This is a genomic window from Rhodococcus sp. PSBB066, from assembly GCF_017068255.1.
Taxonomy (GTDB): Bacteria; Actinomycetota; Actinomycetes; order Mycobacteriales; family Mycobacteriaceae; genus Rhodococcus; species Rhodococcus aetherivorans.
In genome coordinates this window covers 452,600-509,905 of sequence record NZ_CP070859.1, presented here as the reverse complement: position 1 = coordinate 509,905, position 57,306 = coordinate 452,600, and the positions used below count along the sequence as shown (strand labels likewise).

Here is a 57,306-nt window from a genome sequence, read left to right as displayed (position 1 = left end):
TTCGCCTCGTCCGCCTCGGCGGGGAGGGTGAGCAACACGGATTGGGAGAATCGGTCGAAGCCACCGCCGCGTTCGAACAGCCATCGGTGGATCGGGAGCGGGGTGATGTCGCCGATTCCTCCTCCGGGCAGTTCCGGAAGCGCCTCGTGGCCCTGTGCGAGGGAGGTGGCCACGGCGGCCAACGCCGAAACGGTCTTGTGTTCGAACACGTCTCGTGGCGAGATGAGCACACCCGCCGCCTTCGCCCGTGCGACGAGCTGGATCGACATGATCGAGTCCCCGCCGAGCGCGAAGAAGGAATCGTGCGCTCCGACCCGCCCGAGTCCCAGCACTTCGGCGAAGACGGCGGCCAGTGTCTCCTCGGTGGGTGTCGACGGCGCCTGGACGTCAGCGCCCGGGATCGCGAACTCCGGTGCCGGCAGGGCCCGATGGTCGAGCTTTCCGTGCGCGGTCAAGGGGAGAGCGGCCATGTGCACGAGTGCGGACGGAACCATGAAGTCCGGAAGTCGCTCGGAGACGAAGCGGCGGATCTCGTCGATGCGGGTACTCGCGGCGGGGTCGTTGACGTATCGAGCGAGTGGACCGATCGGTCCTGCCGGGAGATACACATCCGTGACGGCGGCGGGATAGGTGTCGTTCGTCTCCCCGGCGATGAAGACGGCGTCCATCCCGCCTGGCGTGGGGAACCAGGTCACCGCGACCGAGTATCCGAGTTCCTTTCCGACGGAATCCAAGTCGTGCGGCATCCAGCCGTCTTGCGTCGGAGCTCCGTCGAGCAGGTTCTGCACCGGCACGTCATCGGGTGCCTCGTCGAGCCGGTCGGCCAGCGCGACGGCACGCACCAGCCCGGCGTGCGGTACCCCGTCGACACGCAACATGTCCGGCCGATGTGCGCGGAGGTGGTCGCACAGGGCCGCCATCGTTCCCCACCGGTGCCACGGTTGCCTCGGGGCGTCTCCGAGGGAGCGGACCGGCGCCGGACCGGTACGCAGGATCACCTGATAGCGGTGGCAGCTGAGTTCGTTGACCGCGTGCATCCGGCCGAGCTGGGTCTCTGTCCCCGTGATGCCGGTCAGGTGCTGCGGCAGTGAGGTGAAGAATTCGGGAGCGAGCAGCAATTCCCGCTCGGTGAGCATCGCTCGGCGGACCCGTTCGCGAACGACCGATGCGGTGTCTGTCACGCCGGCACGCGCGAGTTCCACTCCGGCCGCGAACTGTGGCAACGATGCCAGGTTCCGAACGTCGCCGAGGTACAGCGCCCCGCCGGGCGTGAGCAGTCGCAGTGCCTTTCCGAGTACCTCGAGCAGATACGCGGCGTCGGGGAAGTACTGGACCACCGAGTTGAGCACCACGGTGTCGAAGTGGCCTTCGGGAAGACCGTCGGTCACGTGAGCGGGCTGCGTCCGCAGCCGCACCCGCTGCGCCCACGGTTGTCCGGCCACCTTGACACGCAGCGACGCGATCGCCGATGCGGCGAAGTCCGTCGCCCAGTACTCGCCGCATTCGGGGGCGAGTTCGGCGAGCAGCAATCCCGAGCCCGCGCCGAGTTCGAGCAGCCGGTGCGGTCGCAGCGTCCGGATCGACTGCACGGCCGCGTCCCGCCACTGCCGCATCTCGTCGAGGGGCAGTGGTCGACCGGTGGCGCTGGCGTTCCAGCCGCCGAAGTCCTCGTCGAGCGACAGTGCCGGTGAGGCGGGGACGGCCGCCGCCGCGTCCGAGTACACGTCGTCGTACAGAGCCTGCCAGCGCTCGACCGCTTCCGACTCCCGGGCTGCCTCCGCCCGCAGGGTCAGGTCCCGGTCGAGGACGACATATCCGACCAGCTGCGTGCTCGCGATGTCACCCGGTACCGCGCGCGGGACCACCGCCGCCTGTGCGACTGCGGGATGGGAAGTCAGGACCGCCTCGACCTCACCGGGCTCGACCCGGAATCCACGGATCTCGAGCTGGTCGTCGACGCGGCCGACGAATTCGAGGTCTGCGGCTCTCACCCGCCCGGTTTCCGTGCGTTCGCGGGACCGCCATGCCACGAGATCCCCCGACCGGTACATCCGCTGCCCGGGCGCCCCGAACGGGCATGCGACGAACCGGCCCGCCGTCATCGCCGGCCGGCCGTGGTAGCCGCGTCCGACGCCCGCGCCGGCCAGGTACAGCTCCCCGGGCACCCCGACCGGTACCGGTTGCAGGCCGGCATCGAGCACGAACACCTGCACGCCCTCGATGGGTGTTCCGATCGGCACCGAGCTGCTGCCCGGTTCGTGGGTGGTCGGCACCGGATACAGGGTGGCGCAGACGGTGGTCTCCGTCGGTCCGTATGCGTTGACCACGAGGGGGCCGGGATGCGCGGCGCGGAAGCGGTCGACGGCCGCCGGGAACAGCGCCGCACCAGCCGTGACCACCTGGTCCACGTGATCCCATACCCCGTCCGTGGCGATGCCGGGATCGGCAAGCAGATGGAACATCGGAGTCGAGACGAACACGGCTGTGACACCGTGGTCGAGCACCGTCTGCGCGATATCCATCGGATCTGCCGGCCCGGGCGGGGCGAGCACGAGCTCGGCGCCGGTGAGCAGGGCCGGCCAGATTTCGTACACGGACGCATCGAATCCCGGCGAGGACGTCATCGACATCCGCTCCCGCGGCCGGTTCGCGGGCCAGCCGTGCGAGACCAGGTGGACGAGATTGCGGTGGGTGATCGCCACGCCCTTCGGCACGCCGGTCGAGCCCGAGGTGTAGATGAGATATGCCGGATGCTCGGGACGCAGTGGCATTCGCCGATCGGAATCGGTGACGGGACCGACTCGCGTCGTCGGGTCGCCGACCGATGCTCCGCCGGGGTCGAGGAGCAGCACGGGGCATGCCGGGGACCGCAATCGACCGGCGACGACAGCGTCGCTCAGCACCAGGAGCGGGGCGGCGTCCTCGAGGATGAACCTGGTGCGTTCACCGGGATAGCCCGGGTCGATCGGCAGATACGCGCCGCCGGCCGTCGACACCGCCAGCAGGGCCACGATCGATGCCGCCGAACGATCCAGGGCGACCGCCACGACCGACTCCGGGCCCACCCCGAGGTCGATCAACCGGTGGGCCAATCGGGTCGCGCGAGCCGCCAACTCCCGGTACGTCCACTGTTCGGTACCGGACGTGAGCGCCACCGCATCCGGGTCGGCGGACACCTGCCGGGCGAACAGCATCGGTACCGTTGTGTCCGGGACGGTCACCGTCGTGCCGTTCCACTCCTGCAACACCTGCACGCGCTCGTGCGGTTCGAGCAGGTCCACCAGGACGAAGCGGCGTTGCGGACACGTCACCATCGACGTGAGAACCCGGACGAAGCGCGCCGCGATCTGCTGCACGGTGCTGCGATCGAACAGATCGCTCGCGTACTCGATCGTTCCCCGCATCCCTCCGGGCGAATGCGGTGTCGCCGGCACATCGGACAGGCTGAAGAACAGGTCGAATCGGGCCACGCCGGCCGTCACCGGCTCCATCGCGACCTGGAGCCCGGGATAGTCGAGCACAGGAAGCGGGTTGTTCTGCAACGCCATCGCGACCTGGAACAATGCGTGATGCGCGGTGGACCGGACCGGATTGAGCAGTTCGACGAGGCGTTCGAACGGCGCGTCCTGATTCTCGTACGCGGCCAGCGCCTTTGCCCGCACCTGGTCGAGAACCGCTGCGAAATCGTCGAGTCCGGACAGATCGACGCGCAGCACCCAGGAGTTGACGAAGAATCCCACCAGGTCGGCCAGCAGCTCATCGGTACGGCCCGCTACCGGACCGCCGATGAGGATGTCGGTTCCGGCGCCGAGCTTGTGCAGTAGCACGGCCAGTGCCGACTGCATCACCATCGATGTGGTCGCTCCGCGTGAGCGGGCCAGCTCGTCGACTGCTTCCCGCAGCGACGCATCGACGGTGAACTCGACCGTTCCGCCCTCGAACGACTGCACCGGAGGCCGGATTCGATCCGTCGGCAAGCGGAGCTGCTCCGGCGCATCCGCCAATTCTGCTCGCCAGTACTCGAACTGGCGATAGAGCATACTGTCCGGATCGGTCTCCGTACCGAGCATCTCCCGCTGCCACAGCGCGTAGTCCGCATACTGCACCGGCAGCGGATCCCAGTTCGGCGCCGATCCTGCGGCCCGGGCCGCGTATGCGGTCATGACGTCGCGCACCAGGGGGACCATGGAGGCGCCGTCGCCGGCGATGTGGTGGAGCACGAGCACCAGAACGTGCTCGTCGGGAGATTGCCGAAGCAGCGCCGCGCGTATGGGGATTTCGGTGGAGAGATCGAAGCGGTACGCGACCTCCGCCCCGACCGCGTCGGCCATGAGTTCGCCGGACACCGTTGTCACGGGGAGCGACAGCGTGACCTCGTCGACCGGCAGGATCTGTTGGAAGGGAATGCCCTCTTCCTCCCCGAACACCGTGCGCAGGCTCTCGTGGCGGGTGACCACATCGGTGAAGGCCGCCACCATGGCCGCGACGTCCACTTCCCCACGGAGACGCGCCGCCATCGGAAGGTTGTACGTCGTCGACGGCCCCTCGTATCGGTGGATGAACCACAGTCGACTCTGGGCGTAGGACAACGGAATCCGCTTCGGCCGCCGCTGCGGGACGAGCGGCGGCCGCGCAACACCGCACTCCGCGAGCCGCGGTACCAGTCCGGCGACGGTCGGGGCCTCGAAGACGGTCCTGATCGGCACCTCGGCCCGTAGGGTCGCGCGGATCCGGGCGACGAGTCCCGTGGCCAGCAGCGAGTCCCCGCCGAGGTCGAAGAAGCCGTCGTCGAGGCCTACCCGGTCGGGAGCGACGCCGAGTACCTGGGCGAAGGCCCCAACCAGGGTCCGTTCCAGCGCCGTGCGCGGCGGCCGGTACGCCGATCCTCCGAACGTCGGGACCGGCAGTGCATTCCGGTCGATCTTGCCGTTGGCGGTGACGGGCATCGCGGCCAGCACCACCACTACCGCGGGCATCAGGAAGTCGGGCAGCGCGGTCGCCACCGACTTCTGTACCTCTGCCCCGTCGACGACCTCGCCCGGGCGGGGCACCACGTAGCCCACGAGATGCTCGATTCCACCGTCGACCCGGAGCACCGCCACTGCCTGACCCACCCGGTCGTGGCGGAGCAACGCCGCCTCCACCTCGCCGAGCTCGATTCGCCGGCCTCGCAGCTTCACCTGAAGATCCGCGCGTCCGACGTACTCGAGCCGCAGCAGCGAGGTTCCGCCGACCGGTGCGCTCGTCCCGGTCGACCAGCGCATCAGGTCTCCGGTGCGGTACATCCGCCGCCCCGGCGCCCCGAACGGATCCGCCACGAACCGCGTCGCGGTGGTCCCGGACCGGCGGTGGTACCCCCGCGCCAGAGCCGGTCCCGACAGGTAGAGTTCCCCGACGACGCCGACGGGTACGGGATGCAGGCGTGCGTCGAGCACGATCGCTTCGAATCCCGGCCCCGGATTCCCGAGTCCGACGCCGTCGCCGGGCAGAAGATCGTCGGTCGTCGCCTGCACCGTGGCCTCGCTGGGACCGTACCCGTTGACCATGCGCCGGCCCGGTGCCCACCGCTCCACGAGGCCCGGGGGACACGATTCGCCGCCGACGATCACGAAGACCAGGTCGTCCAGACTTCTCGGGTCGAGGGTGGACAGGACCGCCGGGGTGGTACACCAGTGCGTGACGTGCTCGGCGGCGAGCAGTCGTGCGAGTTCGGTGCCGCCGTACACCCCGGAGGGTGCTACGACCAGCTGAGCCCCGACACCGAACGCGAGGAGCATCTCGAGCACTGCCAGATCGAAACTGGGCGACGCGCCGTGCCATACGCGCGCCCCCGGCTCGGCCGATGCCGCCGCAAAGGCCACGAGGTTCGCCAGTCCGCGATGCGTGATCACGACACCTTTCGGCGTCCCCGTCGACCCCGAGGTGTAGATCAGGTACGCCGGATGATCCGCCCTCAGCGGCATCACGCGGTCCGTATCGGCCACCGCCGTCCCGCGCCGGGCCGGCGGGTCGGCCATCCGGGGATCGTCGAGCACCACCCACCGCACGCGTTCCGGCATCCGAGCACGCTGGGAGACCGTCGTCAGTCCCAGGACCGCGCCGCAGTCGTCCAGCATGAACTCGATCCGCTCGGCCGGGTAGGTCGGATCCACCGGCACGAACGCCGCGCCCGCCTTGGTTACCGCCCATACCGCCACCACCGAGTCGGCCGACCGCTCGATCCCGATCGCGACGAAGCGTTCCGGACCCGCACCGAGGTCGATCAGGCGCCGTGCCAGCCGGTTCGTCTGCTCGTCGAGTGTTCGGTAGGAGATCCGGACCGTCCCACACGACACCGCAACGGCCTCCGGGTCCGCGGACGCCGCAGCCGCGAGGATGTCCGGCAGACGTCGCACCGGGACTCCGTCCGGGCCGCGCGCCGGTACCAGAGTCGCCCGTTCCTCCGGGCCGAGCAGATCGATGTCGCCGATCCGCACGGACGCATCCGCCGCGATCGCCGTCAGAATCCGCGTGAACCGGTTCGCGAACCCGCAGACGGTCCCCTCGGCGATCGGCTCGGTCGCATACCGCATGCTCACGCTCATGCCGGTGGTGATGCGGTTCCGCCGCTCGGTCACGGAGATCTGCAGGTCCGCTGTGCCGAAGCACATGCTGTCGTAGGTCGTTGCCGTGCACGTATCCGGCTCGCCGGCGGAAGACTGTGCCTCGACGTGATGTTCGAGCGTCACCCGATACAACGGTGACCGAGTCCCGTCCTGACTCGGACCCAGTGCCTCGGCCAGGCGTCGCGGGGACACGTCGGCATGTTCGAAGGCCTCCCGGTCGGTTCGGCCGAGCTGCGCAACCAGGTCGTCGAATCTCATCGCGGAACCGGCGCGAGCACGCAGGACGAGGGCGCCGACGACACCGTCCACCTCGGCGTCGGATACTCCGGTGCGCGGAACCGGAGTGCCGATCGCGACGTCGTCGACACCGCCGAGGCGTGCCAACAGTACCGACACCGCGGCATGCAGAACGACGAACGAATCGACGTGCTGCTCGGCGGCCAGCGCGACCACGGCGCGGCACGAGTCATCGTCGATCGGGAACCGAACTGTCGCAGGATCTTTCGTATGGCGGATCGGCGAGGGGCCGATCGGCAGCTCCGGCGGCGTGGGCAGCCCCGCCAGCGTCGATGTCCAGTAGTCCACGAGCGATGCGTCCCGGAAGCGGCGTTCCGCCTCACGCGCGCTCGTGCGATGGATGGAGCCGAGGGGGGTTCCCGGATCCGCAGCGACGAATTCTTCGAGAAGTTCCGCGATCTGGGTGCACTGCCGGCGTATCTCGTCTTCTCGATACCGATTCGGATTGGCGCGGAATTCGATCGTGGTCGCCGCCGGTGAACCGGCGGGACAGACACTGATCATTCGATCGCCGACCGGTCCCCGGGACAGGACATGGACGGTACCGGGGACCGCGCCCAGTCCCAGCTCCTGCTCGAAGAGCATCACATTGACGAGGGGCACCGAGAAGCGGGACACCGCGTTCCCCGTGGAGCGCCGGATGTCCTCGATCCCGCAGCCCTGATGGCGTAACGCTCCCAGCAGTTCGAGCTGCATCCGCCCGACCAGCTCACCGAGCGTGTCCTCGGCGTGAACCGCGATCCGCAGCGGGACGACGTTGACCAACATGCCGGCCGAATGTCGTAGCTGTGCGGTTGTGCGAGCGGAGACAGGGATGTTGACGAGTACGTCGCCGCTGCCGGACAGCCGCGAGAAGAAGCATGCGAAAGCCGCGAGAACGACCGCCGTCGGCGTTGCGTTCATCGTCTTGGCGGACCCCTGCAGGTGATCGGAGGCGGCTGGGGACAACTCCGCAGTCTCGACGAGGGACGTGACGGCCGGAGGCACTGCGGTGTCTCCGGTTCCTTTGGGCGCGGCCAGCATCCGCTGCGACCAGTAGTCACGATCGGCGGCGAACCTGCGCGATGCTCGATACTTCCGGTCCCGTTCGTACAGGGTGCGGAGGTCTGTCGACGGTCCGGCGTCCGCCGCGCGGCCCTCGAGTGCGGCGGCGTACAACTCCGCGCCCCGATTCATAAGGATCATTGCCCCGTAACCGTCCAGCACGATGTGATGGGCTTTGACGTAGACCAGGAAGTCGGAGTCGTCGATGCACAGGACCGCGATCTTGCACATCCGGTCGGCGAGCAGGTCGACGGGGCGTTCGACGTCTCGCCGGAGCCACTCCTCGGCGGCGGCCCTCGGCTCACGCCGGTCGCGGAAGTCCAGAATCTCCGTCCGAAAGTCGAGTTCCCGATCGACGATCTGGAACGGGCGCCCGTCGATCTCGATCAGGCGCAGGAAGACGGTCTCGAACTCGCGACCGGCGGTTTCGGACACGGCACGCAACAGATCGAGATCCAACGGCCCGGGAAATTCCACGTACTGGGCGATGACGAAGGGGACCTGGGGGGCGAGCTGCTGCGCCAACCAGATCCCGTACTGAGCCGGTGACAAGGGGAACGCTTCGGGGGGGATCCGACCATCGGGGAATGGATGTGCGTGGTGGCGTAGGGATGGGGCGGCCATATCGGTCCCTTGTGTCCTGGAAAAGACGGTGGCGCATCCGATGCGGGACGCTGTGCGCGACGAACGAACGGGCGCGCTGTCTCGGCCGGCGCTCGTGGGAGGTTTCAGGAACGGGCACCGCCCTTCACGGAATTGCCACCGACAATCGGTGGCAATTCAGGCGGGCGGGCTGATATCGGTGCAAGAGAAGATGCCGATGCGCAACCTTCTTTCCGCGTGCGCCCCGGTCCGGGCCGTCGCACCGGAAGCGGGGTGGCCCGTTCCCTGCGACGGCCGGGGTGATTCCCGCGGCTGTGTGAGCCGGCGTGCTTGCACAGCATAGGCTCCCGCCTGCTCGCGTCGCAATATTCGGGATTCCATATCGGCAAGGTGGGAAGAGTCCGGACCGTTCTGTCGTGATCGGTGCGCAGCCCGCCCTGCCTCTTTTGATACTCAGGGCACAACGTTGAGGAACGTATGGGAATTGTCGGACCCGGAGTGTGTGATTCCGGAAGTTACGCCAATTCGACTCCGTGATTCCGGGCGTACAAACGTCTTCCGGTCTGCTCTGCGTCAGTGCTCGGGTGCACGGGCGCGGAAAGGATTTTCGACCGAGTTGGGGCACGCGATTTCCTCACCGAATTCGATTCCGGAAGGTGAATGCAGAATTTTGCGAATCGGCGGAACAACTTCGATCGTCTCTTCGATTCGGGTCACACGGTTTCTCGCATTCGATTCCCCGGAAATCGGGGCCGTGAGAAATCGGCGATTCGAGGAATCGGCGCGCACCCCTCGGAATTCGGAGAAAAACGACGAACGACGATCGGCGGGCGGTGACGTCTCACGGTCCGCCCGGCTGCCCGGGCGGCGTCGGAGCCGGGTGGTCCCGGTTGCCCGCGGCCGCGTCGGTGGCCGAGTTCGCGACCGTGCCACCGAGCGCGAGGAGTTCGTCGAGTTTCTCCTGAGGGACCGGGATCGGCAGGAACGTCAGGAACTGGGCCATGCGCATCGATTCGACCATGCGCAGCAGCCCGGCGTGTTCCTGCGGATCCGGGGTGGGAGCGGAACCCGTCGCCCCGGCGAGGACCTCGAGGAACGCCGGTCCCACCGTCGGATGCGAGAACCATTCACCCACCGTCGATTCCATCGAGAGAGGGCGCGAGACCACATCGCCCGCGAGCGTGACGGTGCGCGCCTCGAGCACCGTGGCGGCGTCGGCGCACACCTGGATCGCGTATTCACCGGGCGCCACGACCCAGTCGTCGAGCTCGACGTCCCAGTACGCGAAAGCCCTTCGTTCCAAGGTCAACTCGACGTCGCGCGCCTCGCCGGGCGCCAGCTCGATCTTCTCGAACGCCCGCAGTTCGCGCACCGGGCGTCGCACCGGACCGGCGTCGGTGGCGACGTACATCTGCACCACGTGCTTGCCGGCACGGTCGCCGGCGTTGCGCACGCGCACGCGCACCGCGACGGTGCCGTCGCCCCCCAGCGCGACGTCGAGGGACTCGGTGACGAACGTCGTGTAGCTCAGGCCGTGTCCGAACGGGTAGCGGACGGCGCGGCGCAGGGTTTCGTAGCCGCGGTAGCCCACCATGACGCCCTCGCCGTAGCGGACGTGCCCCTGCTCGCCGGGGAAGTTGAGGTACGAGGGGGTGTCCTCGAGTCGCAGCGGGACGGTCTCGGCGAGGTGTCCGGACGGGGTGGCGACACCGAGCAGCAGATCCGCGATCGCCGACCCGCCGGCCTGCCCGAGCAGCCAGCCGTCGAGGATCGCATCGACCTCGTCGTGCCAGCCCTCGAGCGAGACCACGCCGCCGTGGGCGAGGACGACGACCGTGCGCGGTGCCGCCCGCGCGACGGCCCGCACGAGGGCGACCTGCACCGGCGGCAGGTCGAGCGTGTCGCGGTCGAAGCCCTCGGATTCCTCACGTTCGGTGAGGCCGGCGAACACGACGGCCACGTCGGCGGCGGCCGCCACGCGCACCGCCTCGTCGAGCAGGGCCCGGGCATCGCCGTCCGCTCCGAGCGGGAAGCCGTCGGCCGCGGACACCGTCAGGCCGTGGGCCGCGGCGAGCGCGCGGACGGCGTCGAGCGCCGGATCGACCCGGGTCGGCGCGATGTGCGAGCTTCCGCCGCCCTGGAATCGGGGGGTGGTGGCGAACGATCCCAGCACCGCGACGTGCTGGCCGCGGCGCAGCGGGAGGACGCCGTCGGCGTTCTTCAGCAACACCGCGCAGTCGGCGGCGAGCCGGCGCGCAAGCGCGTGCTGGCCGTCGAGGTCGAGGTCGAGGTCGCCGGCGGCCGGCCGCACGAGGTCCGACAGGGCCAGGACCCGGTGGGCGCTCGCCTCGACGAGACGCGGGTCGAGGCGGCCGTCGCGCACGGCGTCGACCACCTGCCGGTCGGTGCCGCCGCCGCTGCCCGGCATCTCGAGGTCGAGCCCGGCCGTGACCCCGGCCACCCGGTCCGCGACGGCGCCCCAGTCGGAGACGACGACCCCGGCGAATCCCCACTGCTCGCGGAGCACCTCGGTGAGCAGCCATCGGTTCTCGGCCGCAGATACGCCGTTGACCTTGTTGTAGGAGCACATGACCGCCGCGGGCCGGGCCTCGGCGACGACTCGTTCGAAGGCGGGCAGGTAGATCTCGCGCAGGGTCCGGTCGTCGACGTCCGCGCTGACCCGCATCCGGTCCGTTTCCTGGTTGTTGGCGGCGAAGTGCTTGACGCACGCCCCGACCCCCACGGACTGGAGACCCCGCACGTGCGCCGCACCGAGGACGCCGGAGAGCAGCGGGTCCTCCGAGTAGTACTCGAAGTTGCGTCCGCACAGCGGTGAGCGCTTGATGTTGACGCCCGGCCCGAGGACCACGTGCACGCCGAGGGCGCGCGCCTCCCGTCCCACGGCGCGGCCCACCTCCTCGGCGACGCTCCGGTCCCAGCTCGAGCCGACGGCGACGGCGAGCGGGAAGCACGTCGCGGGCAGGCTGGCGTGCAGGCCGAGGTGGTCGCTGTCGCCGGACTGACAGCGCACGCCGTGCGGGCCGTCGGTCAGGACGACACTCGGAATCCCGGCCTCCTCGATGGCCTCGGTGCTCCAGAAGTCGTGGCCGGACAGCAGGGCGGCCTGCTGTTCGAGGGTCAGGTCGGGGCGCGTGGTCATCGCCGGTGTCCTTCCGTCCGCGACGATTCGCCGGGGCTGCGCGGCGCGTCGACGGCGCGGGGGTGCTCGGCGACGGCCAGCCGGCGGGCCCGTACCAGCGCGACCGCGAACGCCGGGACGGCGAGCACGAACAGAGGCAGGCTCGCGCCGGTGGTGGGCTCGAACAGCACGAGCAGCAGCGGCAGCGCGAAGCCCAGGTAGGTGCCGACGTAGAAGACGCCGGTCAGCGTCCCGCGCGAGGTCTTCGGCGCGAGTGACTCCAGGTCGAGCAGGCCCTCGCGCAGGCACAGCCCGTAGGCCACCCCGAGCACGGGTGCCGCGACGGGCAGCAGCCACAGCGGCGGGTGCGCCCCGCCGGCGCCGACGAGGAGGAACCCGAGTCCGGCGAGGACGGCGCCGGCCGTCCCGGCCTGCGGGCCCCACTCCCGCCGACGGGCCACGGCCTGCACGACGATCCCGGAGCCCAGGGCGAGCAGCGCCGCGGCCCCGGTCAGCGCCGGTCCCGCGTACGCGCTCGCGACCCGGGCCGGAAACGTCACGAAAGCGACTGTGACGCAGGCGAACACCCAGGGTGCCAGCGGCAGCGACCAGGACAGCGCACCGGCCACCGACCGGCCGTGTCCCGGCACGACCGGCTGCAGGTCCGCCGCCGCGTAGTGGGCCGGCCGGCTCCACACCGTCGCGGCGGTGACGGCCGCGGCCGACAACGCGGCCGAGAGCACGAACGGCAGGGACAGCGGCCGGGGGCCGAACTCGGCGAGCAGACCGGACACGAAAGGCCCCAGGGCGAATCCGGAGCTGAGCGCGACGCCGGCGAGCACCGTGCCGACCTTCCCGCGCAGGTCGGTGGCCCAGGCCGTGCCCGCACCGATGGCCAGGCCCGCGCCGATGCCCACGACGAGGCGGCCCGCGACGAGTCCGGCGGCGTCGTGCCGGACGAGCAGCAGCACGGTGCCGACGAGGGCGATCGTCGCACCGGGGAGGACGACCGCCGCACGGCCGGTCCGGTCCGAGAGTGCGCCGCCGCCGACGAGACCGGGCAGCAGCCCGAGCGCATAGATGCCGAACACCCCGTCGAGCAGCGCGCGCGAGAGGCCTTCGTGCTCGCGCAGGACGGGGATCATCGCGGCGAAGTGGTTCGCCGCCCACCCGGTGGTGACGAGGACGGCCAGCACGCCGGCCAGGGCCCGGCTCAGCTGTCGTGCCGGTGCAGGTGCTGCTGTGGTCATCGTTCGTCCTCTCGCCGGGGCCGGACCCGTCACGCTAACCGACCGGCCGCTCGGGACGCACCGGTGGATGCTCCGAGGGATGTCGAGCGGCTGCGGTCGGGGCCCGATGCTCGAACGTGTGAACGTGTGCACTGCACAGGACGTGGTAGATCTCGACTCTCCGCCGAGCGAGTCGCGCACCATCGGAATGTCATGGGCGTCGAGCGCGAGCAGCTCGGTGGAACGGTGACGATCAGCAGGGCCGCGCCGGATCGAGGGCGCGGATCAGGAAGCTGAGCTGGTCACGCAGCATCCGTTGTTGCCAAGGACCGTCGTAGACGTCGAAGTGATCGACGGGGTACTCGCACAACAGTGCAGTGGCCCCTGCCCTCTTCGCGGTCCTGCGCGCGGCGACGGGCGGTGCGACACGGTCGTGTGTGCCCACCTGCACAAGGATTGGGCAGCCAAGGCGGCCGGCAGCGGTGATGGGCCGGTTCACGGCCACCTCCAGTGCTGTGCGCGCGCAGATTTCGTTGCGCCACGTCGGTCCGGCGATCGAGGTGTAGGCCTCCTCGGCGCCGGAGGCGCTGATGATCGCCACCTTTCCCGGCCGCGCCACCACCGGGATGTGGTGCGGCCGGCGTCCGGTAATCCGGCGAGCGAGGTCGCGCAACCCGTGGCCGGTGGTGCGCACCAGTTGACCGGCTCCGGCGTAGCGGGCGATCTGCATCGCGGCTGCCAGTCCGTCGGTCGCGGGGGTCATCGATACGATTGCCGCGACGCGCCTGTCCTGCGCGGCGACTGCGACGACATGACCACCGGAGTACGACGTTCCCCACAACGCGATTCGATCGGCGTCCACGCCGGGCAGGTGACGGGCGGCGGCGATCGCCGCGTGATAGTCCTGGCGCTGACGCCGGAAGGAAACATCCTGGCGCGGTGTTCCTTCCGAGTCGCCGAAGCCGCGGTAGTCGAAGACCAATACGTCGATGCCGTTGTCGGCGAACCCGTCGGCATAGCCGATCAGGCCGGTGTCTCGGGTGCCGCCGAAGCCGTGTGCCATCACCACACACGGCCGGCCGGCCGTGCCGGCCAGCACGTCGGAGGTAGCCGGAACATGCCAGGCGGCGCAGGCGACGCCGTGGCTGGGGAAGGTCAGGTCCTTCTTCATCTCGGTCGCTCCGTTCCTACGACGCGACGGCAGCCGTGCGGCTGGGCGCGAACTCGAGCGCCGGATCCTCGACCGGCCCGCGACGCAGCCGCTCGACGTCCTTCTCGTAGGCCATCTGTACCGTCCACGGGCCGCTGGTGCCGCCGCGCGGGAACTTCGCAACGGCCCGCTGGACATATCCCGAGCTCATCTCGACCACGGGGACACGGTCCATGTGCGGATCGTCGAGCACTGGCTCGACGGTGCCGTAGCCGTGGCTGTCCATGTAGTCGAGCAGTCGGCAGAAGTGCTCGCACACCAAGTCCACCTTGAGGGTCCAGGAGATGTTCGTGTAGCCCAGCGCGAACACGAGATTCGGCACGCCGGACAACATCATCGCCTTGTAGACCGTGGTGTCGGGCAGGTTCACGCGCCGCCCGTCCACGCTCAGTGCGATCTTGCCGAACGGTGTCATGTTGAGGCCGGTCGCCGTGACGACGATGTCGGCGGCCAACTCCTGACCCGATTCCAGCAGAATCCCCTCCTCGGTGAACCGCTTGATCCGGTCGGTCACCACCGAGGCCTGCCCGGCGGATATCGCCTTGAACAGATCCCCGTCGGGGACCATGCACAGGCGCTGGTCCCATGGGTTGTAACGCGGGGTGAAGTGGGTGTCTACGTCGAAGCTCTTGGGCAGCTGCCGGCGCACATCGGCGATCAACAGCTTGCGCATGAGCTTGGGCGCGCGCTGGCAGGCCTTGTAGATCCCGCGGTTGAGCATGATGTTCTTGCGCCGGACGATCCGGTGCGCTCGGGTGGGACCGACCACCTTGTTCAGGGTGTTCGCGATCGCGTCCTCGGCCGGTATCGAGAACACGTAGCTCGGCGAGCGCTGCAGCATCGTGACATGACCGGCCTTGCCGGCCATCGACGGGATCAGCGTCACGGCGGTCGCGCCGGAGCCGATGACCACCACGCGCTTGCCGGCGTAGTCGAGGTCCTCGGGCCAGTGCTGCGGGTGGATCAGCCGGCCCGCGAACTCCTCCACACCCTCGATGTCGGGCGTGAAGCCTTCCTCGTAGTCGTAGTAGCCGGTGCCCAGGAACAGGAATCGCGCGGTGAAGTGCACGTGCTCGGCGCTGCCGGACGATTGCGCGGTGACGGTCCAGTATCCGTCCGCCGAGGAGAACTCTGCGCCGATAACCCGGTAGCCGAAACGAATGTGCTGGTCGAGACGGTTCTCGGTGACGGTCTGCCTCAGGTAATCCATGATGATGTGCCCGTCTGCGATCGACTTCCGATGCGTCCACGGCTTGAACCCGTAGCCGAAACTCGGCATGTCCGAGTCCGAGCGAATGCCCGGGTAGCGGAACAGGCTCCACGTGCCGCCGATCGAATCCCGGCCCTCCAGGACTGCGAACGTCGTACCGGGACGGCGTGTCTGGAGGTGATACGCCGCGCCGATGCCGGAAATGCCGGCGCCGACGATCAAGACGTCGAAATGCGTGCTTGCCGTATGGCGACCGGTCGGCTCGGTGGTCGTCGGGATGCTCATGGTCGGTCTCCTCGAGCGGTGCGCTGGGGCGTGACGGCGTTCACAGTAGGACCGCAACGGCACCCGTTGACATGTATTCCGGCACACTATTTGCACCCATATGTGTGCTGTGGCACACTTGGTGCGTGCTCCGTGAGCCAGTGGCACCCGAAGTTGTTTCCCTCGTCGGTGACGTCGCCGAATTGATGCTGCGTGAACTCGATCAGCTCGTCGCCGAGATGGACGCCGCCGAGGTGGCGGTGGCCCCGATGCTGGGCGCGGACGCGGCGATCGTCGCGGAGATGTCGGCGAGCAACCGCGCCAATGCCGCGCGCCTGCTGACCACCCTCGCTCGGCGTGACGTCGGAGGCGCGCCGATCGACGTGCCGCCCGAAGCCCTCGACGTCGTCCGCACCGTCGTGCGCCGCGGCATCGACCTCGAGGTGATCTACCAGGCCTACCGCCGGGGCCAGAACGTCGCCTGGCAGCGGTTTCTGGCTCATGCCGGACGGATCGTCCCGCCGGGGCCACAGTTCGTGGAGTTGTTGGAGGTCACCTCGCAGCTGATGTTCGATTACGTCGACCATGTCGTGAGCCGTGTCATCGCCGACGCCCAGCGGGAACGCGAGGAGGTGCTCGGCGGCGCGCTGGCCCGCCGCGCCGAGACCGTGCACCTGATCCTCGACGGCGCCCCGATCGACCCCCGCCGAGCCGGCGAACGCCTCGGATACCAGCTCGCTCGCCGCCACACCGCACTCGTCCTGTGGGCCGAACCGGCGGGCGGGACGCAGGGGGCACTGGAGTCTGCCGCGACGCTGCTGGCCCAGGCCGCCGGCGCCCGCACACCCCTCACACTGCCCGCGGGCACCTCGACGCTGTGGGCGTGGTTGGGCACCGAATCCGAACCCGCGCTCGGCACACTGCGCGGAGAAATCACCAAGGCGCAGTCGAACATTCGGGTCGCCGTCGGCCCCACCCGAGCGGGCATCACCGGCTTCCGCCGATCACACGACGCCGCGCTGGCCATTCAGCGCCTGGTCAGCGGGCAACGCGACGGCGACCGCGTCGCGCTCTACCGCGAGCTCGAGGTCGCCACGTTGGCCGCTCGCGACCTGGACCGGGCGGCCGAATTCGTCGCCACAACACTGGGCCCGCTCGCTGCGGACACACCCAGCGCGGCTCGTCTCCGCCAGACATTGCGGGTGTTCCTCGAGGAAGCCGAGAACGCCCCTCGCGCCGCCGCACGCCTGCACACCCACCGCAACACCATCCTGCAGCGTGTCAGCCGCGCAACCGAACTGCTCGGCCACCGCCCCGGCGAGCGCAGGCTTCCCGTCGAGCTCGCGCTGGAGTTGGCTCACCACATCGGGCCGCGAGTCCTGGCCCGTGACTGAGGGACAACGCCCGCGGTCGGTGGGCAGGGACCGGTCTTGACGCCCGGCGGGTTCCCGCCTCCGTCCGCAGTGCTCGCGTCGGGCCGGTAGGGGCGCAGCGTCACGTCGCACTCGCCCGTTTCGGGTGCTGGCAGCCAGTTGGATCACTCGCCCATCCTCACTGTCAGCGCAGCACCTCCCGGGCGGTCCGCCGGACGGCGTCGGTGAGCGCGTCGAGCACCGGCGACTCGAGCCGCCACCGCTGCCAGTACAGCGGTACGTCGAGCGGATCGTCCGAGTCGAGGAAGACGAGTCCTTCGGTGTCGGTGAGCATCGGTTCCGGCAGCATGCCCCAGCCGAGGCCGAGCCGTGCGGCCTCGACGAACTCGGCGGCGCCGGGCACGTAGTGCCGGGGCGGGTCGAGCCGGCGCCGGGTGCGGCGCCGCAGGAACCGGTCCTGCAGGTCGTCCTTGCGGTCGAAGCTCAGCATCGGGGCCTGCCGCAGCGACTCGGCGCCCGCGCCGCCGGGAAACCAGCGGTCCGCGAAGTCGACGCTCGCCATCGCGTGATACCGCATGGCGCCGAGCTTTTCGGAGACGCACCCCTGCACCGGCTCGGGCACCGACGTCACGGCGGCCATCGCGGTGCCGTCCCGCAGGCGCGCGGGGGCGTGGTACTCGTCCTCGCGGTGCAGTTCGAACAGCGCGCGATGACGCTCGGGCATGCGGGCCAGGGCGCGCAGCATCCACGTCGACATCGAGTCGGCGTTGACGACGAGGGGAACCGACACGTACTCGTCCCGGCCGGCGGTCAGCCCGAGCGCCTCGGCGGTATCCTGCTCGAGCCGCGCCACCTGCCGTGCCAGCCGCATCACCGCCTCGCCCGCGGCGGTCGCGGACACCGGACGGGTGCGCCGCACCAGGACCCGGCCGGCCTGCTGCTCGAGGGCCTTGATCCGCTGGCTCACCGCGGAGGGGGTGACGCGCAGGACGGCGGCCGCGCCGTCGAAGGTGCCCTCGTCCAGCACCGCGGCGAAGGTCCGCAGCTGCGCGAAGTCCAGATCCATATGAAGCAACTCTAACGGTACTGAAGAAAAATCAACTGTTCTTCATCGAGGGCGGTTCCTAGCGTGGGTGTCATGCACCTCGTCGCCGTCGGATTCCTCACCGGACTGTCGCTCATCGTCGCGATCGGCGCGCAGAACGCCTTCGTGCTGCGCCTGGCGATCGCGCGACGCCACGTGCTGCCGGTGATCGCGGTGTGCGCGCTCTCCGACGCGGTTCTCATCGCCGCCGGCATCGCCGGCATCGCCACCGTGCTCGACCGGGTGCCCGGCGCGCTCGGGGTGATCCGCTGGGCGGGGGCGGCGTTCCTCGTGGGCTACGGCGTGCTCGCGGCGAGGCGGGCGCTGCGCCCGTCGGCCCTGACCGCCGCGGCGGGCGGCTCCCTCACCGTCGGCGCAGCCCTGGCCACCTGCCTGGCGTTGACCTGGCTCAACCCGCACGTCTACCTCGACACCGTGCTCATGCTCGGCTCCGTCGCCAACCACCACGGTGACCCGGGGCGCTGGTGGTTCGGCGCCGGCGCGGTCCTGGCCAGCGTCGTGTGGTTCCTCGGGCTCGGCTACGGGGCCCGCCTGCTGCGCGGAGTATTCGCGAAACCCGCGTCGTGGCGCGTGCTCGACGGCGGCATCGCCGTGCTCATGGTCGGGCTCGGCGTCGGCATGGTGGCGGGCTGACGCCGGGCCCGCGTCAGCCCTTGACCAGGGCGAACCGGCGGCCGCTGATCTCGCTCGCGGTGACCTCGACGAAGTTGTACTTCGGGGTGGGCACCCAGGCCTGCAGCCCCAGCTCCTCGGCCTCCTGGATCTCGTTGTAGTGCACGAGATTCCGGGCCCGTCCGTGCAGCACCACGCTCCAGGCCCGGTCCTGCTCCACGTGGTCGGCCTCGAAGGCGACCTCCGCGTGCACCGTCAGCTCGACCAGCTTGCTGCCCTCGGCGGTACGGAAGTACAGCTTCCTGTCCCGTACGGCGTAGTTGATCGGGAAGACGTCCGGCCGCCCGCCCGAGACCACCACGAGCCGGCCGATCCGCTCGGTGCCGAGCAGCTCCCAGCTCTCGTCGTCGTTCAGGACGACGACGGGGTTGTCGACGTTCGGCTCACTCATGGTTCCTCCGATCCGGCGGCGTCCGCCTCGATATCACCGCCTCCAGCACATCACGAATCCGCGCCCGGCACAGGCGGATCGTCCATCGAATCGCGCGGTGTCCGTCACATCGATAGCGTGGGAGCCGCCCGACCTCACCCCACCGAGGAGCGTGCGAGATGACGCTGGCCACCACGTGGCACACCCGCGACGCCGACGACGTCGCGGCGGCACTCGACGTCGACACCGCGGCCGGGCTGCCCTCCGACGTCGTCGAGGAGCGCCGGCGTGAGCACGGGCCCAACGCCCTCGCCGAAACGGCAGCCGTACCCGGCTGGCGCAAGGTGCTCGCCCTGCTCGCCGACCGGATGACCCTCGTCCTCGTCGTCGCCGCCGTGGTCAGCGCCGTGGTCTCGCGCGAATGGGAGACCCCCGTCGTCATCCTCGCCGTCATCACCCTCAACACCGTCCTGAACTACGTGCAGGAGCGCCGGGCCGAGAACAGCCTGCAGGCGCTGCGACAGATGGCGGTCGACACCGCCCGCGTCCGCCGCGACGGCCGTGAACAGCACCTGCCGCGCACCGAACTCGTGCCCGGCGACGTCGTGCTGCTCGAGGCCGGCGACTCCGTGCCCGCCGACGGCCGGGTCGTCGGGGCGGCGCGGCTGCAGGTCGCCGAGTCCGCGCTCACCGGCGAGTCCCAGCCCGTCGACAAGACCGTCGAACCCGTCGTCGACGAGCAGGCCCCGCTGGGCGACCGTGCCGACATGCTGTTCATGAACACCGACGTCACCCGCGGGCGGGGCACGATGGTGGTCACGGCCACCGGGATGCAGACCGAGATCGGCGCGATCGCCACCCTGCTCGGTGCCGCCGGGGTGGAGAAGACCCCGCTGCAGCGCCGCATCGACCAGCTCGCCAAGACCCTCACCATCGTTGCGCTCACCGTCGTCGCCGTCGTGTTCGTCCTGGGTCTGCTGCGCGGGCAGTCGTGGTCCGACCTGCTGATCACCGCCGTCTCGCTCGCCGTCGCCACCATTCCCGAGGGGCTGACCGCGGTCGTCGCCTTCACCCTCGCGATGGGCGCGTCGCGGCTCGCCGCGCGCGGCGCCATCGTCAAACGGCTCGCCGCCGTCGAGACCCTCGGCAGCACCACCCACATCGCCACCGACAAGACCGGCACCCTCACCCTCAACCAGATGACGGTGCAGCGGCTGCTGGCCCGTGGCCGCAGCTTCCGCGTCACCGGCACCGGGTACGAAACGGCCGGCAAGATCCTCGTCGGCGACGGGCTGCCGGCCCCGGACCTGACCGCGCCGCTGCTCGGGATGGCCCTGTGCAACGATGCCGTCGTCCGCGACGGGGTGCTCGTCGGCGATCCCACCGAGGGCGCACTGGTGGTGCTCGCCGAGAAGGGCGGCATCGACGTCGAGGGGGCGCGTCTCGCGGTGCCGCGGCTGGCGGAGGTGCCGTTCGACTCCGCCTACAAGTACATGGCGACCTTCCACGCCCTGCCCGACGGCGGCTACCGGTGCTTCGCCAAGGGCGCGCCCGGTGCGCTGCTCGACCGCGCCACCGCGATGCTCGACGGGGACGGCCCCGTCCCGCTCGACGACCGCCGCCGCGAGCGCCTCCGCTCGGCGGTGCAGTCGCTCGCCGCCGAGGGGCTGCGCACCCTGATGATCGCCGGCCGGGACCTGCACGCGGTGCCGCGGGGCGACGGGGAGGCGCTGCAGCGCGTGGTGTCCGACCTGACCCTCTACGCCGTGGTCGGCATCGTCGATCCGCCGCGGACGGAGGCCAAGCGGGCCATCGAGGTGGCCCACGCCGCCGGCATCGAGGTGCACATGATCACCGGCGACCACCTCGTGACCGCGTCGGCGATCGCCGCGGAACTGGGCATCGGCGGCGCCGCGGCCACCGGCGCCGACCTCGACGCCCTGGACGACGACGAGCTACGTTCCCGGGCAGCAGGTTTCGGTGTGCTGGCCCGCGTCGCGCCGGAGCACAAGATCCGGGTCGTCAAGGCACTGCAGGCGAACGGCGAGGTGGTCGCCATGACCGGCGACGGCGTCAACGATGCGCCCGCCCTCGAACAGGCCGACATCGGTGTCGCCATGGGCATTACCGGCACCGACGTGTCCAAGAGCGCGGCCGACATGATCCTCACCGACGACAACTTCGCGACCATCGTCGCCGCGGTCGAGGAAGGCCGCGGCATCTACGCCAACATCGTCAAGTTCGTGAAGTTCCAGCTGACCACGGCGTGGGGGTTCGTGCTGATCTTCCTCGTCGCCGGGGCCCTCGGGCTCGCCGGCGGTGCGCCGTTCACGGCGCTGCAGATCCTGTGGGTCAACATCATCATGGACGGCCCGCCGGCCCTCGCCCTCGGCGTCGACCCCACCGAGCCGGGCACCATGTCCCGGCCGCCGCGGCCGGCCCACGAGCGCCTTCTCAGCCGCGATCGGCTCCGCCGCATCCTCGGCCTGGGCATCGTCATGACCGCCGGAACCGTCGCAGTGCTGCACTACGCGCCGCAGTGGTTCCCCGAGAGCGCCGGCGACCCGCTGTTCGCCACCACCCTCGCGTTCACCACGTTCGTCTTCTTCCAGGTGTTCAATCTGCTCAACGTCCGCTCCGAACTCGGCTCGGTGTTCTCGTTGCAGACCCTCACCAACCACAGCATCTGGATCGCGCTCGTCGTGGTGGTCGTCCTGCAGGTGTGCGTGGTGCAGACGACTTTCCTGCAGGGCTTCTTCGACACCACCGCGCTCACCTCGCAGCAGTGGGCGCTCGCCGTCGGCGTCGGATCCTCGGTGCTGTGGGTGGACGAACTCGTCAAGGCCACCGGACGGAGCGTGCGGCGTCGGCGTGGTGACACGCCTGCTCGGGCGGGCGCATAGTGGAGGTGGTGTCGCCCTCCGACGAACACCGCAGGACGCGGAGGTGGGAACGATGGACATGGGCTTGATGCACATGCTGCACATGTTGATGATGCAGATGCACCACATGCTGATGCCGGGTATGCCGATGCATCACATGATGCCGATGTGACTGCATCACATGATGCGGATGTGACTGCATCACATGATGCGGATGTGACTGCATCACATGATGCGGATGTGACTGCATCACATGATGCGGATGTGACTGCATCACATGATGCCGATGTGACCGTCGGTGCCCCGGATCAGCCGTGCGAGTGCCCGCCCTCGTGCGGGTCCCTGTGCATGCTCTTGTAGAGGTGGTGGCTGTACACCTGCAGGCCGAGCATCGCCTCGGTGTACTCCCGCCGTTCGGCGGTCGTCACGGCGTCGGTCAGAGCGACGATCCGATCCAGCCGGGACTGCAGCTGCCGGTGCAGCTCGGCGGACAGGAACGCGTGGAGCTTCTCGACCGAGCCCGTTTCGATCGCGTCCTCGGCGAGCGGGATCACGGGCCCGACGTCGCCGCCGGCCGGCTTCACACCGGTGAACGGGGCGCCCTCGCCCGCGCGGTGCAGCCGGACCACCGTGTCGAAGAAGTAGAGATCGGCCACCTCGTGGGCGATCGGGCCCTCCGCCCGCGCCGCCGTCGCCCGCTCGAACGCCGTGCGCACCTCGTCCTCGGCGTCGGCGGGCACGAACGGCAGGATCAGCTCGACGTTGTCGTCGCCCAGCGCCGCCTCGGCGGCCTTGACGACGGGACCGTCCATGGAATCGCAGTGGGGAGGCACGGGGTGCTCCTTCCGGCGGTCGGCGGACACGCTCGGTCCCAGGCTAGTGCCGGGGTGCGTCCGGCGTCGAGCGAGCGCAGGGCGGATCGGTCGCGCCGGGGCCGCGTCGCTCGACGGCCCGGTTCGTCGCCTGGATGCGAGGACGGTTGACACGGCGGGCCGCGGCGGCGAACGTGGACGCATGAGGCGACGTCCCCGCGTCGACGTGCATCAACATGTGTGGCCGGCGTCCTTCGTCGACGCCCTCCGGGCGCGCAGCGCCGCGCCCCGGCTCGACGGCTGGACGCTGCACCTGCCCGGGGAACCGCCGTACCGGGTGGACCCCGCAGACCATTCGATCCCCGCGCGGACGGCCCTGGCGGTCCGGGACGGAATCGATCTGGCGCTGGTGTCGCTGTCGAGCCCCCTCGGGATCGAGGAACTGCCCGCCGAGGAGGCCCGGCCGCTGCTCGACGCCTATCACGAGGGGGCGCTGGGCCTGCCCGACCGGTTCGGCGTGTGGGCCGCCGCCGGCGTCACCGAGCCCGATCCGGAGACGCTGCGCGACGTCCTCGCGGCCGGGTGCGTGGGCCTGCAGTTGCCGGCGACCGCCCTGGCCGACCCGGCGGGCTTCGACCGGTGTGCGCCGCTGCTGTCGGAACTCGAGCGGGCGCGCAAGCCGCTGTTCGTGCATCCCGGCCCGGCGTCGGCGCCCGGCGCTCCGGCGTGGTGGCCGGCGATGGTGTCGTACGTGACCCAGATGCACACCGCCTGGTTCGCCTGGCACGAGTTCGGGGCGCGCCGGTTCCCGGCGTTGCGGGTGTTGTTCGCGATGCTCGCCGGCCTGGCTCCGCTGCACGCCGATCGGATGGCGGTGCGCGGCGGGCCCGGCGATGTTCCCGGGCCGGGGGTCTACGTGGAGACGTCGTCGTACGGGCGGGAGGTCGTCGCGGCGGTGACCGCATGCCTGGGCGAGGACCGGGTGCTGCTCGGCTCCGATCGTCCCTACGCGCGGCCGCTGGTGCTCGGCGGTTCCGCCGGCATGCGCCTGCGGACGGACAATCCGGCCCGCTTCTTCGCGAAAGTGCCTGCGCAGAACCCTTGACACGCGGACCCGGCCGGGGTGGCATGGTCGTCGTGACATTCTCGGTGAGCGCGCGGCAGCGCGGACTGTGCACGGCGTCGGCCCGTGCCGCCGAGTCGTGTCCCGGCTGTCGTCGCTGAATCCGTCTCCGCCCAGCCCGGCCCGGGCACGCCCGTGCCTCCTCATTCCAGGACTCTTCGATGCTCTCCACGTATGCCCTGCCGACGCGCGCCGACCTCACCTCCCTCGCCCTGCGGATCGCGAACGATCCCGGCCGCTGGATGCCGATCGTTCGATTCGACGAGCAGCAGCGCTGGTACACGCGACTGGCCGTTGCCGACAACCACGAAGTGTGGCTGCTTTCGTGGCTGCCCGGGCAGAGAACCGAAATCCACGATCACGGCGACAGCGCGGGCGCCTTCGCGGTGGCGCAGGGTGTGCTGACGGAGACCACCGTCTGCACCCCGGCGGTCGGGGGTCTCGATGGAGTCGAAGTAGCGTTGTCACGCAAGAGGATTCGTGCGGGTATGGCCCGCGGCTTCGACGCCGACCACGTCCACGAGGTGACGAACGACACGAATTCTCCGGCCGTCAGCATCCACGTGTACGCACCCGCCCTGACGACGATGAATCGGTACCGGATCGACGACGGGGTGCTCCGGCTGCGCGCATCCGAACGGGCCGGCGCGGACTGGTGAACTCCGCCGCGGCTGTGCCGGTCGTAGCGGTATCCGAAACCTTTGTCGCAGAACTATATTGGATAACGTCGCTGCAGGTGCGGTAGCCGGCCCGCGGCGTGCGATCTGCTCACGCCGTCTCGGGCGCGGCGGGTCGTGGACCGATCCTTCGCAGGGCGCGGCTCGTGCCGGGGGTGGCCGAACTCACGTCCGCTCGATTCGAGGTCGGGTCGGCGTGTGCAAGACAATGGAGACTCGGCTGGTTCGCACGCCGACAAGATCCAGCGCATCCCGCACTATTCGAAGGTTCCCGCTCATGACGACGACGGCATCCGCATGCCCACCCGACTCCGCAGTACCGGCGGACGCCCCCGCGGCCGCGCCGGCAGCAGACGCCCGGCCGGGGCGCGCCCGGGCGATGTGGGCGCTCGCCCTCGGCGGGTTCGGCATCGGCACCACCGAGTTCGTGGCGATGGGCCTGCTGCCCGACATCGCGACCGGTCTCGGAGTCTCCGAGCCCACCGCCGGGCACGTGGTGTCGGCGTACGCCGCCGGGGTCGTGGTCGGTGCGCCGCTGATCGCGGCGCTGACGGCCCGGCTCCCGCGTAAGACGTTGCTGATCGCCCTGATGATCGCGTTCACCGTCGGCAACGCGGCGACGGTGCTCGCGCCGAACTACGGACTGCTCGTCGCGTCCCGGTTCGTCGCCGGTCTGCCGCACGGCGCCTACTTCGGGGTCGCCGCGCTGGTGGCCGCGCATCTGGCCGGTCGCGGGCAGCGCGCCCGGGCGGTGGCGCTGGTGATGATGGGCCTGTCCGTCGCGAACGTGGTGGGGGTGCCCGTCGCGTCGTGGCTCGGCATGGCGCTGGGCTGGCGCTCCGCGTTCGCGCTGGTGGCGGTGATCGGCACGGTCACCGTCGCCGCGATCGCCGCCTGGGTGCCCGCCCTGGCGATCCGCACCACCAGCGTGAGCACCGAACTCGGTGCCCTGCGGCGCAAGCAGGTGTGGATGACGCTCGCGGTCGCGATGATCGGCTTCGGCGGCGTGTTCGCCGTGTACACCTACATCAGCACCACCCTGACCGACGTCGCCGGCGTCTCGAAGGGGCTGGTTCCGGTCGCCCTGATGCTCTTCGGCATCGGCATGGTCGTCGGTAACGTGGTCGGCGGCCGCGTCGCCGACCGGGCCCTGGTACCGGGCATCTTCACGACCATGACGACGCTGGCGGTGCTGCTGGCCGTGTTCGTCGCGGCGGCGCACAACCCGTACACGGCCCTGGCGATGGTGTTCCTGCTGGGAGCCGGGTGCGCCGCGGTCGGCCCGGGACTGCAGATCCGGCTCATGGACGTCGCCGAGGACGCGCAGACCCTGGCCGCGTCCCTCAACCACGCGGCGTTCAACCTCGCCAACGCGTTCGGCGCCTGGATCGGGGGCGCGGTGATCGCCGCCGGCTTCGGCTACACCGCGCCGGCCGCCGTCGGCACGGTGCTCGCGCTGGCAGGTGTCGCCGTCTTCGCGCTCGCCGTGCGGCTGCCGTCGGCGCCCTGATCGGACATCGTGATTGGATACCGACGTGACCGACCCCAGTGCCACCGCTTCCGCCGTGCCCACCCCGCCCGACCCGTTCTTCACCGTCGGCACCCGGCTCGCCAACGGACTCGGACGCACCGGCACGATCCACACCCCGCACGGCGACATCCACACCCCGGCGTTCGTCGGCGTGGGCACCAAGGCGACGGTCAAGGCGGTCCTGCCCGAGGCGATGAAGGAACTCGGGGTGCAGGCCCTGCTTGCCAACGCGTACCACCTGTACCTGCAGCCCGGGTCGGACATCGTCGACGAGGCGGGCGGGCTCGGTAAGTTCATGAACTGGGACGGGCCCACCTTCACCGACAGCGGCGGATTCCAGGTGATGTCCCTCGGGGTCGGCTTCAAGAAGGTCCTGGCGATGGATGCCGTGGGCGTGCGGTCCGACGACGTCATCGCCGAAGGCAAGGAGCGGCTCGCGCACGTCGACGACGACGGGGTCACCTTCAAATCCCACCTCGACGGCTCCCGGCACCGGTTCACCCCGGAGGTGTCGATGCGCATCCAGCATCAGCTCGGCGCCGACATCATGTTCGCGTTCGACGAGCTGACCACCCTGATGAACACCCGCGGCTACCAGGAACAGTCCGTCGAACGGACTCAGGCGTGGGCGGTGCGGTGTATCGCCGAACACGAGAAGCTCACGGCGCAGCGCGCCCACCGTCCGTACCAGGCGCTGTTCGGGGTGGTGCAGGGCGCGCAGTACGAGGACCTGCGCCGGCAGGCGTGCCGCGGGCTCGAATCGATCGTCGGCGAGTCGGGCCGCGGCTTCGACGGCTACGGCATCGGCGGGGCGCTCGAGAAGCAGAACCTCGGCACCATCGTCCGCTGGTGCACCGAGGAACTGCCCGAGCACAAGCCCCGGCACCTGCTCGGCATCAGCGAGCCCGACGACATGTTCGTCGCGATCGAGCACGGCGTCGACACGTTCGACTGCGTGAACCCGTCGCGGGTGGCGCGCAACGCGGCGATCTACCACCCGGACGGGCGTTTCAACATCAACACCAGCCGGTTCCGCCGCGACTTCACCCCGATCGACGAGGACTGCGACTGCTACACCTGCCGGCACTACACGCGCGCGTACATCCACCACCTGTTCAAGGCGAAGGAGATGCTGGCGTCCACGTTGTGCACCATCCACAACGAGCGGTTCACGGTGCGCCTCGTCGACGAGATCCGCGCCGCCATCGACGGCGGGTACCTCGAGGAACACAAGGCCGAGACCCTGGGCCGGTTCTACGCGCGGCGGTGAGTGAGCGTCCGCGAACCCCACCGTCGTCCACGACGGCTGCCGCGGACGACCGGACCGGTCGCGGCGCTCACTCGGCGTAGGTCGGCTCGCGCCGCTTCACGTGCGCGATGACCGCGTAGGTGACCGGCATGACGGCGACCTCGACCAGCGTCTTCCACAGGAACCCGACCACCACGTAGTTCGCGAAGTCCGCCCACGTGGTGATGCCGATGACGCCGGCGGCGATCGCACAGAAGATGAGCGTGTCGGCGAACTCGCCGACGACGGTGGAGCCGATCAGCCGCGCCCACAGGTGCTTCTCCTTGGTGACCTCCTTGATGCGCACCAGCACGTAGGAGTTGAGCAGCTGCCCGACGAGGTAGCCGGCGAGGCCGGCCAGCAGCAGCCGCGGCACCACCCCGAGGACCGCCTCGAATGCGGCCTGGTTCTCGTAGAAGTCGGCGGGCGGCAGCTGCTGGGCGATCCAGAAGCACAACGCGGCCAGCGCCACCGCACCGAAGCCGTAGTAGACCGCGCGACGGGTCGCGGCGAAGCCGTACACCTCGCTCAGGACGTCACCGACGATGTAGGCGAGCGGGAACAGGAAGAACGCGCCGTCGGTGATGATCGGCAGGACCTGCAGCGGGCCGAGCGCCCACTCGGCGTCGCCGAAGAAGGCCACGCCCTTGCTGGCGGCGACGTTGGAGATGATGAGCACCGCCGTGAACAGGGCCACCAGCCCGGGGTAGTAGCTGCGGACCACGCGGGCGAAGTGCGCATGGTCGGATTGCTGGGTCTGCACGTGCTCTGTCACCCGGCCATCCAAGCACTCGGACCGGAGGAAGGCGAAGAACGGACGAAAAGGACGCGGGCCCCGACCCGGTTGGATCGGGGCCGGCGACGTGCCGTCAGGGGGCTCCGCGACGTGCCGTCAGGGGGCTACCCGTCCGCCCGTGACGACCCGGTACGCGTATGCGTAGGCGATGGTGGTGACGGGCACCGTGACCAGCAGGCCGACGTAGCACAGCAGCGCGCCGACGAAGTTGATCGCGGACAGCACCAGCCACAGCAGGATCAGCTGCCCCACGTTGGCCGCGGCGGCGGACGCGCTCGACTTGATCGCCGTGACCGCGTCCTGCCGCTGGTCGATGACGAAATGCAGCGCCCACACGGTCAGGAAGGCGACGATGATGCCGCCGACGATGACGAGCGAGCCGAGCAGCGTGCCGACCGCGATGAGCAGGGAGACGAGCAGGATCGGACCGAGGCTGCCGACGCGGAAGAAGTCCTTCAGCGCCGGCTTGTGCCCGTCCAGCTCGTACAGGGCCCCGCGCACCGCGGCGGCCTGGACGACGAGCATGCCGATGACGAACGCGACGATCAGCACGATCATCACGACGATCCCGACGCCCGACATGCCCGTGCTGTAGCCGTAGCGGTCCGTCGTGGTCGAGGCCATCACGACGCCGAACATCAGGGCACCGAACACGAGGGCGGCCACGACGATCACACCGGCCAGGCTCAGCCAGCCGCCGACGTTCTCACTGAACTTGCGCCACCCGTAGTTCAGCGCGTCGCCGATGTTGATCTGCGCGCGGGGAGGGCCGAAGCCGGGTGGAGGCGGGTAGCCGCCGGGGGCGCCGTATCCGGGCGGCGGTCCGTACCCGGCCGGATTCCCGTACTGCGGCGGCCCGTACTGCGGGCCGGGCTGTTGCGGTGCGCCACCGTACTGGGCGCCACCGTACTGCGGAGCGCCGTACTGGGGAGCGCCGTACTGGGGAGCGCCGTACTGCGGCGGCGGGCCCTGCGGCGGGGCATAGCCGGGCGGGGGCCCGCCGTAGTTCGGTCCCTGCGGCGGGTAACCCTGGGGCGGACCGTACCCGGGCGGTGGGCCGTACGGCTGCGCGCCCGGGTACTTGTTCGGATCCTGCGGATCGGGATTGGACTCGTAGCCCCCGGTGGTCATCTTGTTCCTCTTGTTCGTAACGTGCCGCGTCGTGGAACGCCCGGGTCCGTCAGGGCGCGACGCCGCGGCCGGTGGTCACCCGGTAGGCGTAGGTGGAGGCGATGATCGTCAGCGGAATCGTGACGAGCAGACCCAGGCCGCACGGGATGGCGCCGAGGATGTTGATGCCGACCAGAGCCAGCGCCAGCAGCAGCAACGGTCCCACGTTGGACGAGATGGCCCGGAAGCTGGACTTGATCGCGTCCACCGGCTGCTGGTTCTGGTCGATGACGAACTGCAGCGTCCACCAGGTCAGGAAGATGACGATGAAGCCGGGGATGATCAGCAGGATGAAACCGACCACGGTCATGAGCGAGACGAGCAGGCTCGCGACCACCACGGCGCCGATGTTCTCGAACTGGAAGAACGAGCCGAACGACGGACGATTGCCGTCGGTTTCGTGCAGCGCGCCGCGCACGTAGGCGGCCTGGATCAGGATGCTGACGAACACGCTGACGATCGCGCCGATGATGCTGAGCGCCGTCAGTTCGTTCGTGTCGAAGCCGCCGAAGATCACGTTGATCACGAACTGGATCAGCGCCGCCGCGACGACGAACGCGATCCAGACGCCCGCGTTCTGGCTGAACTTCTTCCAGCCGTAGCCGATCGCGTCACCCACGTTGAGCTGCGTGGGGGCGCCGAATCCGCCGTACTGGCTACCGCCCGAGGGGTAGTTGCCGGGCGGGGGCGGGTAGCTGCCGGGCGGGGGCGGGTAGTTGCCGGGCGGGGGCGGATAGTTCCCGGGCGGGGGATAGTTGCCGGGGGGCGGGTAGTTGCCGGGGGGCGGGTAGTTGCCGGGGGGCGGGTAGTTGCCGGGAGGCGGCGGGTAGCCGCCCTGCGGGGGGTTGGGTTCGCCGCCCTGGTTGTGGGGCTCTTTGCTGGGGTCGTAACCGCCGGTCGTCATCGGATCCTTCTCGGTGGGAGGGTGGAGCCAATCGCGTTGTCGACTGCGCACACTACGTCCGACGCGCCCGAATTGCACGATCACCGGAACTTCCGCGAGCCGGACGACCGGAGCGAACCGGACTACGCGGCGGTGCCGGCCGCGCGGACCCCGTGGGGCTGTCGCGCTGCACCGATACCGGTCACCAGCTGCCGTCGTACACCCACGGCTCCCGCGGGAGCCGGGCCGGATCCCATCGTTCGAGCAGCAGCTCCGGCGTGACGGGCTCGTCCTTGTCCGCCAGGTCGAGCGAGACCGCGATCCGGCTCAGCACGTCGGCCGCGGTGTGGCCCAGCGCCGCCTGGTCGGTGAGCGTGACGGCACCGTCGCGCTTGGCGAGGCGTTTGCCGTGCACGTTCAGCGCCAGCGGCACGTGCGCGTAGGTGGGTACCGGAAGCCCGAGCAGCGCCGCGAGATAGGCCTGCCGCGGTGCCGAGGTGAGCAGGTCGTCGCCGCGTACCACCTGGTCGATGCCCTGTGCCGCGTCGTCGACGACGACGGCCAGGTTGTAGGCGGGGATGCCGTCGCCGCGGCGCAGCACGAGGTCGTCGACGACACCGGTGAAGCTGCCGTGCACCTCGTCCGCCACGGTGAAGGTGGCGGCGCCGGACCGCAGGCGCAGCGCGGCGGGCCGCCCCGACGCCCGTTTCGCCTCCCGTTCGGCCTCGGTGAGGTTCCGGCACGTTCCCGGATAGGCGCCCTGCGGGGCGTGCGGCGCGGACGCCGCATGCTGGATCTCGCGTCTCGTGCAGAAGCACTCGTAGGTCAGGCCCGCGCGGGTGAGGCGGGCGATCGCGGCGTCGTAGAGGGGCAGCCGCCGCGACTGGTGGACCACCTCGTCGTCCCAGTCCAGGCCCAGCGCGGCGAGGTCGGCGAGCTGACGTTCCTGCGCGCCGGGCCGGACCCGGTCCAGATCCTCGACGCGGATCAGGAACCGCCGCCCGGTGCTCCGGGCGAACAGCCACGCGAGGACCGCCGTGCGCAGGTTTCCGAGGTGCAGGTCGCCCGACGGGCTCGGGGCGAACCGGCCGGCCCCCACCCGCGCGTCCCCGGCCGAATGTGACATTTGGTCAGACTATCGAGCGTGATGTCACATTCGGTCACCTGCACGCCGGTGGGTCACGCGACGGGCCGGCCGAGCAGGACGGAGCGCTGGGCGTGCACGGTCTCGCGGATCGCCGCGACGACGGCGGCGACCTCCGGCCGGCGCAGCGTCTCCGACCGCGCCACCATCCAGTAGTTCAGCCGCGCCTCCACCTCCCCGGGGAGGATCCGCACCAGGTCGGCGTGCCGGTCGGCCATGAAGCACGGCAGCAGCCCGAGCCCGGCCGCGGCGCGGGTCGCCTCGACGTGGACGAACACGTTGGTCGAGCTCACCGACTCGTGCATGTCCGGGGCGATGCGACGGGCCAGGTCCAGATCGTCGACCTGCAGCATCGAGTCGATGAAGTACACCAGGGGGTGACGGCTCAGCTCACGCACCGTCGTCGGGGCACCGTGTTCGGCGACGTAGTCCCGCGCCGCGTACAGGCCGAGGGTGTAGTCGGCCAGCCGGTGCGCCTCGGCGCGGTGCACCTGGGGGCGTCCCACCACCACCTCGAGGTCGAGGCCGGACCGCTGCTGCGACGCGCGACGCGTGGCCGCGACGATCTCCACCGCCACGCCCGGGTGCCGTCGCCGCACCAGCGCACCGGCCGGGGCCGCGATGTAGGCGCTGAAGCCGTCGGTCGCCGAGACCCGGACGACGCCCTCGAGCCCGCGGTCCCCGTCGGGTCCGGCCAGCCCGGCGACGGCAGCCTCGATCCGCTCGGCCGCGGCGAGGGCCGAGCGGCCGAGCTCGGTGAGCTCCCATCCGCCCGACGCGCGGGCCAGCACGCGCCCGCCGAGGCTCTTCTCCAGCGCCGCGATACGACGGGCGATGGTCGTGTGGTTGACGCCGAGGTCGTCGGCGGCGGTCGTGAAGCGGCCCGTGCGGCCGACGGCCAGCAAAACCAGCAGGTCATCGGCCGACGGAGCGCTCATGTGTGCATTCTTGCAGATCTACTCTGCGGATCGCGTCATTGTGCATGCAGATCTGTGCATCAATACTCGGCACATGCGTTCAGAAGTGTTGCCCGTCACAGTCGAACCGAGGAGGACGAACCCATGAGCGTCGAACAGGCACGGCCCGACGGCCGTACACCGGACGAGACCCCCGCCTCGGGCCTGCGCAAGGTCGTCGGCGCGTCGATGGCCGGCACCGTCGTCGAGTGGTACGAGTTCTTCCTCTACGGCACCGCCGCCACCCTGGTGTTCTCCAAGGTCTTCTTCCCCGACAACGGCAACGAGCTCGACGCCATCATCGCCGCGTTCGTCACCTACGCCGTCGGCTTCGTCGCGCGACCCCTCGGCGGCGTCGTGTTCGGCCACTTCGGCGACAAGTTCGGCCGCAAGAAGCTGCTGCAGACCAGCCTCGTGCTCGTCGGCGTCGCCACCTTCCTCATGGGCTGTCTGCCCACTTTCGGTGCCATCGGCTACTGGGCGCCCGCGCTGCTCGTCACGCTGCGTTTCGTCCAGGGCTTCGCCGTGGGCGGCGAGTGGGGCGGCGCGGTGCTGCTCGTCGCCGAGCACAGCCCCAACCGTTCGCGCGGCTTCTGGGCGTCGTGGCCGCAGGCCGGCGTGCCGATGGGCAATCTCGTCGCCACCGTCGTCCTGCTGATCCTGACCACCACGCTGTCCGACGCGGCGTTCCTCTCGTGGGGCTGGCGTATCGCGTTCTGGCTGTCGGCCGTCATCGTGCTGGTCGGCTACTACATCCGCACCAAGGTCACCGACGCGCCGATCTTCCTCGAGGCCCAGCGTGAGGCCGAGCAGATCAAGTCCAGCTCGTACAGCGTCGTCGAGGTCGTCAAGCGATACCCGCGCGGCGTGTTCACCGCCATGGGTCTGCGCTTCGCCGAGAACGTCATGTACTACCTCGTCGTCACGTTCTCGATCACCTATCTCAAGGTGGTCGTCGGTGCGAACACCTCCACCATCCTGTGGTGGATGCTCGCCGCGCACGCCGTGCACTTCGCGATCATCCCCGTCGTCGGGCGCCTGTCCGACACCTTCGGCCGCCGCCCGGTGTACATGGTCGGTGCCGTCACCGCCGGCACGTGGGGCTTCTTCGCCTTCCCGATGATGGACAGCGGGCACAACGCCCTCGTCATGTCCGCCATCGTCATCGGCCTGGTGTTCCACGCCTTCATGTACGCCGGCCAGCCCGCGATCATGGCCGAGATGTTCCCGACCCGCATGCGCTACGCGGGTGTCTCGCTCGGCTACCAGGTGACCTCCAACGTCGCCGGCTCGCTCGCGCCGATCATCGCGACCGCGCTGCTCAGCCGCTACGGCAGCGCTGTGCCCATCGCGATCTACCTGGCCGTGGCGTCCGTGGTGACGATCATCGCCGTCGTCGCCGCCCGCGAAACCAAGGGCATCAGCCTGCGCGACATCGATGCCGCGGATGCCCGCGCCGTCGGCGCCGAGAAGACGGCGGTGTCCGCATGAGTGCCCGCACCGCGCTGATCACCGGCGGCGCCGGCGGCATCGGGGCGGCGTGCGCCCGGGAACTGGCCGCCCGCGGCGTGCAGGTCACCGTCGCCGACGTCGACGAGGTCGCCGCCAAGACCCTCGCCCACGAGATCGGCGGGCAGGCGTGGGCGGTGGACCTGCTCGACACCGACCAGCTCGACGGGCTCCGGCTCGAGGTCGACATCCTCGTCAACAACGCCGGCATCCAGGTCGTCCGCCCGATCGAGGAGTTCGCCCTCACCGACTTCCGCCGGATCCAGACCCTGATGGTGGAGGTGCCCTTCCTCCTCGTGAAGGCGGCCCTGCCGCACATGTACGACCGGGCATTCGGGCGCATCGTCAACGTGTCGTCGGTGCACGGCCTGCGGGCGTCGGCCTTCAAGTCCGCGTACGTCACCGCCAAGCACGGCCTCGAGGGGCTGTCGAAGGTCACGGCCCTCGAGGGCGGTCCGCACGGCGTCACCAGCAACTGCGTCAACCCGGGCTATGTGCGAACGCCGTTGGTGGAGAAGCAGATCAGCGACCAGGCCCGGCTGCACGGCATCGACGAGGAGCGAGTGCTCGCCGACGTGCTGCTCACCGAGCCGGCGATCAAGCGGCTCGTCGAACCCGGGGAGGTGGCCTCCCTCGTCGCGTGGCTGGCCTCGGACGACGCCGGCATGGTCACCGGCGCCTCCTACACGATGGACGGCGGCTGGACCGCCCGCTGACCCACCCCCTGTGTGTGTGGCCGAATGTCACATCGCGTCGATCAGATCGAACGCGTGTGACATTCGGCCACAGGCATTTTCGAAGGCGATCAGTGGGCGTCGGCGCCGTCGAGCGACAGCTGGATCTGGGTGTGCAGCGCGTGGGTGAGGTACTCCGGCGGATACAGCTCCGGGCTGGCGACGGCGTCGAGGGCCAGGCCGTTGACCGCGGCCAGCAGGAGCGCCGCCCGGGTCTCGGGCTCCGCGGTGCCCATCCGGATCAGGACGGCGGAGACCGCGGTGCGCATCGTGAACAGCGTCGTGTGCCGGATCGTGCTCAACGACGGCGACGTCGCGGCCCGCACGGTGAACGCCGCCATCACGTGCGCCTCGGCGGTGCGCTGGTCGTCGAGCGGCAGCAGCTGGCTCAGCGCCGCGAACAGGGTGCGCGCCGGATCGATGTCGGGGTCGACGGTGCTCAGCCGCGTCAGCACCCGTTCGGCGAGCGCGCGGAACGAGTAGGCGAGCATCTCGTCCTTGGTAGGGAAGTGGTGCTGCACGGCGCCGATCGATACACCTGCATGGCTGGCCACCTCGCGCACGCTGGCGCCGTCGAGCCCGATCCGCGCCGCGACCTCGAGCAGGGCCGCGGCGAGACGCGTGGGGCTGGTGGTGGCATAGGGGCGCGCGCGCATGGATGCACCGTACCTGCGCGCATCTCCATACGTCGGTATGGGGCATCGACCCCGCACTTCAAGGCGGTGTCGGCGACCGTCGCTGCACCACCTGCGGTGCCGCGTGCGGCCAGGCGGTTCCAGGACCGCCGGCGTTCGTCAGAAGTCCTCGTCGATGCAGGCCAGGCGATCACCGGCCATGCCGGCCTCGCCGGGACCGGTCCTGGTGCGCTGCGCGTGGAGTACCACAGATGCGGCCTCACCGTCGCGGACCGCCCAGTCGACCGTCGTCGACGTCTGGGCGTTGCCGTCGCCGTCGGTGGTGATATCGAGCCAGATCTCGTTCCGGGGGTTCGCGTAGGCCGGATCCGTCGACGAAGATTGCGGGGTGGCCGCGGGGTCCACGTTGTTCTGATAGTGCGGCCCCGCATCCGACGGTTGTGGCCCGCACGGCTGCGTGTGTACGTGCACGCCGAAGTCGCGGGTGGGCGCAAGACCGGTTGCGTTGAGCGTGACCGTCGTGCGGCCGTCTTCCTCTTCGGATTCGACGGTCACGGTCGACCCCACCGGGACGGCGGCTTCGTCGTAGGTGTAGGCGTTGTCGTCGCCACCACCTTCCCCGGGCAGCTGGAAGGCCACTCCATCCGTGCCGGGCAGGGGGGTGGGCATGCCGGTGGTCGTCGTTTCCGAAGACGCGGGAGGCGTCTCGACGGTGGCCTGGTTGTCCGTCGAGGCGTCGTCGCCGCCGCATCCGGCGGCGACGAGTGCGGTCAGGGACACGCCTGCGATCAAGGTTGTACGTCGTGTGTTCATGATTCGGCGTTACCCCCTGGTGCGCCGCGTTGAACCTCCGGCGGAGCGCTCACCCGTGGCACGGTGAGACAGGGGCACACCTGCCGGACCTGCACCGCCGCGGTCCCGCTCGGTCAGGTCCTGCTCACCCCGCTGATGATCAGGGACAGGCCCGCCCCGAGGAGCCAGACGTCCTTGGCGATCGGCGTGCCCTGCTGGGTCGGGCGGAACGATCCGCCCTCGTGCATGCCGGGCATCCGCCAGTACATCGCGAGCAGACCCGAACTGAACGCGGTCAGCGCGGCGCCGGCCACGACGGGGGAGACGACGGGCGCCAGCAGCAGGGTGCCGACGCCGATCTCAGCGGTCGACAGGGCCTGGCCGAACGTCTCCGGCCGCATCTTCCCGAGCCGGGGGAGCGCCTTGCTCGCCATGTCCTGCAGCCCTGCGGCGGCCTCGGGCGGGAGATCGCGCTTGCCCAGCCCGGAATTGAGGATGAAAGCACCGGTGGCCAGCCGGAGCGGAACGTTGCTCAGTCGCACGGGAACCTCCGGAGGATCGAATGTGACCGATTATCCCGCATTCCCCGTGACGGTGGCGGCAAACTTCCCACGGCCGTCCGGATGCAGCACGATGAAGCGGTCGGCTCACCACCGGGAGGACGCCATGCCCGAGTACGGCCGGAAGCTCCTCTTCGGCAGCTTCCTCACGCCGGCCGCCGAGAACCCTGCCGCGGTCGTCGACCTCGCGGTCGCCTCCGAACGCGCCGGCCTGGACCTGGTCACCTTCCAGGACCACCCGTACCAGGCCCGTTTCCTCGACGCCTGGACCCTGCTGACCTGGGTCGCCGCGCGGACGACGCGGGTACTCGTGGCGCCGAACGTGGCGAACCTGCCGCTGCGCGGCCCGGCGATCCTCGCGCGCAGCGCGGCCTCCCTCGACCGCCTCAGCGGCGGACGCGTGGAGCTGGGCCTCGGCGCGGGCGCCTACTGGGACGCGATCGCCGCGAACGGCGGACCGCACCGCACCACGGGCGAAGCCGTCGACGCGCTGGAGGAGGCGATCACCGTCATCCGGGAGCTGTGGGCCGACCGCCGGGGTGGCGCCCGCGTCGACGGCACCCACTACCGTCTCGCCGGCGCCAAGCGCGGCCCGGCGCCCGCCCACGACATCGGAATCTGGCTCGGCGCCTACGGTCCTCGCATGCTCGCCCTCACCGGACGCGCCGCCGACGGGTGGCTGCCCAGCGCGTTCGCCGCTTCGCCGGACCGGCTCGCCGAGATGTCGAGGCGGGTCGACGAGGCGGCTGTGGACGCCGGCCGGGACCCGCGCGAGATCCGCCGGCTCTACAACATCAGCGGCCGATTCGACGGCGGTGCGGACGGCGGGTTCCTCGCCGGGCCGCCCGCCGTGTGGGCGGAGCAGCTCGCGGAGCTGACCCTGCGCCACGGCATCAGCGGCTTCGTGCTCGGCACCGATGCCCGCCCCGACGTCGAGCGATTCGCGCAGGAGGTCGCGCCGCGCGTCCGCGAACTCGTCTCGGCGGCAAGGTGATCCGGACTCAGCCGGGGAGTACCGCACGCGGCACGCCGGCGCGCAGTTGCACGTCCACCACGAAGTCGCCGTCCTCCGGCGTGTAGCGGCGCCGCGGGTCGTGGTCCTCCACCCGGAAGCTGTCGAGCGCGGGGGAGTGGGTGGTGACGGCGACCGTGCCGTCGTCGAGATCGAACTGCAGCAACCGCTGGAACGCCGTCGCGCGTCGACCGTCGACCAGGAAGTACTGATAGTCGGCGAGCATCTCGACCACGCGCCGGTCGCTGCCGGGGATCGGGCGGTCGGTCACGGTCGTCTGCCCGTCCACGTGCCCGGACAGCACCATGAACACCGACTCGTGCGGCACGACGAGCCGGTTCCAGATCTGTTGGCCCGAACTGCCGCCGATGTCGCCGAATCCGCTCATCCGCAGGCGCCCGTCCTCGTCCAGGTAGTAGTGCGCGGCGACGATCGTGTTGCGGTCCGGATGGGCGGCCAGCACCTGCTCGGCCCAGCGCATCACGTGCTCCGCCGGGTTGTAGCCGATGTAGAGGACGAGGAACCGGGCGCCGGCGCTCTCGAACAGGTCGTAGTGCGCCGAGTTGTCGGTGTCGGTCACCGAGGCGCCCCACTGCGGCCGGTCCCGGAACCGCTGTGGCCCGAAGTACTCGTTGTACAGCGCGTGGTTGCGTTCGTGCTCGCCCGGCACGAGCCGGCCCGCGACGTTCCACAGGTTGTCGTGGTTGCCGGGCAGGACCCCGTAGGGCATCCCGGCCGCCTCGAGGATTCCCATCGCCTCCGACGCGACCTCGAACTCCGCGCGGGCGCGGGCGTCCGGGGCGCCCGGCCGGATCCACGACTGGATCAGGTCCCCGGTGTGCACGGTGTACGCGATCTTCCGGTCGCGGGCCTGCTGCGCCGTCCAGGTCGTCATGGCCCGGAAGGCGGCGGTGTCGTCGCGGGCGAGGTACTGGGTGTCGGTGAGGTGCTGGATAGCGAAGTCGTAGTCCGCCGGATCGGCGAACGCCTGGTCCGGTACGGCGTTGGCGTCGCGGAAACCCCGGTCGCGACGGGGCCCGTCGATCACCAGGATCTCCACGCGGCCGGCGATGCCGGTGATCCGGGCCTCGAGCACGATCGGTCCGCCGGGCGCTGCGGGCCGGGCCACGGCGCGCGGCTCGCCCCACGATCGGCCCGTGCGCACGTGCAGGGCGAGGTCGTCGAGGTTGACGCTGCGGCCCTGCCACCGGAGCGTCACCGCCTCGGTTCCGGCGGGGAATTCGAGTTCGTAACGGACATAGGGATATTCGTCGAACTTGTCGCCGACGGACACCGGGGCGCCGCTCTCGGCGACGTCGCGCGGGAGCGGTGGGTCCGCCGAGTCGGTCACGCCCGCGTACATCGTCGCAGACGTCGCCGGGACGTCGGTGGTCAGTCCCGTCGCCGGGATGCCGACGGACGTGACGGGCGCGGGCACCGACGGTGCCGCCCCGGCGGGGCCGGACAGGAGGGCGGCCACAGCCAGCAACGACACCGGAAGCCAGGAGCCCGGGGCGCGCATGCCCCGACGCTACCGCTGATCAGGCGCAACGCCACCGCCGATCAGGCGCAACGCCACCGCCGATCAGGCGCGGCGCTACCGCCGATCAGGCGCGACGGCCCAGGTGCGCGAGCACCCGGGTCCGCCGGTCGGCGTCCGCGGGCACCTCGACGGCGGGCCCGCAGACCCCCTCCATACGGATCGAGTCGCCCAGGGCCTGCGCCGTCGCCTCCACGAAGTCGAGATCCTCGTCGTCGACGGAGTCGTCCAGGCCGGCGGCACGAGCGATGTCCCAGCCGTGCACGACGAGGTCGAAGTTGTAGAACCGCGCGACGGTCGCGGCGAGGGTGGTGCGGCCGAAGTGGCCGTCGTACTCGAGGCCGGCGCGCTGCGGATCGTCGAGGATCGCCTGCATGCCGTCGCGGGTGGCGGCCCACGCGCCGACCGGGTCGGTGTCCGGCGAGGGGCAGGCGGGCAGTTCCAGGCCGACGACGGTGACGATCTGCCGCTGCGTGTCGACGACGTGCCGCAGCACGTCGCGGGCGGTCCAGCCCTCGCAGGGCGACGGCGCGTCCCACCGGTCGGCCGGCACGGCCTCGACGCGTGTGGTGAACTTCGCCGCGAGTTCGCGGTAGTGACGGGCGGGGGCGAGGGTCTCGGTCATGCCGCGGATTCTTCCGCCCCGAGGTCGCCGAGGGATTGGATACTTCGGACATCGAGTGCCGAGCCCGGGCCGTGCCACCGTGGTGCCTCGCCGGCGAGCAGGGCGGTGGGCGTCAGGGTGGAGATTCTGCGGGCCTCACGGTTCAGGTGCGACTGGTCGCTGTAGCCGGCGACCGCGGCGAGTTCGGCCAGTCCGCGCCCGGGACCGGCGTCGGCGAGGGCCATGAACCGTTGCAGGCGAAGGATCGATCGCAACGTGGCGGGGCCGTACCCGAACGCCTCGTTGCAGCGGCGCTGCAGCTGACGCTCGGTGAGTGCGGCGGTGTCGGCGAGCGTGCCGACGCTCCACGAGTGCCCGGACAGTGCCTGCCGGAGGTGCCCGATCAGCGGGTCGGGGGCAAGGCCGTGCGCGAGCCAGCGCCGCACCGCGGATTGGAACACCTCGAGCCGTTCGGGGGCGGTCCGGGCGTTGTCGAGCCGGTCGGCGAGTGGTCTGGCCCCGGCCGAGCCGATCAGGTCGTCCAACCCGACGTGGGTATCGCGGAGTTGCGCGGCCGACGCGCGCAGGGCGAACGAGGCGAGACCGGGGCGGAACCGCACGCCGGCGGAGACGACGCCGGGCGGCAGGGTGAACGACCACGCGGACGTTTCCGGACCGCACACGCGAATGCCGACGCCGGCGATCCACAGGAGGTCGACGCATCCGTCCGGAACGAGGAGGTGACTCTGCCCGTCGGAGACCGCCGACCACACGCACACCAGGTGCTCGGCGAGGTCCGCGCTGGGAGTGCTCGGCACATACCACCTCATGGCCCACGAGCGTAGGCGCAGGCTCCGACAATCGCTGCCTGCGTGGGGAACCGGCTTCCGTCACGGCCGGTACGGCAGGTGCCGCACCGCGACGGTGAGTGCGACGGCGACCGCGGTGGCGACCCACAGGGCGTGCAGTCCGAACGCCCGATGCGCGAGGGCACCGCCGACGGCGCCGGTCACCAGGCCCAGCCACAGGCCCAGGTACGGCAGCCAGCTCCAGCGGGGCCCGCCGAACAGCGCGGCCGCGAGCCGCTGCCCGATCTTGACGAGCGCCCCGGTCATGTACGTCAGGGCCACGCTCACCTCGCCGTCGCGCTGGAACACCGAGTTCTCCGCGCCCATGGCGAGGGTCATCGCCACCACCGCGACGGGCGTCCACCCCGCCGTGTGGGCGAGCGCACCGAGTAGCAGCAGCGCGGATACCGCGGCGAGGACGGCGGTCTTGCGGGCGCGACGGCTGCGGTCGGACAGTTGCGCCACCACCCCGCCGAGGACGACACCGACGAGGAAGAGCCCGATGATGCCGGCGGTGAGGGCCGCCTGGCCCCAGGCGCCGTCGGCCAGGCCGACGCTCATGCGCGTGGAGTTGCCGCTCATGAACGACACGAACACGCCCCCGAGGGTGATGAAGCCGAGCGCGTCGACGAATCCGGCGAGGCCGGACAGCGCGATGGCGAGGGCCGTGAGTTGTCTGCCGTATCCGACCACGGACAAATCGTAATCACCTTGTGCTGTTACCTCCGGTAACGAAAGGGATGTCCGGTACGACGTCCGGGAGACGCCCTTTCGTTCCCCCTCGGAGGGTGCCGCCGTACCGCATCCCGCCCCCAGGAGTACCCAGCGTGTTCGCCTCACCGTCCCGCCAGTCCCCGAACCACCGCAGGCGGGGATGGAGCGCCGGACTCGCCGCGGCGGCCCTGCTGCTGACCGGATGCGCCGCAGCAACGGACACCGCCACCCCGGCGCACGCGCCCACCGTCGCCGCGACCCCGACGGTGACGACCACCCCGCCCCCGGCCCCCGCACCGGCGCCGACCCACGTTCCCGCGGACGCATCCGCCTCGTCGGCGCTGGCCACGCTCGCGACGCTGCCGGTCAAGGGGCGAGCGCCCAAGACCGGTTACGACCGCGAACTCTTCGGCCCGGCGTGGAGCGACGACGTCGACGTCGACGGCGGCCGCAACGGCTGCGACACCCGCAACGACATCCTGCGGCGCGACCTCGTCGACATCACCTACAAGACCGCCACCCGGGACTGCGTGGTCCTCTTCGGCACCCTCCACGACGCCTACACCGGCACGACCATCGAGTTCCGCCGTGGCCAGGACACCTCCGCCGACGTGCAGATCGACCATGTCGTCGCGCTGTCCGACGCGTGGCAGAAGGGTGCCCAGCAGCTCGACCAGCAGACCCGCGCGAACTTCGCCAACGATCCCCGCAACCTGCAGGCCGTCGACGGCGACGCCAACCAGCAGAAGGGCGACGGCGACGCCGCGACCTGGCTGCCGCCGAACCGGTCCTACCGGTGCACGTACGTCGCGCGGCAGATCGAGGTCAAGGCCCTCTATCAGCTGTGGGTGACCCAGGCCGAGCACGACGCGATGGTCCGCGTCCTCACCGAGTGCGGCGCCGCCGCCCCGGCCCCCGTGCCCGCCGCGCCTGCCGCGACCGTGGCGCCGGAACCGGCCCCGTCGGTGGCATCGCCGCCGGCCGCCGCCGCGACCTACCGCAACTGCGCCGAGGCGCGGGCCGCCGGCGCCGCGCCGCTGTACGCCGGTCAGCCCGGGTACAGCGAGGAGATGGACGGTGACCGGGACGGTGTCGCCTGCGAGTGAGCCGCCCGGCGCGTCAGCACTCCGCGACCGTGATCGTCACCGTGTCGCCCACCTCGACCGACTCGGCGGCGCGCACCGACCTCTTCAACGCGAGGAAATGCCGGCCGTCGCCCCGCGGCTGCAGGGACGTGTCCCACTCGGTGCCGCCCATGCGGGCGCGTACCGGGATCAGTCCGCGTACGGCGACGCTCGTCACGGCCTCGACGATCCGGGCCGGCACGTCGACGTAGTGCCAGCCGCCCGGGCCGGGAAAGACCTCGACGATGCCGGAGAAGCGCATGCCGCGAGGCTAGAGGGTGGGGCCGACACGACAGGGAAGCGAAAAAGCCCCTGTGATCCGCGAAGCTGCGGATCACAGGGGCTTCCCCGTGGCGGAGGATAGGGGATTTGAACCCCTGAGGGCGTTAACCCAACCCGCGTTCCAGGCGAGCGCCATAGGCCACTAGGCGAATCCTCCGTGGGGAAGCATACCGAATATGACCTGGTGGTTGCCAAACGGGGAGGTCGCCGCGGGTTTCGGCGGGGTGTGGCGGTGCCGATTCACGGTTCGGAGCGATGTTTGTCTACACTGGCCGATGGATCCCGCGCGGCGCGCATCCTGTGAACTCCCCCAGGGCCGGAAGGCAGCAAGGGTCAACGGGCTCTGCCGGGTGCGCGGGGTCCCCTAGCTTCCGATGCCGATGCCCGTGCCGTTGGGCGCGGTGAAAGGTCCTTCCGCATGCCTACCCAAACCCAGATTGGGTTGATGAGCCATGAGGAACTCGTCGCAGAGCACGAGCGCCAGTCCCACAACTACGCGCGACTCGAAGCCGAGAAGCTGACGCTGGACCTGACTCGCGGCAAGCCGTCCCCCGAGCAGCTGGATCTCTCCGCGGAGTTGCTGTCGCTGCCCGGGGTCGACGACTACCGCGACGCGTCCGGCACGGACTGCCGTAACTACGGCGGCCTGCGCGGACTGCCCGAGCTGCGCGACATCTTCGGGGAGCTCCTGGGCATCCCCACCGAGAACCTGATCGCCGGCAACAACGCCAGCCTCGAGATCATGCACGACCTGGTCGTGGCGTCGTTGCTGCACGGCACGGTGGATTCACCGCGCCCGTGGTCCCAGGAACCCGTCGTCAGGTTCCTGTGCCCCGCGCCCGGCTACGACCGGCACTTCGCGATCACCGAGTCGTACGGGATCGAGATGATCCCGGTGCCCATGCACGACGACGGGCCGGACCTGGCGAAGATCGCCGCGCTCGTCGGCTCGGACCCGCAGATCAAGGGCATGTGGGCGGTGCCCACCTACTCGAACCCGACCGGCGCCGTGTACTCCGAGCGCGCCGCCCGCGAACTGGCGTCGATGCCGACCGCCGCGCCGGACTTCCGGATCTTCTGGGACAACGCGTACGCCGTGCATCCCCTGGTCGAGGAGGCCGCCCCCGCCCTGGACATCCTGGGCATGGCGGCCGAGGCCGGGCACCCGAACCGCGTGTTCGTCCTCGCCTCGACATCCAAGATCACCTTTGCCGGCGCCGGCGTCAGCTTCTTCGGCAGCTCGGCCGAGAACCTGGCGTGGTACGAGAAGTTCCTGGGTATCAAGACCATCGGCCCGGACAAGGTCAACCAGCTGCGTCACCTGCGCTTCTTCGGTGATGCCGACGGGGTGCGGGCCCACATGGCCAAGCACCGCGAGCTCCTCGCACCGAAGTTCGCGCTCGTGCTGAAGATCCTCGAGGACCGGCTCGGGCCGTCGAAGGTGGCGTCCTGGACCGAGCCGAAGGGCGGCTACTTCATCAGCCTCGACGTGGTGGAGGGCACCGCCAAGCGGGTCATCTCCCTCGCGAAGAACGCGGGGATCGCGCTGACCGCGGCCGGGTCGGCGTTCCCGTACAAGAACGACCCCGAGGACAAGAACATCCGGCTCGCCCCGAGCTTCCCGTCGCTGAACGAACTCGCCACCGCCATGGACGGCGTCGCGACGTGCGTGCTGCTCGCGGCGACCGAGAAGGCCCTGGGCAAGTAGCTCCTCCCCGTAGGCCCCGGTCGTCACGCGGCGACCGGGGCCTACGGGTGTTTCCCCCACCTGTGGACAACTCTGTGGACAAGCGGTGGACAACTCGGCTCGGCGTCCGTCGGGCCGCGGGCAATTCTCGCCGTCACGGCCCGGTCGTCCTGGCCGAATGTCACATCGCTTCGGTCACATCGAACGCGTGTGACATTCAGCCGGTCGCCGCGTCCTCGACGTAGCGGTCGATCTGCTCGTGCCAGAACTCCCGGACGCTGTCGGCCGAGTTCCCGGCACCGATCGCGTGTGCGACGAGGGCCTGAACGTCCTCGAGAACGCGGGTGTACTCGGATTCGTCACCGTGCAGTGCCATAGGCGAACGATACGCGCGCACATGGTGCGTCCGGCCGGCGTTCTGTGCCCGCCCGCACCCTTCAAGGGTTCCGCCGGTGGCGTGGATCCCACCGCTGCTCGATCACGGAGACCATCCCAACCGGAGATCGGGGACCGAAGGATCGCCGAGGCGCTCGAGTCGGCGTTCGCGTCACCGGATCCCACCCCAGGCGCACTGGTCGGGGGAGCCCCTGTCGACCGCGGACCGGGAGTAGCGCGCCGGGTACCGGGTATCCGGACGGCGTCCGTGAAGGACCGTCGACGGAGGGAGTCACCATCGCTAGGTCGCAGGACTCGGAACGCGCGAAGTGTCGGCACGACCATCTCGCGCAGATCGCCGGCTCCTCGCCGACGAATCCTGCGGTTACCCGACGTACCGAGGACCTCGATGGCGCCACGTGAGGAGATGTATCCGGATCCCGACGACATGCAGGTCATCGCGAGCCTCGATCAGCTCGCCGCTCTCGTCGCGGGGGATCCGCTCATCTATCTGCGCTGTTCACCGGGACCGGCCGCGGACGCCGCGGACGGCCCCACGCGGGATGTCGAAGGCAATGTCACCCTGCCTGGTTGGTCTGTCGTGCCGGTCGCGCCGGAGCCGTGGTGGCGTCGGCCCGTCGAGGACTGGGTGGCACGGCGGGTCCACCGGTACGCCACGCGAGATGCGCCCGCCGGATGCTTCCTCTGGTTGCTCAAGGGGACGATGGTCGGCCGCGGACCCGACCAGGAACCGTTGGTGATCGACATCCAGCCGCACGCGCGGCTCAGTCCCAGGGTGCTACGGGAGGCGGAGCAGCGGTATCACGAGCGGTTCGACGTGCAGGCGGAATCCCCAGAGCGGTGAGTCCACAAGGCGGTGAGGCGGGCGGCCGGCGTCGTCCGCCCGGCTTCACCGCTGCAGGACGAGGTGGGGCGTCTCGTGTTCCGGAAGAAGCACGTCCTGGACGATGTCCGTTGTCCGCAGAGCCGAGAACGACACCAGCGCGATCGCCACGATCAGCGTCGCGGCGACCGTGCGAGCCCACGGAAGCCGAGGCGGATCGACCAGCGCGTGCACGCGTTCGACGACGTCACCGCCCGCCACCGAGAGCGTGGTCGACGAATGAGCCTCGAGGGAGCGGCTTCTCGCGACGGCTGCGGCGGCGACGGCCTGGGCGGCCGCGCGACGGCCACCGGCGGCGGCTTCCTCGTCGGCCCACCGCTCCGCGGCCCGGCGAACGACGTCGGGAACCGGCCGCAGCAGCGGGTGGAGTGCGGCCGCCGTCTCGGCGATCTGGATCCACCGGGAATGATGGTGCCGCAGGTGGGCGTGCTCGTGTGCGAGCAATACGGTCAGTTCGTCCTCGGTGAGAGCCGACTTCATGGCGGTCGTCACGACGATCCCGCCCCCTCGCCCGGGGACGGAGTAGGCGTCGGCGACCGGGCTCCGGGCGAGGAGGTAGCCCTCCGTCCGGGGGAGGCTTCGGCAGAATCGAGTTGCTGCGCAAAGGTTCTGCCGGACGTGCCAGATGTGCCGCAGGCCTCCGGCTGTGGCACACAGAGCGGCGGTGAGGAGGATCGCCGCGACTGCGACGGATGTCGTGCCGGGCCGGTGGTGGATGAGCGTGAGGGCCACGGCAGTCGCCGACGAGAGCAATGTCAGGGCGCACAGAGCGGAGAGAACAGGTAGGAGCCGGACCGTTGTCGCCGGCCGGGCCTGTACCGCGATGCGCTCGGCTCCGATACCGAGCGCTGCTCCCACCGCGAGTGGAGCGAGGACAGCAGGCATTATCACGGCTCTCTCCCTTCGTCCGGCTCGCCGTCCTCGCGCCCGAGCAGCCTCAGCAGCATCCGCTCGTCGTCGGGTGTCAATTCCGCGACGAACCGGGCCAGCACGTCCGCGCGGCGGCCGTACTTGTCGAGAAGCCGATGCATGTCCCGGGCGGCCTGCGCAGCCGGGAGCGTCTCGATCGGTGCCGCGAGCCGATACGCGTAACCACGACCGGACGGCGTCCGGTCCAGAATTCCCTTGCCGTGCATGCGGGCCAGCGTCGTCATCACAGTGGTGTGGGCGAGTGCTCCTGGCAGCAACTCGTTCACCCTTGCCACGGTGAGCGGCTCTTCCGCGCCGGCAAGGACGTCGACGATCTCCTGCTCCAGGGTGCCGCGTAGGCGCCGCGCCATCGGTTTCAGGCTCCTCTCAGGACGGCTTACTACTATCGAGAAAGTAGTAGATGTCCGGTCATCCCTCTCCCCGAGGAGCAGCATGTCCCAGATCAACGGACTCCCGGCGCACATACTGTTCGTGCACGCCATCGTAGTGTTGGTGCCGCTCGTGGCGGTCGGAGTCGTCCTTTCGGCCCTCTGGCCCGCCGCCCGGGTGCGGCTCGTGTGGCCCACTGCGGCGCTGGCCACCGCACTGCTCGTCCTGACCCCGCTGACCGCCGAGGCCGGTGAGTCGCTGGAGCATCAGGTCGACCGCACCGCACTGCTGCACACCCATACCGAGCTCGGTGACACCATGCCGTTCGTCGCCGCTGGGCTGTTCGCCGCGGCGATGCTGGTCGGGGCCCTGCACGTGCTGGATTCGCGTGGGTCGATGCCGGCCGCACGAGTGCGGCTCCTGACCGTGGTCACCGCCCTCGTCGCGGTCCTCGTCGGGGTCGGCGCGACGGTTCAGGTGTATCGGGTGGGCGACTCCGGCGCGCAGGCCACCTGGCAGGACCGGGTGGGCGTCGCCGCGGGGGAGTCGCCGTGACCTGTTCGGCGCCACCCGCGTGCGCCCCGCACCGGCCGCGGCCCGCTTACGACACCGAACGCGCCTCGGCGGAGATCGATCCGATGGAACCGCGCGAGCCCATGGGGCGTGTTTCCCCGGAGACCGCCGTCGCATGGCCGGATCGTGCGCTCTGGATAGGTCGCCTCGCACGTGAGACACTCGTGTCACGGGATTGACGTCGTGCTCCCGGCCATCCCCTCCCGTGCCGGGCCGAGGAGCTGAAGATGGGCGGGCGTACACCCAGGAGGTGGCCGTGATGTCAGAGGCTGCCCGCCGCCGATGGCCCACCCGGGCTTATGCCGCGGGTATCCGCGGGCGAGCGATCGGCCGGTCGACACACTCCCGTGCCGAAACGGACGGCCGGGGGAACGTCACCACTGCCGGGACGATGGGTGTCCGGTGATCGAGAGACCAACGGCCAGCGATCCCTCCGAGAAGGCAGCGGGCCCGCAGCGCCTGCTCGCCCTACTGCTGGCGATGGCGATGTTCGTGCTCGTCGTCGACACATCGCTGATGAACGTCTCGATCTCATCGGTGGTTCGCGACCTCGGCACGACGGTCAGCGGCGTGCAGGCTGCGATCGCGCTCGAGGCGTTGGTTTCTGCGGCATTCATCCTGATCGGTGGCAAGGTCGGTGATCTCATCGGACGCAAGCGTGCGTACGTGCTCGGCCTGCTCGGTTACGCAGTCGGTGCGTCGGCGATGGCGTTCGCGCAGAGCCTGACCGTGATCGTCGTCTTCTGGGCCGTACTCGGTGGGATCGGCGCGTCACTCCTGTTGCCCGCCATGCAGTCTCTCATCCACGGCAATTTCGAGGGGGAGGCGCAGAAGAAGGTCTACGCGCTGGTCGGGGCGGCGGCTGCGATTGCCGCTGCCGTCGGACCGCTGCTGGGAGGCTTCATCACCACCTACCTGTCGTGGCGCGTCGGGTTTGTGCTCGAGGTCGTCGTCATCGGGGTCGTGCTGTCCGGTATCAGGCTCGTCCACGATGTGCCGTACACCGGACCTCGGGGCGTTGACCTGATTGGTGCGGTACTTTCCGTTCTGGGCATGGGCGGGATCGTGCTGGGAATCCTGGTGTGGCAGGAGGGCGGCGAAGCCGTTGGTGCGCTCCTGGTGGTCGGTGCGATTGCGCTGGCTGTGCTGGCCTACTGGCTCGTGCGGCGCAAACGTCAAGGCGAGCCGGCGCTGCTGGACCCGGATTTGTTCCGCTCCAAGATCTTCAAGCTGGGGATCTCCGGGCAGATGCTCCAGCAGATTGCGCTCGGCGGCACGATGATCGCGCTGCCGATCTACCTGCAGATGGTGCTCGAGTACAACGCGCTGCAGGCGGGCCTGTCCCTCGCACCGCTGTCGCTCAGCATGTTCGCAGTGGCGTTGCTCGCGGGGAAGAAGGCGAGTGATCGCCGCCCGAGCGGCATCATCCGGTGGGGATTCGTTCTTCTCACGCTCGGGATCGTGGCGCTGATCCCGATCGTGCCGCGGGCGGAGTTCGGCTGGGGCCTCGTGATCCCCCTGGTGATTGCCGGATCGGGATTGGGGTTGTTGGTCTCTCAACTCAACAACTACACACTCGCCCCGATCGAGGAGGAGCGGATCAGCGAAGCCGCCGGCGTCAATTCTGCGGCAGGATCGTTCGGGTTGTCGTTCGGGCTGGCGTTCGCCGGCGCCATCATGCTGGCAACGCTGTCCCTCACCTTCACCGCAATGGCGGAATCGAGCACCGTGCTCCCGCAGGCAGAGCAACAGCAGGTGGCGCAGGTCCTCGAGGACGACGCCGAAGTCATGAGCAACACCCAGCTCGAACAGCTGCTCGCCGGCGAACCCCCGGAGTTTCAAGACGAGATCATCCGTATCAACACCGACGCACGACCGCTCGCCCTACAGGTGGCACTGCTCATTCCCCTCCTCGCCGGTCTCATCGGGGTGTTCAACTCGTTCCGCATGATGCGCATACCGGAACCCACACCGAAGAGCCCCGGCGAAGGGCCTGATGGGGCAGAATACGCGCCGTAGTCGGGTTTCCGGCGAAATGGTACGTAACCGTTGGTGTTCAACGGTTTTCGTGTCGGACGCGCCCACCCGGCGCCGGCCGGGCGGGCGCCACGTTCTGCCGTAGAGTGGCACGGTGCTGACAGCTTTCTCGTACGGCCTGGGTACCGCGGTGCCGCTGTTCGCCGGTGCCCTGATGGGGCTCCGGTACGACCTGCCCCGTCCGCTGCTTGCGGCCCTGATGGCGTTCGGTGCCGGAGCCATGGTCTCCGCGGTGTCCACCGAATTGTTCGCGCCCGCCTTCGCGGACCAGGGCCTGTGGTCCGCAGGCGGCGCGCTGCTGCTCGGTGCCGTGGTGTACGTCGTCGCCGACCGGTTGATCGAGCGCCGGCTCGGCGCCGCTGCATTGGGGTGGGCGCTGATGCTCGGGGCGTTGCTCGACGGGATCCCGGAGAACGCCGCCCTCGGGGTGACACTCGGCGGTGCCGGTGCCGGCGGGTTGGTACTGCTGGTCGCCATCGCCGTCGGTAACGTGCCCGAGGCGGTCGCCGGTGCCGCGTCGATGCGCTCGAACTTCGACCGGCGGAAGGCCGTGCTCATCTGGGGCATCACGGCGGCGCTGCTGGTGGTCGTGGTGGTCGTCGCGACGGCGTATGCCGACTCGCTGCCCCCCGCGGGGATCTCGCTCATCCAGGCCTTCGCCGGTGGCGCGACGATCGCGGTCCTCGCCGATTCCCTGATGCCGGAGGCATACCGGGAAGGTGGCTGGTGGGTGGGAATATCCACCGCCCTCGGATTCCTCGTCGCGTCCGCTCTGGGCGGGTGACGTCGTCGCCGGCATCCGAACGCGTCCGTTTCACCGCCGGCGAGCAAGGTAGAGGAACGTGTGGCACGACGTCGGCGGTGGCCGTTGCGCGACGGCACGCACCTCGCGGCGGGCGGGCCGCCGGTCGCCGGGCTCACCGGCTGCCGCCGCACGCTGCCCGCCCCGACCCCGATGCTCGACTACCTCGACGCCGAACACGAGAGCATGCGTTGAGCCGCGGCGCGGAAGTGGAAGAACTCACTCGTAGAAGGCGTGCAGCCGGTGCAGGAGCTGCATCACGGAAATCCACACCGTCAGTTCGATAATCTCCGGCGGCGCAAGTTCCTTCGTGGCAGCGGCGACGACCTCCGGGGTGATCTGCCCGGGGCCGCTCGATGCGGCCTCGGCGTAGGCGAGGGCCGTGTCGGTGTGCACGTCGAGCCCGGCGCGGCTCCCGGCGAGCTGTGAAGTGGTTGCGCCGGCATATTCGGCCAGATTGCGCGCCGATTTCGCGAGCGCCTCGTCCTCGACTGCGTTCGCGTACACGAGACCGGCCAGGTGCTTCGCGCGCAACCCGAGCCGGCTCTGCTTCGGGTCGGTGTTGGCACCGAGGACGGCGGCGAGTGCGCGAATCGCCCGGCCGTGTGACAGGTGCGCCAGGATCGGGAAGTCGTGGCCCGTCCGCTGGCGGAGATGAATCCCGACTGCCGGCCAACTGTGTGGCACACCGGACGTCCAGTGCTTGTCGGCGCGGATCACCGACGGCAAGACCGGCAACAAGGCGAGCAGGTCCACAAACCTGTCCGGTTGCGGCTTGGTCGGCGTTACGGTGGCTGCCGGTATCGGCAGGTGTTTTCCGGCCGTCCAGCCCGTCGGACCGATCACCTCGTCGGCGAGGGCCAGCATGCTCTCTTCGAGCGGAATGCCCACAGTGTCATTGAATTTGTTCAAGAAGCCCATCACCGCGACTGCGAGCACCAACCACTCCGCGTCCGCCGGAGAAAAGGAATCGCGCAGTGCATCCCGCTGCGCCGGGGTCAGCGACCCGGGAACGCGTCCGAGTCCCTCCGCGACGTCGAGCGCGGACCGCTCGGCACTGCTGTAGCCACCCGACGCCGGCCCGCGGCCCACGATCCGCACAAGATCACCCTCGTCGGCCCCACGCCGGAGCGCGAACGCGCAGCAGTGTGATGCGCAGTACGCGCACCCCGCTGCGCGGCTGGCCGTGTACATGGCGAGGCCGACCGTCGCCTTGGGGGGTCCGAAACCGAACAGCAGGAAGGGCAGGTTGAGGAAGTTGGGTACGAGCACGTTGTACGTGCGCATCCCGGTCGGCCAGATCTCCAAATACGCGGCGGCATTCGGCGCTACGCCGAGAACCTTCCGGACCATTGCAAACTGCGCACCGTATCGGCGTTGCAGGGTCACCATGTCCACGGACGATCCGTGCAGCGCCTGAGCGATTGTCCCGGGCGAGGACGTCACGAGGCGAATCGTACCGCCGACACCGACCGCGGTACCAGGTCCGCGCACGCCGACGAAGGTCGAGGAGTTCGTCGGCCCGGCGTTACGCCGCCGAACACCCCTCCGCCCCAGGCTGCGGCCTGACTCACATGACCGACCGGAGCGGAGTGCCTCCTCGGCCCATGCCCGCCGCGGATGCCATGATCGTGGCCATGGCACCGACGTTGAACCTCGTGGGCGATGCCGACGCCGATGCGTTGCTCGCCGCCGATCCGCTCGCCCTGCTCATCGGGATGCTCCTCGATCAGCAGGTTCCGATGGAGACCGCGTTCGCGGGACCGAAGAGGCTCGCCGACCGCCTCGGTGGTCTGGACGTGTACCGCATTGCCGACGCCGATCCGGACGAGTTCGCCGCGATCTGCGCTCGGCCGCCGGCCGTGCACCGGTTTCCCGGATCGATGGCCAAGCGGATCCAGGCGCTGTGCGCCGAGGTCACGGACCGCTACGACGGCGACGCGGCAACACTGTGGACGAGCGGCGACCCCGACGGCAAGGAGGTGCTGAAGCGCCTGAAGGCCCTGCCCGGCTACGGCGACCAGAAGGCCCGGATCTTCCTGGCTCTGCTGGGCAAGCAGATCGGGGTGCGGCCGGAGGGCTGGCGGGAGGCTGCGGGGGAGTACGGCGAGGACGGGTCGCGGCGGTCCATCGCCGACGTCGTCGACGCGCAGACCCTGCAGGAGGTCCGGGAGTTCAAGAAGGCGTCGAAGGCGGCCGCGAAGAAGAAGTGAGCGCTGCTAGCGCTCGTCGTCGCCGGGCACGGCGTCTTCCCGTGCCTGGGACGGGAAGACCGAGTGCAGCGGATTGACCCCGCCCATCGCCCCGTGCCCGGGCACGCCGTGTTCGTAGGCGGATTCGGCGTGCAGGGCCAGGTCGATACCGGACGCCTCGTCCTCCTTGCTGACCCGGAAGCCGAAGGTGCGGTCGATCAGCTTGCCGAGGCCGAAGGTCACGCCGAAGGCGTAGAACCCCACCACCAGTACCGCGAGGACCTGCTTGCCGAGCTGCGCGAAGCCGCCGCCGTACAGCAATCCTTCCGGACCCTCGGTCATCACGGCGGTAGCGAGCACGCCGACGAGAACGGTGCCGACGATGCCGCCCATCAGGTGCACGCCGACGACGTCGAGCGAATCGTCGTAGCCCAGGCGGAACTTCCAGCCCACGGCGTACGAACAGACGATGCCGGCCACCGCGCCGACGACGAGCGCACCGAGAACATCGACGGTGCCGCACGAGGGGGTGATCGCCACCAGGCCGGCGACGACGCCCGAGGCGGCGCCGAACGTGGTGGGGTGCCCGTCGCGGCGCTGTTCGACGAACAGCCACCCGAGCATGCCGGTGCACCCGGCGACGAGCGTGTTGAGGAAGACCGCGGCGGCCTTGCCGTCGGCGGCCAGGGCGGAGCCGGCGTTGAATCCGAACCAGCCGAACCACAGCAGGCCCACGCCGAGCAGGACGATCGGGAGGTTGTGCGGCCGCATGGACTCGGAACGGAATCCCAGCCTTGGTCCGAGCACCAGTGCCAGGGCCAGACCGGACGCTCCGGAGACGGTTTCGACGACGAGTCCACCCGCGTAGTCGAGCACGCCGAGCCGTGCGATCCAGCCGTCGGGTCCCCAGACCCAGTGGGCGACAGGGACGTACACGAGCAGTGCCCAGACAGGCACGAACAGCATCCAGGCGGAGAACTTGGCCCGGTCGGCGATCGCCCCGCTGACGAGGGCGGCGGTGATGATCGCGAAGGTCAATTGGAAGGTGGCGAACAGGAGTTCCGGTACCTGGCCGTGGACGGTGTCGGGCCCGATACCGCTCATCCCCAGGTGTGCGAATCCGCCGAGCACTCCGCCGCCGAGATCGTCGTCGAAGCTGAGCGTGTAGCCCGCGACGAGCCACGTGACCGTGACGAGCGGGATCGACACGAAGCTCATCATGATCATGTTCAGGACGCCGGTGGAGCGGACCATCCCGCCGTAGAACAGTGCGAGACCCGGGGTCATCAGCAGGACGAGGGCGGTGCTCGCCAGCAGCCACGCGGTGGCCCCGGCGTCGATCGTGGGTGACACGGCAGATTCTCCTCACGCGCACGGTTCTCGGTGCGCCGGGTATCCACGATGTGCCGGTCCGGTTTCTGCCACGCGGCGCGGGTGTTGCGAGCGAGTTACGGAAACGGTCATTTCGGACAAGTGGCCGCGAGGGTCTCCCGGTAGCCGCGCACGGGCGGTGCCGCGGAGCGGTGTTCGCGAGGTTCGCCCGCTACGGGACCGACGAGGTCGGCGGCCGGGGGCTCAGGTCTTCTTGCGGGGCGATCGGCGTCGTTTCGGGGCCGGCTCGGACTCCGGGATGTCTGCCGGACGGCCGGTCAGCGCCTCCACGACGGCGGCGAGATCCTCCGAGGACAGCTCGGGGGTCTCCTGCGGGGTGCGGCTCGCCGTGGCGGAGCGTGCCCTCGTTGCTGCGGTGTCGTCCATCGGTGTCCCTCTCGTCGCTCGGCGGCGTTCCTCGGATGACCGCCACGCTCACCGCACGCGCCATCCACCCGGCCAGCATGCCGGAAAGGTCCCGTTTTCGCAGCGGATGACGGCCGACACGCCCGGCGCGGATTCGGCCCGTGCAGCGCAGCGGCCTCCCGTGCCCCGGAACGGGGCGACGGCAGGCCGCTGCGCGTGTGGTGACTGGTCGGCGAGATTACCGGTGGTGGACCGTGCGGCGGCCGGTGACAGCCTTGACCAGGAACAGCAGGATCACCGCACCGAGGAGGCAGGTGAGGAAGCTGAAGATCAGGCCGCCGCCCGCCACATCGACACCGAAGAGCTTGAGCAGGAAGCCGCCGAGCAGACCGCCGATGACACCCACGACGATGTTCAGCAGGATGCCCTGTTGCTCGTCGGTCTTCATGATCTTGCTACCGATCCAGCCGGCGAGGCCGCCGATGATGATCCACCCGATGATTCCGAGTCCGAGCACGCTCCACTTCCCTTCGTTCGGGAATCTCGTCGATCCCCTCCGGTCTTCACCCGCCGTCGCCGGCGTGGTCACGACTTCGGTTACCCCGTAGGGCGAGGGACTACACCTCGGCGGAAAATTGTTCTCGTTCTGCGCCTTCCGCCGAGGTCCGTCAGCTGCAGTCCCGGCAGCGTGTCGTGCCGTCGTCGGACGGCGCGAGCCTGCTGTGGTGGTGGACCAGGAAACAGCTGTCGCACACGAACTCGTCGTTCCGCCGGGGGACGACCGGGGCGGTGAGCTCCTCCCCGGACAGGTCGGCGCCGGGGAGTTCGAAGAACTCGGCGATGTCGCCGTCGTCCGGCTCCACGGTCTCGCTCACCGCCGGAAGCGTCGGGGCGGTCAGCTCGTCCGTGTCGAGCTCTTTACGGGTGTCGTAGTCGAGTGTCATGACCCTCCTCAGTCCTGGTCGCCGCCCGGCGACGGCACCAGCCGCGCGGTGCGATGTCTTCTTCGTGTCACCTTCCGGCGGGTGCCGGTGAGGGCGACGCCGGGCCGTGATCGCCCTCCTGTACCCGGACCGGGGAGATACCAAACCACTGTGCCGGAACCGGTGGGCGATCCAGGCCGGCCGTCCGACCGGACGGGTGGTCTCGCCGCGCGCGGGCCCCGGCTATCCGGTGTTCGGGATGGGCCCGACGGATGCGCCCGAGGTTCCGAATTCCTCGATCACATCCCACAATTCGTCGTCTGGGCCGATGTCGTAGGTGCAGGAGTCCGGCCGGGGATCGGGGACGAAGGCCCAGAGGAGCGCCCCGGCGGTGCCGGCCGTCTTCTGTCCCTCGATCTTCGTCGCGATGTGCTCGGCGCGGTCGGCCGTGGCCCCGCACCAGCCCGCCGGCTCGCCGATCTCGGCCACCAGCAGCGGCTTGTCGATCTGCTGGCCCTGGGCGATGCGGCGCGCCAGGCCGTTCCACTGGTCGCCGGGCAACGGGATCCCGTCGGCGCCGTAGTCGTGGTACTGGACGACGTCCACGAAGGGGGACGACCCGACCAGCGCGTACTCGTCGCCCTGCGTGCCGCACTGCCCGCCGCCGGTGAGCCCCGCGGTGATCAGGGTGCGGGGATCGATCGCGCGGACCTGCGCCCCCGCCGTGTCGAAGAACCCGCGCAGGACGGCGGCCGCGTCCGGCGGGCACTGCCGCAGCCACCACGAGCACGCCTCGTCGGTGCACATGCTGGTCTCCGGTTCGCCGACGAGTTCCCATGCAGCCAGCGCCGGGGAGTCCTTCCACCGCGTCACCGCCGTCGTCACCCAGTCCCGGAAACTCAGCACGGCACGCTCGTGATCGACCGGCTCCGTCCATCCGTCGACATACCACTGCCGGTCCTTGAACGCCTCGTCCTCGCACGCGCCGTCCTGGGCGGCAAGGACCGGGATCACGAGTTGACCGTGGGCCTCCGCCGCGGCGAACACGGCGTCGAGCGGGCCGAAGTCGAGTTCGCCGGTGAACCGGTCGACGGCCAGGGCCTGGAAGGCGTTGAAGCGGGTGAGGGAATGCGGTGGCAGCGCGCCGAAGTACGCATCCAGATCGACCATGGCGCCGCAGCCCCAGTTCACCGCCCAGTTCGTGCCCAGCTGGTAGGCGTTGAAGCCGGTGGGCCACCAGGGCTGCCCGTCGAGCCGCAGCGCCGTGCCGTCGGTGGTGACCCGCGCGCCCGGATCCGGATCGGCGGCGGCGGTGCCGGCCGTGCCGATCGTCGCCGCGGCGACGATCGAGAGACCCACCGCCCACGCCTTTGCCGTGCTCCCCGATCCCATGGAGGAACTGTACTGGCGCGGAGCCGGATCGGCTGCGCATGCGAACCCCGCGACACCGCCCCGTTAGCACTCAGGCTCGGTGAGTGCTAATCTGTGCTGCGTAGCAGCCGGGCCGACGAGTGAGGTTGATCCAGGAGTAGATGCCGTGTCCCGTATCTGTTCCCGGTCGCATCGAGCGGTGGTCGCCGGACCGTTCACCCATCCCGGAATTCTTGTCCTGCAGAAGGTTCCGTACGATCCCGCCACCGGATGCTGCGCACCGTTCCGCCATCGCCGACGAGGATCCGAAAGACCATGTCCGTCCTGCAGACTCCCTTCCGCTCCGGACCGCACCGTTCCCGCCTCGACCTCCCCGCGCTGTCGACGCTGCGTGAGGCGGTCGAGGAGAAGGGGGCCGATCTGGCGCTGATGCTCGGCGCCCTGTCGATCGTGACCTTCTGGACGTTCGGCTTCGGGATTCTGCTCGGTGCGGCCGCCATCGGGACCGGCATCGCCGCCACCCGCCGGCCCGCCGTGTTCACCGACGAGGAGAAGTCCCTCGACGCTCTCGTCGGCATGCTCACCGGCATCTTCGGCATCCTCGCGGGCGTGGTGTTCCTCAGCTGGGCGCTGCCCAACCTCTGAGGCACCTGCCTCGGTCAGCGAGGC

The 57,306-nt window shown here is 70.0% G+C and carries 50 protein-coding genes, 1 tRNA gene and 1 other RNA gene (2 of these 52 only partly in view); 20 read left to right on the top strand and 32 right to left on the bottom strand.

Annotated features, from left to right (window positions below):
- From JYA75_RS02435 to JYA75_RS02415, 5 genes are all read right to left on the bottom strand, one after another.
- A protein-coding gene (locus tag JYA75_RS02435) for a non-ribosomal peptide synthetase (protein WP_203329665.1) crosses the window boundary here: on the bottom strand, nt 1-8,498 show its 5' portion. The gene continues 5,260 nt to the left of window position 1, outside the view; 8,498 of the gene's 13,758 nt are visible here — the first part of the coding sequence; its start codon is at nt 8,496-8,498; its stop codon lies off the left edge, out of view.
- Between the two features lie 892 nt (nt 8,499-9,390).
- The gene (locus JYA75_RS02430; RefSeq protein WP_203329664.1) at nt 9,391-11,709 is read right to left on the bottom strand and encodes a glycoside hydrolase family 3 C-terminal domain-containing protein; all 2,319 of its coding nucleotides are present in this window, start codon (nt 11,707-11,709) and stop codon (nt 9,391-9,393) included.
- A complete protein-coding gene (locus JYA75_RS02425; RefSeq protein ID WP_065923167.1) occupies nt 11,706-12,938 on the bottom strand; it encodes an MFS transporter in 1,233 nt (410 codons plus the stop codon). The genes JYA75_RS02430 and JYA75_RS02425 overlap by 4 nt, the downstream gene beginning before the upstream one ends.
- Before the next feature lie 232 nt (nt 12,939-13,170).
- Nucleotides 13,171-14,088, bottom strand: coding sequence for an alpha/beta fold hydrolase (locus JYA75_RS02420; protein ID WP_168578934.1), 918 nt, complete (start codon nt 14,086-14,088; stop codon nt 13,171-13,173).
- Nucleotides 14,089-14,104: 16 nt separating this feature from the next.
- On the bottom strand, nt 14,105-15,622 hold the full coding sequence (locus JYA75_RS02415) for an NAD(P)/FAD-dependent oxidoreductase (RefSeq protein ID WP_006946415.1): 1,518 nt from the start codon (nt 15,620-15,622) through the stop codon (nt 14,105-14,107).
- 185 nt (nt 15,623-15,807) lie between these two features.
- On the opposite strand from JYA75_RS02415, the gene JYA75_RS02410 reads away from it, so the two are divergent.
- Nucleotides 15,808-16,995 carry a helix-turn-helix domain-containing protein gene (locus JYA75_RS02410; protein WP_006946413.1) on the top strand — a complete coding sequence of 396 codons (1,188 nt, stop codon included), beginning with the start codon at nt 15,808-15,810 and terminating at the stop codon, nt 16,993-16,995.
- A gap of 163 nt (nt 16,996-17,158) precedes the next feature.
- On the opposite strand, the gene JYA75_RS02405 is transcribed toward JYA75_RS02410, so the two are convergent.
- Nucleotides 17,159-18,040 carry a LysR family transcriptional regulator ArgP gene (locus tag JYA75_RS02405; RefSeq protein ID WP_050034400.1) on the bottom strand — a complete coding sequence of 294 codons (882 nt, stop codon included), beginning with the start codon at nt 18,038-18,040 and terminating at the stop codon, nt 17,159-17,161.
- Between the two features lie 72 nt (nt 18,041-18,112).
- Between JYA75_RS02405 and JYA75_RS02400 the strand changes: the two genes are divergently transcribed.
- A complete protein-coding gene (locus tag JYA75_RS02400; RefSeq protein ID WP_029547076.1) occupies nt 18,113-18,712 on the top strand; it encodes a LysE/ArgO family amino acid transporter in 600 nt (199 codons plus the stop codon).
- Between the two features lie 13 nt (nt 18,713-18,725).
- Here the strand turns inward: JYA75_RS02400 and JYA75_RS02395 are convergent, their stop codons facing one another.
- The gene (locus tag JYA75_RS02395) at nt 18,726-19,142 is read right to left on the bottom strand and encodes a pyridoxamine 5'-phosphate oxidase family protein (protein ID WP_006946406.1); all 417 of its coding nucleotides are present in this window, start codon (nt 19,140-19,142) and stop codon (nt 18,726-18,728) included.
- 158 nt (nt 19,143-19,300) lie between these two features.
- Between JYA75_RS02395 and JYA75_RS02390 the strand changes: the two genes are divergently transcribed.
- Nucleotides 19,301-22,024, top strand: a complete 2,724-nt coding sequence (locus JYA75_RS02390; RefSeq protein ID WP_203329663.1) for a cation-translocating P-type ATPase — start codon at nt 19,301-19,303, stop codon at nt 22,022-22,024.
- Between the two features lie 287 nt (nt 22,025-22,311).
- Here JYA75_RS02390 and JYA75_RS02385 read toward each other — a convergent pair whose 3' ends face one another.
- The gene (locus JYA75_RS02385; RefSeq protein ID WP_006946403.1) at nt 22,312-22,836 is read right to left on the bottom strand and encodes a DUF6448 family protein; all 525 of its coding nucleotides are present in this window, start codon (nt 22,834-22,836) and stop codon (nt 22,312-22,314) included.
- Between the two features lie 181 nt (nt 22,837-23,017).
- Here JYA75_RS02385 and JYA75_RS02380 point away from each other — a divergent pair, with 181 nt between their 5' ends.
- The 4 genes from JYA75_RS02380 (at nt 23,018) to tgt (ending at nt 27,416) form a co-directional block, all read left to right on the top strand.
- The gene (locus JYA75_RS02380; RefSeq protein ID WP_080688518.1) at nt 23,018-23,920 is read left to right on the top strand and encodes an amidohydrolase family protein; all 903 of its coding nucleotides are present in this window, start codon (nt 23,018-23,020) and stop codon (nt 23,918-23,920) included.
- Nucleotides 23,921-24,099: 179 nt separating this feature from the next.
- Complete coding sequence (locus JYA75_RS02375) at nt 24,100-24,597, top strand: cysteine dioxygenase family protein (protein WP_102799324.1); 498 nt, start codon at nt 24,100-24,102, stop codon at nt 24,595-24,597.
- Between the two features lie 397 nt (nt 24,598-24,994).
- The gene (locus tag JYA75_RS02370; RefSeq protein WP_006946398.1) at nt 24,995-26,125 is read left to right on the top strand and encodes an MFS transporter; all 1,131 of its coding nucleotides are present in this window, start codon (nt 24,995-24,997) and stop codon (nt 26,123-26,125) included.
- Between the two features lie 25 nt (nt 26,126-26,150).
- Entirely contained in the window at nt 26,151-27,416 is a 1,266-nt protein-coding gene (gene tgt, locus JYA75_RS02365; protein WP_006946397.1) for a tRNA guanosine(34) transglycosylase Tgt, read from the top strand.
- A gap of 67 nt (nt 27,417-27,483) precedes the next feature.
- Here tgt and JYA75_RS02360 read toward each other — a convergent pair whose 3' ends face one another.
- The 5 genes from JYA75_RS02360 to JYA75_RS02340 all read right to left on the bottom strand — a co-directional run bounded on the left by JYA75_RS02360 (nt 27,484) and on the right by JYA75_RS02340 (nt 32,365).
- Complete coding sequence (locus tag JYA75_RS02360) at nt 27,484-28,209, bottom strand: queuosine precursor transporter (protein WP_203329662.1); 726 nt, start codon at nt 28,207-28,209, stop codon at nt 27,484-27,486.
- Between the two features lie 117 nt (nt 28,210-28,326).
- Nucleotides 28,327-29,361: a hypothetical protein gene (locus JYA75_RS02355; RefSeq protein ID WP_065923164.1), complete on the bottom strand. Its 1,035-nt coding sequence runs from the start codon at nt 29,359-29,361 to the stop codon at nt 28,327-28,329.
- 49 nt (nt 29,362-29,410) lie between these two features.
- Nucleotides 29,411-30,304 (bottom strand): hypothetical protein, encoded by an 894-nt coding sequence (locus JYA75_RS02350; protein WP_203329661.1) that lies wholly within the window; start codon nt 30,302-30,304, stop codon nt 29,411-29,413.
- 181 nt (nt 30,305-30,485) lie between these two features.
- Complete coding sequence (gene gluQRS, locus JYA75_RS02345) at nt 30,486-31,409, bottom strand: tRNA glutamyl-Q(34) synthetase GluQRS (protein WP_029547083.1); 924 nt, start codon at nt 31,407-31,409, stop codon at nt 30,486-30,488.
- A gap of 53 nt (nt 31,410-31,462) precedes the next feature.
- On the bottom strand, nt 31,463-32,365 hold the full coding sequence (locus tag JYA75_RS02340) for a LysR family transcriptional regulator (RefSeq protein WP_006943063.1): 903 nt from the start codon (nt 32,363-32,365) through the stop codon (nt 31,463-31,465).
- A gap of 123 nt (nt 32,366-32,488) precedes the next feature.
- On the opposite strand from JYA75_RS02340, the gene JYA75_RS02335 reads away from it, so the two are divergent.
- The gene (locus JYA75_RS02335) at nt 32,489-33,874 is read left to right on the top strand and encodes an MFS transporter (protein WP_203329660.1); all 1,386 of its coding nucleotides are present in this window, start codon (nt 32,489-32,491) and stop codon (nt 33,872-33,874) included.
- Nucleotides 33,871-34,608, top strand: a complete 738-nt coding sequence (locus tag JYA75_RS02330; protein WP_203329659.1) for a 3-hydroxybutyrate dehydrogenase — start codon at nt 33,871-33,873, stop codon at nt 34,606-34,608. Before JYA75_RS02335 ends, JYA75_RS02330 begins: the two co-directional genes overlap by 4 nt.
- A gap of 89 nt (nt 34,609-34,697) precedes the next feature.
- On the opposite strand, the gene JYA75_RS02325 is transcribed toward JYA75_RS02330, so the two are convergent.
- The 3 genes from JYA75_RS02325 to JYA75_RS02315 form a co-directional block, all read right to left on the bottom strand.
- The gene (locus tag JYA75_RS02325) at nt 34,698-35,282 is read right to left on the bottom strand and encodes a TetR/AcrR family transcriptional regulator (RefSeq protein WP_006943066.1); all 585 of its coding nucleotides are present in this window, start codon (nt 35,280-35,282) and stop codon (nt 34,698-34,700) included.
- 138 nt (nt 35,283-35,420) lie between these two features.
- Entirely contained in the window at nt 35,421-36,074 is a 654-nt protein-coding gene (locus JYA75_RS02320) for a superoxide dismutase family protein (RefSeq protein WP_203329658.1), read from the bottom strand.
- Between the two features lie 113 nt (nt 36,075-36,187).
- Complete coding sequence (locus JYA75_RS02315) at nt 36,188-36,595, bottom strand: hypothetical protein (protein WP_006943069.1); 408 nt, start codon at nt 36,593-36,595, stop codon at nt 36,188-36,190.
- Between the two features lie 124 nt (nt 36,596-36,719).
- Here JYA75_RS02315 and JYA75_RS02310 point away from each other — a divergent pair, with 124 nt between their 5' ends.
- Nucleotides 36,720-37,607 carry an LLM class flavin-dependent oxidoreductase gene (locus tag JYA75_RS02310; protein WP_203330141.1) on the top strand — a complete coding sequence of 296 codons (888 nt, stop codon included), beginning with the start codon at nt 36,720-36,722 and terminating at the stop codon, nt 37,605-37,607.
- 7 nt (nt 37,608-37,614) lie between these two features.
- On the opposite strand, the gene JYA75_RS02305 is transcribed toward JYA75_RS02310, so the two are convergent.
- From JYA75_RS02305 to JYA75_RS02290, 4 genes are all read right to left on the bottom strand, one after another.
- Nucleotides 37,615-39,147, bottom strand: coding sequence for a metallophosphoesterase (locus JYA75_RS02305; protein ID WP_203329657.1), 1,533 nt, complete (start codon nt 39,145-39,147; stop codon nt 37,615-37,617).
- A gap of 85 nt (nt 39,148-39,232) precedes the next feature.
- A complete protein-coding gene (locus JYA75_RS02300) occupies nt 39,233-39,790 on the bottom strand; it encodes a TIGR03086 family metal-binding protein (protein ID WP_006943075.1) in 558 nt (185 codons plus the stop codon).
- Nucleotides 39,787-40,599: a helix-turn-helix domain-containing protein gene (locus JYA75_RS02295; protein WP_203329656.1), complete on the bottom strand. Its 813-nt coding sequence runs from the start codon at nt 40,597-40,599 to the stop codon at nt 39,787-39,789. Before JYA75_RS02295 ends, JYA75_RS02300 begins: the two co-directional genes overlap by 4 nt.
- A 60-nt stretch (nt 40,600-40,659) precedes the next feature.
- Nucleotides 40,660-41,310, bottom strand: a complete 651-nt coding sequence (locus tag JYA75_RS02290) for a YoaK family protein (RefSeq protein WP_029547091.1) — start codon at nt 41,308-41,310, stop codon at nt 40,660-40,662.
- A gap of 134 nt (nt 41,311-41,444) precedes the next feature.
- Here JYA75_RS02290 and JYA75_RS02285 point away from each other — a divergent pair, with 134 nt between their 5' ends.
- A complete protein-coding gene (locus JYA75_RS02285; protein ID WP_006943081.1) occupies nt 41,445-42,437 on the top strand; it encodes a DUF1524 domain-containing protein in 993 nt (330 codons plus the stop codon).
- Nucleotides 42,438-42,450: 13 nt separating this feature from the next.
- Here the strand turns inward: JYA75_RS02285 and JYA75_RS02280 are convergent, their stop codons facing one another.
- Together JYA75_RS02280 and JYA75_RS02275 are read right to left on the bottom strand one after the other, a co-directional pair.
- On the bottom strand, nt 42,451-42,717 hold the full coding sequence (locus tag JYA75_RS02280) for a DUF1905 domain-containing protein (protein WP_006943087.1): 267 nt from the start codon (nt 42,715-42,717) through the stop codon (nt 42,451-42,453).
- Between the two features lie 89 nt (nt 42,718-42,806).
- Nucleotides 42,807-42,894: transfer RNA gene (locus JYA75_RS02275), tRNA-Ser, on the bottom strand.
- 117 nt (nt 42,895-43,011) lie between these two features.
- On the opposite strand from JYA75_RS02275, the gene ffs reads away from it, so the two are divergent.
- Nucleotides 43,012-43,106, top strand: an RNA gene (ffs, locus tag JYA75_RS02270) — signal recognition particle sRNA small type.
- 49 nt (nt 43,107-43,155) lie between these two features.
- On the top strand, nt 43,156-44,445 hold the full coding sequence (locus tag JYA75_RS02265; RefSeq protein ID WP_050034411.1) for an aminotransferase class I/II-fold pyridoxal phosphate-dependent enzyme: 1,290 nt from the start codon (nt 43,156-43,158) through the stop codon (nt 44,443-44,445).
- A 196-nt stretch (nt 44,446-44,641) separates the two neighbouring features.
- Here the strand turns inward: JYA75_RS02265 and JYA75_RS02260 are convergent, their stop codons facing one another.
- Nucleotides 44,642-44,800: a hypothetical protein gene (locus JYA75_RS02260; RefSeq protein ID WP_006943091.1), complete on the bottom strand. Its 159-nt coding sequence runs from the start codon at nt 44,798-44,800 to the stop codon at nt 44,642-44,644.
- A gap of 408 nt (nt 44,801-45,208) precedes the next feature.
- On the opposite strand from JYA75_RS02260, the gene JYA75_RS02255 reads away from it, so the two are divergent.
- Complete coding sequence (locus tag JYA75_RS02255; protein ID WP_203329655.1) at nt 45,209-45,664, top strand: DUF6098 family protein; 456 nt, start codon at nt 45,209-45,211, stop codon at nt 45,662-45,664.
- A gap of 45 nt (nt 45,665-45,709) precedes the next feature.
- On the opposite strand, the gene JYA75_RS02250 is transcribed toward JYA75_RS02255, so the two are convergent.
- Together JYA75_RS02250 and JYA75_RS02245 are read right to left on the bottom strand one after the other, a co-directional pair.
- Complete coding sequence (locus tag JYA75_RS02250) at nt 45,710-46,588, bottom strand: M48 family metalloprotease (protein WP_239010591.1); 879 nt, start codon at nt 46,586-46,588, stop codon at nt 45,710-45,712.
- A 2-nt stretch (nt 46,589-46,590) separates the two neighbouring features.
- Nucleotides 46,591-46,983, bottom strand: a complete 393-nt coding sequence (locus JYA75_RS02245) for a BlaI/MecI/CopY family transcriptional regulator (protein ID WP_029547104.1) — start codon at nt 46,981-46,983, stop codon at nt 46,591-46,593.
- 82 nt (nt 46,984-47,065) lie between these two features.
- Between JYA75_RS02245 and JYA75_RS02240 the strand changes: the two genes are divergently transcribed.
- From JYA75_RS02240 to JYA75_RS02225, 4 genes are all read left to right on the top strand, one after another.
- Nucleotides 47,066-47,557, top strand: a complete 492-nt coding sequence (locus JYA75_RS02240) for a DUF2231 domain-containing protein (RefSeq protein WP_006943095.1) — start codon at nt 47,066-47,068, stop codon at nt 47,555-47,557.
- Between the two features lie 420 nt (nt 47,558-47,977).
- On the top strand, nt 47,978-49,594 hold the full coding sequence (locus JYA75_RS02235) for an MFS transporter (protein WP_203329653.1): 1,617 nt from the start codon (nt 47,978-47,980) through the stop codon (nt 49,592-49,594).
- Nucleotides 49,595-49,706: 112 nt separating this feature from the next.
- Nucleotides 49,707-50,396 (top strand): ZIP family metal transporter, encoded by a 690-nt coding sequence (locus JYA75_RS02230; protein ID WP_161997239.1) that lies wholly within the window; start codon nt 49,707-49,709, stop codon nt 50,394-50,396.
- Nucleotides 50,397-50,456: 60 nt separating this feature from the next.
- Nucleotides 50,457-50,609, top strand: a complete 153-nt coding sequence (locus JYA75_RS02225; RefSeq protein ID WP_157127598.1) for a hypothetical protein — start codon at nt 50,457-50,459, stop codon at nt 50,607-50,609.
- A gap of 24 nt (nt 50,610-50,633) precedes the next feature.
- On the opposite strand, the gene JYA75_RS02220 is transcribed toward JYA75_RS02225, so the two are convergent.
- The gene (locus JYA75_RS02220; protein WP_203329652.1) at nt 50,634-51,860 is read right to left on the bottom strand and encodes a carboxymuconolactone decarboxylase family protein; all 1,227 of its coding nucleotides are present in this window, start codon (nt 51,858-51,860) and stop codon (nt 50,634-50,636) included.
- A 191-nt stretch (nt 51,861-52,051) separates the two neighbouring features.
- Here JYA75_RS02220 and JYA75_RS02215 point away from each other — a divergent pair, with 191 nt between their 5' ends.
- Nucleotides 52,052-52,627, top strand: a complete 576-nt coding sequence (locus JYA75_RS02215) for an HhH-GPD-type base excision DNA repair protein (protein ID WP_203329651.1) — start codon at nt 52,052-52,054, stop codon at nt 52,625-52,627.
- Nucleotides 52,628-52,633: 6 nt separating this feature from the next.
- Here JYA75_RS02215 and JYA75_RS02210 read toward each other — a convergent pair whose 3' ends face one another.
- The 5 genes from JYA75_RS02210 to JYA75_RS02190 all read right to left on the bottom strand — a co-directional run bounded on the left by JYA75_RS02210 (nt 52,634) and on the right by JYA75_RS02190 (nt 56,658).
- A complete protein-coding gene (locus JYA75_RS02210; protein ID WP_203329650.1) occupies nt 52,634-53,959 on the bottom strand; it encodes an ammonium transporter in 1,326 nt (441 codons plus the stop codon).
- A gap of 222 nt (nt 53,960-54,181) precedes the next feature.
- Complete coding sequence (locus tag JYA75_RS02205) at nt 54,182-54,364, bottom strand: hypothetical protein (RefSeq protein WP_006943116.1); 183 nt, start codon at nt 54,362-54,364, stop codon at nt 54,182-54,184.
- Between the two features lie 217 nt (nt 54,365-54,581).
- Complete coding sequence (locus tag JYA75_RS02200) at nt 54,582-54,860, bottom strand: GlsB/YeaQ/YmgE family stress response membrane protein (RefSeq protein ID WP_006943117.1); 279 nt, start codon at nt 54,858-54,860, stop codon at nt 54,582-54,584.
- A gap of 151 nt (nt 54,861-55,011) precedes the next feature.
- Nucleotides 55,012-55,287, bottom strand: coding sequence for a DUF4193 family protein (locus JYA75_RS02195; RefSeq protein ID WP_006943118.1), 276 nt, complete (start codon nt 55,285-55,287; stop codon nt 55,012-55,014).
- A 222-nt stretch (nt 55,288-55,509) separates the two neighbouring features.
- Nucleotides 55,510-56,658: a beta-mannosidase gene (locus JYA75_RS02190; RefSeq protein ID WP_203329649.1), complete on the bottom strand. Its 1,149-nt coding sequence runs from the start codon at nt 56,656-56,658 to the stop codon at nt 55,510-55,512.
- 294 nt (nt 56,659-56,952) lie between these two features.
- Between JYA75_RS02190 and JYA75_RS02185 the strand changes: the two genes are divergently transcribed.
- Nucleotides 56,953-57,282, top strand: a complete 330-nt coding sequence (locus tag JYA75_RS02185; RefSeq protein WP_006943121.1) for a hypothetical protein — start codon at nt 56,953-56,955, stop codon at nt 57,280-57,282.
- A gap of 14 nt (nt 57,283-57,296) precedes the next feature.
- Here the strand turns inward: JYA75_RS02185 and JYA75_RS02180 are convergent, their stop codons facing one another.
- Nucleotides 57,297-57,306: the 3' portion of an SDR family NAD(P)-dependent oxidoreductase gene (locus JYA75_RS02180; RefSeq protein WP_044476307.1), read on the bottom strand. Its footprint extends 785 nt past the window's final position; the window shows 10 of its 795 coding nt (coding positions 786-795); its start codon lies beyond the right edge, outside the window — the gene reads right to left on this strand; it ends in the stop codon at nt 57,297-57,299.

Coding starts and splice junctions, on each gene's coding strand:
- JYA75_RS02430 (WP_203329664.1), bottom strand. CDS start 11,709: ATGACCACGCGCCCCGACCTGACCCTCGAACAGCAGGCCGCCCTGCTG.
- JYA75_RS02425 (WP_065923167.1), bottom strand. CDS start 12,938: ATGACCACAGCAGCACCTGCACCGGCACGACAGCTGAGCCGGGCCCTG.
- JYA75_RS02420 (WP_168578934.1), bottom strand. CDS start 14,088: ATGAAGAAGGACCTGACCTTCCCCAGCCACGGCGTCGCCTGCGCCGCC.
- JYA75_RS02415 (WP_006946415.1), bottom strand. CDS start 15,622: ATGAGCATCCCGACGACCACCGAGCCGACCGGTCGCCATACGGCAAGC.
- JYA75_RS02410 (WP_006946413.1), top strand. CDS start 15,808: ATGCTGCGTGAACTCGATCAGCTCGTCGCCGAGATGGACGCCGCCGAG.
- JYA75_RS02405 (WP_050034400.1), bottom strand. CDS start 18,040: ATGGATCTGGACTTCGCGCAGCTGCGGACCTTCGCCGCGGTGCTGGAC.
- JYA75_RS02400 (WP_029547076.1), top strand. CDS start 18,113: ATGCACCTCGTCGCCGTCGGATTCCTCACCGGACTGTCGCTCATCGTC.
- JYA75_RS02395 (WP_006946406.1), bottom strand. CDS start 19,142: ATGAGTGAGCCGAACGTCGACAACCCCGTCGTCGTCCTGAACGACGAC.
- JYA75_RS02390 (WP_203329663.1), top strand. CDS start 19,301: ATGACGCTGGCCACCACGTGGCACACCCGCGACGCCGACGACGTCGCG.
- JYA75_RS02380 (WP_080688518.1), top strand. CDS start 23,018: ATGAGGCGACGTCCCCGCGTCGACGTGCATCAACATGTGTGGCCGGCG.
- JYA75_RS02375 (WP_102799324.1), top strand. CDS start 24,100: ATGCTCTCCACGTATGCCCTGCCGACGCGCGCCGACCTCACCTCCCTC.
- JYA75_RS02370 (WP_006946398.1), top strand. CDS start 24,995: ATGTGGGCGCTCGCCCTCGGCGGGTTCGGCATCGGCACCACCGAGTTC.
- JYA75_RS02355 (WP_065923164.1), bottom strand. CDS start 29,361: ATGACCACCGGGGGCTACGAGTCCAATCCCGATCCGCAGGATCCGAAC.
- JYA75_RS02350 (WP_203329661.1), bottom strand. CDS start 30,304: ATGACGACCGGCGGTTACGACCCCAGCAAAGAGCCCCACAACCAGGGC.
- gluQRS (WP_029547083.1), bottom strand. CDS start 31,409: ATGTCACATTCGGCCGGGGACGCGCGGGTGGGGGCCGGCCGGTTCGCC.
- JYA75_RS02340 (WP_006943063.1), bottom strand. CDS start 32,365: ATGAGCGCTCCGTCGGCCGATGACCTGCTGGTTTTGCTGGCCGTCGGC.
- JYA75_RS02335 (WP_203329660.1), top strand. CDS start 32,489: ATGAGCGTCGAACAGGCACGGCCCGACGGCCGTACACCGGACGAGACC.
- JYA75_RS02330 (WP_203329659.1), top strand. CDS start 33,871: ATGAGTGCCCGCACCGCGCTGATCACCGGCGGCGCCGGCGGCATCGGG.
- JYA75_RS02325 (WP_006943066.1), bottom strand. CDS start 35,282: ATGCGCGCGCGCCCCTATGCCACCACCAGCCCCACGCGTCTCGCCGCG.
- JYA75_RS02320 (WP_203329658.1), bottom strand. CDS start 36,074: ATGAACACACGACGTACAACCTTGATCGCAGGCGTGTCCCTGACCGCA.
- JYA75_RS02310 (WP_203330141.1), top strand. CDS start 36,720: ATGCCCGAGTACGGCCGGAAGCTCCTCTTCGGCAGCTTCCTCACGCCG.
- JYA75_RS02305 (WP_203329657.1), bottom strand. CDS start 39,147: ATGCGCGCCCCGGGCTCCTGGCTTCCGGTGTCGTTGCTGGCTGTGGCC.
- JYA75_RS02300 (WP_006943075.1), bottom strand. CDS start 39,790: ATGACCGAGACCCTCGCCCCCGCCCGTCACTACCGCGAACTCGCGGCG.
- JYA75_RS02295 (WP_203329656.1), bottom strand. CDS start 40,599: ATGAGGTGGTATGTGCCGAGCACTCCCAGCGCGGACCTCGCCGAGCAC.
- JYA75_RS02280 (WP_006943087.1), bottom strand. CDS start 42,717: ATGCGCTTCTCCGGCATCGTCGAGGTCTTTCCCGGCCCGGGCGGCTGG.
- JYA75_RS02265 (WP_050034411.1), top strand. CDS start 43,156: ATGCCTACCCAAACCCAGATTGGGTTGATGAGCCATGAGGAACTCGTC.
- JYA75_RS02260 (WP_006943091.1), bottom strand. CDS start 44,800: ATGGCACTGCACGGTGACGAATCCGAGTACACCCGCGTTCTCGAGGAC.
- JYA75_RS02255 (WP_203329655.1), top strand. CDS start 45,209: ATGGCGCCACGTGAGGAGATGTATCCGGATCCCGACGACATGCAGGTC.
- JYA75_RS02250 (WP_239010591.1), bottom strand. CDS start 46,588: ATGCCTGCTGTCCTCGCTCCACTCGCGGTGGGAGCAGCGCTCGGTATC.
- JYA75_RS02245 (WP_029547104.1), bottom strand. CDS start 46,983: ATGGCGCGGCGCCTACGCGGCACCCTGGAGCAGGAGATCGTCGACGTC.
- JYA75_RS02240 (WP_006943095.1), top strand. CDS start 47,066: ATGTCCCAGATCAACGGACTCCCGGCGCACATACTGTTCGTGCACGCC.
- JYA75_RS02215 (WP_203329651.1), top strand. CDS start 52,052: ATGGCACCGACGTTGAACCTCGTGGGCGATGCCGACGCCGATGCGTTG.
- JYA75_RS02205 (WP_006943116.1), bottom strand. CDS start 54,364: ATGGACGACACCGCAGCAACGAGGGCACGCTCCGCCACGGCGAGCCGC.
- JYA75_RS02195 (WP_006943118.1), bottom strand. CDS start 55,287: ATGACACTCGACTACGACACCCGTAAAGAGCTCGACACGGACGAGCTG.
- JYA75_RS02190 (WP_203329649.1), bottom strand. CDS start 56,658: ATGGGATCGGGGAGCACGGCAAAGGCGTGGGCGGTGGGTCTCTCGATC.
- JYA75_RS02185 (WP_006943121.1), top strand. CDS start 56,953: ATGTCCGTCCTGCAGACTCCCTTCCGCTCCGGACCGCACCGTTCCCGC.